Origin of the sequence: Rahnella sp. GSA61A, assembly GCF_019969905.1 — a bacterium.
GTDB lineage: Bacteria > Pseudomonadota > Gammaproteobacteria > Enterobacterales > Enterobacteriaceae > Rahnella > Rahnella aceris.
The window spans coordinates 1-55939 of the sequence record NZ_JAHXYO010000005.1; the positions used below are offsets into that span (position 1 = coordinate 1).

Genomic DNA, 55939 nt, shown 5'->3' on the forward strand with positions numbered 1-55939 from the left:
TTTGCCTGGCGGCAGTAGCGCGGTGGTCCCACCTGACCCCATGCCGAACTCAGAAGTGAAACGCCGTAGCGCCGATGGTAGTGTGGGGTCTCCCCATGCGAGAGTAGGGAACTGCCAGGCATCAAATTAGTTCCTTTTCCCCTGACAAGGAAAATAACAGGAACAAACAGGTATCAGACGATTGCTGATACGTGTGAAAGAACCGGTGGAGCGGTAGTTCAGTTGGTTAGAATACCTGCCTGTCACGCAGGGGGTCGCGGGTTCGAGCCCCGTCCGTTCCGCCAATTATTGCATAGTCCCTGAATCGAAAGATTCAGGGACTTTTTGCATTTATTTTCCAGTGAAAATGCAAACCGGACTCCTTTCTTTCTCTGATATATTTATTATCTCACAGGCTCACGTTTATCTCATCGGCGTTTCTTACAGGATTTAATCCTGAGGAGTTAACTGATATTAAACTATTATCTTTAACTAAATAGAATGGTTATCAGTTTGAATTTATCAAAGAATAAGTATATCCAGACATCCAGGGAATACTTTGTATCAAATTGAAAAATTTGTGTGTTCAGATAAACCTGCAAAGTACTAATAAAGCTCATAATAAATGAGTACTAAAATTCTTAATCCAGTTCAATAAGTTGTCAGATTACAGATGCAAGTTCCAATAAAATACCATAAAGTCTCAATTTGGAATAATCACAAAGATCATCATTATGAAATTCTCATTGGATATACTGGACTGGCGGGCAGTGGCTCCGGGAGTCGATAGTTGTGAGCACTGGATCCAATGGGCTCAGTGCTCAGATATAAATACATTTTCCGGTGAGAACCCCAAAAGCCAGCAAATTCCAATGATGTCAGCACGTCGAATGAGTACCGGCAGTCGTTTTGCTGTTGATGCCGGGCTTGCATTGCTCGCCAATAACAACGTAGATGCGGCAATTTTTACCAGCCGCCATGGTGAGCTGGAGAATACAGGGCGCATTTTGCATTCTCTGGCAGAGGAAGACGCTTTATCTCCGACTGAATTCTCCATGTCAGTACATAATACCGCAGCAGGTTGGCTTACCATTATTAGCAAAAATCCGTTGCCGGTAACCTCATTAGCAGCCGGAAAAGACAGTTTTCAGCAAGGGATACTGGAAGCTCAGTCGATGCTGGCAACCGGTGCTTCCAGCGTCATGCTGGTCGATTTTGATGGTGAAATCCCAGATATATATAACGAATCGGTAAATTCTGAGTTTCTACCTTACGCTGTAGCAATAATATTAACTTCTGGCGATAGTTTGCAGTGCCAGCGTATTTCATTGCCGGGTGAGGATCTGAATTCAGAAATTCCGCAGAGTCTGCAATTTCTGCGAGGTTATCTTTCTTCCTCTTCTTTATTCAATGTCAGTGCAGATAGCCGCCATAGCTGGCAATGGGTTCGGGATTTGTGATGAGAGAAACGCTAGTACCCGAAGAAAAGTCTTCTCTGGTAAATCGCATCTGGCGATGGCTGGTAACTGGATTCTTTTTCGCACTTTTCGGAATTGGCGGGCTGTTGCTTTCTATTATCTGGTTTAATCTGTTGCGACTGATCATCCGGCAACCCGACAGATTGCACCGAATGACGCTAAACAGCATCCGTAATAGTTTTAGGTTTTTTCTGAGTGGATTACGGAGGGTGGGAGTGATGGATTACCGGTTTACCGGTGATGAAAAGTTTCAGCAAGATACCGGGTGTCTGATCGTGGCGAATCATCCCAGCCTTCTTGATTATGTGATCCTGGCATCCCGGATGCCGCGTTGTGACTGCATCGTCAAACAGGCTTTGTTGCAAAACCCATTCTTAAGCGGAGTGATAAAAGCGGCGGGCTACCTGATTAACTCTGGGTCTGACGCTCTGTTGCAGGCCTGTGAAACCCGGTTGCAAGCAGGCGGTACGCTGTTAATTTTCCCGGAAGGAACGCGCTCCTTACCTGAGAAACCGATGACGCTGCAGCGTGGTGCCGCTAACATTGCTCTGAGGGCGGGGTGTGATGTCAGGATTGTCCATATTTCATGTCAGCCACCCATGCTGACAAAAAATGGGAAGTGGTACGAAATTCCCCGTGTAAAACCTCAGTTTGTGATTACCGTTGCCGATAAGGTAAAGGCTGAAGACTTTTTAGATGAAAGCGATCTTTCACCTGCTTTGGCTGCACGGCGTCTGACGCAGTATTTGTGCACTGAGTTGATGCGCAGCAATATGCAAAATAATGAGAATTAAGTCATGGATTCATTAAGTAACGACATAAAAGCACTTATCATTGAGACGCTGAATCTGGAAGGAATGACGCCAGATGAGATAGAGACGCAGGCCCCACTTTTTGGTGACGGATTAGGGCTGGATTCTATTGATGCCCTTGAGCTTGGTCTGGCATTAAAGAAGCAATACGGTGTGATCCTTTCGGCGGAAAGTCAGGAAATGCGCGAGCACTTTTATTCTGTTGAAAGTTTGGCCAGATTTATATCAGTACAGCGTGGTTAAAGAGATTCCTATGCAGAAGCAAGAAATTTACCAGCAGATTAGCGCGTTATTAGTCAAGCTATTTGAAATCGATGAAGATGATATCCGCCCGGATGCAAAACTCTATGAGGATTTGGAATTAGACAGCATTGATGCTGTTGATCTGGTGGTTCATTTGCAGAAAATCACTGGCAGAAAAATTAAGCCTGAAATGTTTAAATCTGTTCGCACCGTTCAGGATGTTGTTGATGCCATAGATGAATTACTTAATTCCCCGGCGCCATAGTATGTGTGGGTATCTTTTTTGTGGATAAACCCCGGCGCTTCTCATTTTCTCAGGTTGCGAAGATTGCCCGCTGGGCGATGCCGGTGGCGGTTATTGTCTATCCGCTAGCCGTATGGTGCGGTTTAAAAAGTTGGGGAATTAGCGTTCTGGCACCTGTGCTGATTGCTGTCTTTATTCTGCGATTACTGACTTTTCGCGGAAAATTATCCCAGTTAACTTTTTTTGGAAAAGCGATTGCGGCCTCAGGGATTGTGCTGGTCGCCAGCAGCCTTTTATTACGCGAAACCTCTATGCTGTTGTATTACCCGGTCGCGGTAAATGCTTTATTACTGGGGGTATTTTTCAGTTCCTTATACGCCCGGCAATCTTTGGTTGAACGTCTTGCGCGACTGAATGAACCCGATTTACCGCCCGAAGGTGTTGTTTATACACGCCGTGTCACCCAGGTCTGGTGCATTTTTTTTCTGTGGAATGGATCATTTGCTTTATATACCTGCCTGAAAGGCGATATGGCCCTATGGGCTCTTTACAACGGCGGGATCAGTTATCTGCTGATTGGCTTATTAATGGGTATTGAATGGATAGTCAGAAAGCGTCTGCGCCAGCCATGACGCTGCCAATGTGCAAATGGCTAAGCACGGAAAGAGCAGATGATTATCTGGTTGCCTGGAGCGAAAGCCGGGAATGGCGTCAGTGTGATTTCCGCCAGGACGTATTATCTCTGCTGACTCATATCAGCGCGACATCGCATACCCGCTGGGCATTGTGTTTTGAAGATAACTATTCATTTGCCGTGGCGCTGCTGGCAGTGCTTTACAGCGGTAACACGCCGGTTTTACCTGGACATTTTCGCCCGGCCGTTCTGGCTGAACAACGCGATGAATTTGATGCGTTAATTACCGATCTTGATTTGACGATTGATTGCCCTGTTCTGCGTTTGCCTTGCTCAGTGGATCAGCCATTGACTGTTTTACCCAACTGGCCAGAAAATCCCGCGCTTCACTTATTTACCTCCGGTTCGACCGGTAAACCGCAAAAAATAATCAAACCAATTACCTGTCTTGAACTGGAGAGCCAGTGGCTTTCAGCGCGATGGGGCGATCAATTCGCAGATGCACACTTTGTTGCCACCGTGGCGCCTCATCATATGTACGGCCTGAGTTTTGCTTTTATGTTGCCGCTGTCGCTTGGCCGGCCTTTTGCGACGAAAAGTGTGGAGTATCACGAACAGTTGCAGTCACTTGCCAGTAAAAATACTTTGGTGCTGACCAGCAGCCCGGCCTTTCTTAAACGCCTTGATCCGGCTTTGGAGCCAACTCACTGCCGGCATGTCTTTTCTGCCGGAGGCCCGCTAAGTAATGAGGCCGCCTTGCTGGTAGAAAATGTCTGTGGTTGTCTGCCGACAGAAATCTATGGCACCAGCGAAAGCGGCATTATTGCTTTTCGTACGCAACATCAGCCAGACGAAGCCTGGACGCTTTTTGAAAATATCCGATTCTCTTCCTGTGCTGATGGCAATATTTCCCTGATTTCTCCGCTGCTCCCGCAGCCGGAAGGCATGATCCTCAGTGATAAAATCCAGCTATTGCCCGCGGGACAACGCCAGTTTGTTCTTTTAGGCCGTAAGGATCGGATCGTTAAGATTGCAGAGCAGCGGATCTCACTGACTGAAATTGAGCAGCGTTTGTGTGCGTTGGATCTTTTAAGCGACGCCAGCGTGCTGACACTCGAAAAACAGGGGCGGCTTTATATCGCAGCCGTACTGGTATTAAGTCACGGCGGAGAGCTGTTATTACAGGCGCAGGGGCAGGCCGCGCTGCTTGGGCAGATTCGCCTGACGCTGCACCAGTGGTTATCGCCGGTCTCTGTGCCGCGATACTGGCGTCTGGCGTCTGCCATTCCTCTTAACCAGCAAGGCAAACGCGCGACTGCTGAATTACAGGAACTGTTCTTATGATTTTGCCGCAAGTGCTGAACCAGCAACTCGTCAGCGACACCCGTCTGCTTCTCACGTTCCGGTTGTCTGCGGATTTATTCTGGTTTAAAGGCCATTTCCCGTCGTCTCCGATTTTGCCTGGCGTGACACAGGTGAACTGGGCCATGGGCTACGCCGAAGAACTTCTGGGGCTGGATAAAGCGTTTTCCGGCATGGAAGTGGTGAAATTCCAGCGACCACTTTTGCCTGAAGAAACCGTAGATTTGCACATCGACTGGCTGAAAGAAAAAAACCGGCTGGTATTCCGGTACAGCGTAGGTGATGCCGTCGCCAGCAGTGGAAAAATTACCTTATGTCCATAATGCTGTCAGTTTCTTTTTCTCCCTGCCTGATTATTCCCTGCTACAACCACGGGCCGATGATGGCCGGTGTACTGGAGAGTCTCCGGCCATTCGGTTTGCCCTGCATTGTGGTGGATGATGGCAGCGACGAGCAGACAGCAGAAGAGTTGCAACGCCTGGCCAGTGTGACGCCGTGGATGAGCCTGACGCGATTAACTGTAAATCAGGGGAAAGGTGGGGCTGTGATGGCGGCCCTGCGGCTGGCCGTTGAAAAAGGCTTTACGCACGCCTTACAGGTGGATGCCGACGGCCAGCATCAGCTTTCAGATGTTCCCGCGATGCTGTCTGAAGCCAGAAGTCATCCGGATTGTCTGATCTCCGGGCAGCCGGTTTACGATGACAGCGTGCCGAAATCGCGCCTGTATGGCCGCTATATCACCCATTTCTGGGTCTGGATTGAAACCCTGTCATTCTCAATCAAAGACAGTATGTGTGGATTTCGCGTGTATCCTCTCAAACCTTGTCTGCAACTGATGGCGGAAAAAACACTGGGTTTACGGATGGATTTCGATACGGAAATCATGGTGCGCCTTTACTGGCAGGGCACGCGCAGCCGTTTCCTGCCCACGCGGGTGACCTATCCCGAAGATGGCCTCTCGCATTTTGATGCAGTGAAGGACAATCTGCAGATTTCCTGGATGCACACGCGGCTGTTTTTTGGCATGTTGCCGCGTATTCCTTATTTGCTGCGTCAGCGAAGAAAATGTCCCCGGCACTGGTCTGCTACACAGGAACGCAAAGGATTGTGGGGTATTCGCCTGATGCTGGCGGTTTACCGGACACTGGGATATCAGGCTTTTCGTGTGCTGCTTTATCCGGTCATCACCTATTTTTGGCTTACCGGCCGCAAACAGCGCAATGCCTCTGCCAGCTGGCTGGAACGTGTCCGCGTAACGGCCGCACATCGCAATATTTCCCTGCCTTATCCGCTGAGCACTTTCCGGCATTTCATGCGGTTTGGTGAATCTATGCTGAGTAAACTGGCGAGCTGGCAGGGCGATAAAACCCTGACCGATGCGGTACTGGTCAATCCCGAAATTTGCGAATCGCATATTGCCTCGGGGCGTGGCACGGTGATCCTCGCCTCGCATTTAGGCGATATCGAATCCTGCCGCGCGATTGGCGCGCTCAATCACCGCATTACCGTTAATGCGCTGGTATTTACCGAACATGCCGAGCGGTTCAATCAGGTAATGAAAGAGATTAACCCGCAGGCCGTGGTTAACCTTATCCAGGTGAACAAGATGGGGCCGGAGACCGCCATTTTATTGCAGGAAAAACTGGATGCCGGTGAGTGGGTGGCGATTGTCGGCGACCGGACATCTGCCAGTCCTCATCAGCGTGGAGAGCATGCCCGCGTGATTTACAGCGAGTTTCTGGGTGAACCCGCCGCATTCCCGCAGGGGCCCTTTATTCTGGCTGCAGCGCTACGCGCGCCCGTCATGCTGATGTTTGGCATCATGCAGCGACAGCGTCTGCATATTTACTGCGAATCTTTTGCGGATCCTCTGATCCTGCCGCGTACCAGCCGCCTGTCTGCGTTACAGTCTGCCGTCGATCACTATGCCGCACGACTTGAGCATTACAGCCTGCTGGCGCCTCACGACTGGTTCAATTTTTATGATTTCTGGCAACATCCGACGGATGTTGCCCCTGACAGGAAACCTGACTGATATGACTTCCAAACTTGATCCGCGTTTTAACGATCCGCGATTTTCTACCCGCGTTGAAATCACGGTTCCTTTCCACGACGCAGATGCAATGGGCGTGGTCTGGCATGGCAACTATTTCCGTTATCTGGAAGTCGCGCGCGAGCAGTTACTCAAGCAATTTGATTACGGTTATCGTCAGATGCAAGCGTCAGGTTATGTCTGGCCGATTGTTGATACCCGCGTGAAATATATCGCGCCGCTGCTCTTTGAACAGCGTATTGCCGTTCATGCGCAGCTTGAGGAAATCGAAAACCGTTTGCGCATCGGCTATCAGATTTACGACATCGAAACCGGTAAACGCACAACGACAGGTTACACGTTACAGGTCGCGGTAGACGCTGCCACCAAAGAAATGTGTTTTGTCTCGCCGCAGGTTCTTTTTGATAAAACAGGAGTCAGCCTGTGAAAGCCTTTTTGCTATTTGTACTGACGGTTTTCAGCGTAACGGCAAACGCTGTTACGCTGGAAGAATTACAACAGCGTTTCAGTCAGGTGCCGGTACTCCGTGCTGAATTTGCGCAGCAAAGAACCATCAGCGGGATGGCGCAACCGCTCAATTCCAGCGGAAATCTGCTGATTGCCCGGCAACAAGGGCTGTGGTGGCAGCAGGAAAAACCGTTCAGCCTGACATTATTACTGACTGAAAACCGCATGGTGCAAATCATGGCGGGGCAGCAGCCACAGGTGGTCACGGCGGAGACGAATCCGCAAATGTTCCAGTTTAATTCCTTGCTCAGCGCGCTGTTCCACGCAGACCGCAAGGTGCTGGAAGAGAATTTTTCGCTTGATTTTACCGATCACGGTAAAGGCGCCTGGACGCTGATTCTTACGCCGAAGGTCTCGCCGCTAAACCGTCTGTTCCGCAGTATTACGCTCAATGGCGAAACCTTTCTGAACAATATCGATATTAATGACATGCAGGGCGACGCCACGCATATTCGTTTCTTCAATCAGAAAACGACGCCTGCCATGCTGACTGACGCAGAGAAACGCCATTTTGCATCCTGACCTTCATCGAAAACTGGCGCAAAGCTGGCTGCTGATTATCGTGCTACTGGTCGCAGCGTTGTTCTGGTTACTGCCACGCAGCCAGATTAACAGCAGCGTTCTGGCGCTGTTGCCGCAGCAGCAGGAAACGGATATTCCGCAGGCTTTTTCTGACGGCTTTACTCAGCGTCTGGATCGCCAGCTTATGTGGCTGGTCAGCCCGCCGCCGGGAGCGGGTATTCAGCCCGCTGCTGAGTGGCTGAAGCATTTGCAGGCGCTGCCTGAACTGAGTCAGGTACAGGGCCCGATGGACGCACAGCGTCAGCAGGAGTGGGGCACTTTCTTCTTCAAACATCGCAATGCGTTGCTCGATGACGCCACACGCCAGCGTCTGATGGCAGGTGCTGAATCGCAAAGCCAGTGGATCCTCGGCCAGATCTATTCGGCATTTTCAGGCGTCAGTGGCAAAGAGCTGGCAAACGATCCGTTATTGCTGGTTCGTGCCTCGCAGATGGCGCAACAGCAGAGCAGCGGCGGTATGACGCTGGATCAGGGCTGGCTGATGGTCCGTGATAAAAAGGGGCGTAGCTGGTACATGGTGCATGGCGAGCTGAAGGCGTCTTCTTATGACATCACGTCGGCTAAACAAACCGTAGCGGCTCTTGGTGCGGTGAAAGAAGTTTTTGAGGCGCGCTGGCCGGGTGCAAAAGTGCTTGAGCGTGGCACGATTTTCTACAGCAATTATGCCAGCCAGCAGGCTGAGCACGATCTTTCCACGATTGGTGCGGCGTCAGTAACTGGCGTGTTTGTGCTGATTTTACTGATGTTTCGTTCGGTCCTGCCGATGCTGCTCAGCTTACTGTCAATCGCCATCGGCGCGCTGTCAGGCACGGTGTTTACCCTGTGGGTATTTGGTGAAATCCACGTGATGACATTGGTGCTGAGCACCAGCATTGTTGGTATTTCTGCCGATTACACGCTGTATTTCCTGACCGAACGGCGGGTGCATGGCGATTCCAGCACACCGCTGGAAAGTCTGAAAAAACTGTTCCCTGCGTTATCGGTGGCGCTGCTGACCACGGTGGTGGCCTATCTGATGTTGCTGATTGCGCCATTCCCCGGCTTGCGGCAGCTGGCAGTGTTTGCCGCCGCCGGGCTGAGTGCGGCCTGCATCACCGTGATGTGCTGGTATCCGTATTTGTCCAGGCGTTTGCCGACAGGGCCAGCGCCGGGGCTGACGCTGATCATGCGCTGGTTACTGGCCTGGCGTAGTCGCAAAGCTGTGCGCATTGGCCTGCCGTTACTGATTTTAGTGCTGGTGGTGGCAGGAATATCGCGGCTGAAAATCAATGATGACATTGCGGATTTGCAATCTCTTCCGGCTGGTTTGCAACTACAGGAACAGCAAATTGCCGCGCTGACCGGGCAGACGAACGATCAGAAATGGCTGGTGGTATACGGCGATAGCGCAGAGCAGACACTGCAACGTCTGGAAGCATTGCGGCCAAAGCTGGCGCAGGCCAAAGAGAAGGGGGTGATTGACGGATTCCGGGCGATCACTCTGCCTTCTCAGGCACAGCAGCAGCGGGATTTATCGCTGCTTCGCCAGCACGCACCGCAAATTATTGCGCAATTGCAGCAGGCGGGGATCCCGGTGGCGAAGCCGGATCTCAGTGCGCAGACGGTTGATGTGCCGGAATGGCGCAACAGCGTGGTCAGTGAGGGCTGGCGTTTGTTGTGGCTGTCCCTGCCGGACGGGCGCAGCGCCGCACTGATCCCGGTGAATGGCGTTCATGACAGCGCAGCCATGGCGGCGCTGGCGGCATCCATGCCGGGGACCGGCTGGATCGATCGTAAAACTGAATTCAGCGAACTGTTTTCGCAATACCGTGTTTATCTGACCTGGCTACTGGCGCTCGCCGTTGCAGTCATTGCGGTCACTTATCTCTGGCGTTTTCGCCTGCCACACGGGCTTGTTTGCCTGGTTCCGACCTTACTTTCCCTTGGGATGGGCGTCGCTGCGCTGGGCTTCAGTGGCCATAATCTTAATTTGTTTTCCCTGCTGGCGCTGATTCTGGTGCTGGGGATCGGCATCAATTACACCCTGTTTTTCACCAATCCACGCGGCACGCCGACGACATCCATGTTTGCCATTTTTATGGCTGCGGTCACCACGTTGCTGACGTTCGGTATGCTGGTGTTCAGTTCCACGCAGGCGATCAGCAGTTTTGGCATCGTGCTGAGCTTTGGCATATTAACGGCATTTCTGTTGTCGCCACTGACCTTGCCAGCTAAAAAAAGAGGACGCAAAAAATGACCCGGCTTATGCTGCCAGCGCTGACACTTCTGATTTTTATGCTTGTCGGATGCGCGACAAATCCCCCTTCAGATACGCAGCCGCAAGCCTGGCTGAAACGCGGCGTGCAGGTGAAATTACCCGCGCCCACCCTGGATAAACCGGTCAGCCAGCAGCAGTTGCTGACGGCCACGGTGAAAGGTAAACAACAGTCATTGCTGGTGCTGCTCAATGCAGATGGAAAGTCGTTACAGCTTGCCGGGCTTTCCCCTCTGGGGATCCGCCTGTTCAAAGTGGTCTACGATCAAACGGGGATCCACACCGAACAGGCCATGAAGATCGACGGTTTACCTCCAGCAAATCAAGTTCTGGCCGATATTATGCTGAGCTACTGGCCAGCGCAGCGCTGGCAGCCGCTGTTGCCGGCGGGCTGGAAACTGGACGATCAGCCGCTGCGCCGCACATTACTGGATAACCAGGGCAAAACGATCACCCGCATCGACTATCTGCCACAGGGCAGCGGACGTCAGCCGGTATCCATCACGCAGATGGCGTTCCACTACCAGATAACTATCCAGAATGTGGGTGACTAACATGATTTATTTTTCGGCCGTGGGCATGGTTAACGCGCTGGGAAACAGCAATGCGCAAATCGCTGCCAGCCTGACATCAGGTGCCGCGCCGGGAATGTCGTTGCAGGAAGGATGGCTGACGGAAGAACGGCCGGTCTGGCTCGGCGCGGTGACCGGCGAACTGCCCGCGATCCCCGGCTCTCTGTCAGCGCACCGCAGCCGCAACAACCAGTTGTTGCTGGCTGCGCTGGCACAGATTGAGCCTCAGGTTCACGCGGCTGTCAGCCGGTACGGTAAAGATCGTGTCGCGGTCATTATGGGCACCAGTACCTCGGGCATTGCCGAAGGTGAAGAGGCGGTGCGCCATCTGCACCGGCATGGGCAATTTCCGTCGGGCTATGATTACCAGCAACAGGAACTGGGCGATCCTTCACTTTTTATGGCGGAGTTGCTGGATCTCTGTGGCCCGGCTTACACATTATCAACAGCCTGCTCATCCAGCGCGCGAGCGATTATCAGCGGGAAACGCCTGATTGACGCCGGGCTGGCCGACGCGGCGCTGGTGGGTGGCGCTGACAGCCTGTGCCGGATGCCGGTGAACGGCTTCAACAGCCTGGAATCTTTCTCCCGCGGACGCTGTACGCCGTTCGGGCAAGATCGCGATGGCATCAATATCGGTGAAGCCTCGGCGTTGATCCTGCTGACCCGTGAGCCCGCAGACGTCGCATTACTGGGGGCTGGCGAATCATCCGATGCGTGGCATATGTCTGCACCGCATCCGGAAGGTCTCGGCGCGGAACGGGCAATCCGCATGGCACTGGCGCAGGCCGGGCTGAGTGCGGCAGACGTGGGTTACATCAACGCACACGGTACCGCCACACCGCTCAATGATCAGGCAGAAGCCGCTGTCATACACCGGCTGTTTGGCAGCCAGACGCCGTGCAGTTCGACCAAGCATCTCACTGGCCATACGCTGGGCGCGGCGGGTGCGACAGAAGCGGCGCTGGGCTGGATGATCCTGACGCAAAATCTTAACCTGCCGCCACAGGATTTCAGCGTGATGCCCCGTGATACCCGTCTGGCGGCGATCCGGCTGGTGGAAAAAGGCGAAACGCTGGCGAAACCCGTTATTCTCTCCAACTCGTTTGCCTTTGGCGGTAATAACGCCTGCATTGTGATCGGGAGGCCGTCATGAGTATGCTCAGCGCGGAGCATTATCTGCCGCATGAATCACCGATGGTTTTGCTGGATAAGGTACTTAGCGTCACAGAAGAGACCGCGCTGTGCAGCGTGGTGGTGTCCGAAAACAGCGTGCTGGCGCCGTTTCTCAATGTCCGTGGCGCGTTACCTGCGTGGTATGCCCTTGAGCTTATCGCGCAAACGGTCGGCGTCTGGAGCGGCTGGCACGGTGCACAAAGTGGCGAACCGCCTCAGGTTGGCATGTTGCTGGGCGGCAGGGCTTTGAAATGCAGCGTGCCGGAATTTGCGGCAGGCAGTGAATTATTCATCAGCGTCTCAATGGTGCTGCGCGATGAAAAACTCGCCAGCTTCGAAGGCGTGATCTGCATTAAACAAGAAAAAGACAACCTGCAGGTTGCAAAAGGACGGCTGAATACATACCAGCCAGACAAGGATGAACTTATTAAGTTAACTCAGGGGAAACAGGAATGATGCGTTCGGTATTAGTAACCGGTGCCAGCAAAGGGATCGGCAAAGCCATTGCCAGCCAGTTAGCCGGCGATGGTTTTTTGGTGGTCATTCACTACCACAGCGATAAAGCAGGGGCAGAAAGCACCCTGCAACAGATAACCGACAACGGCGGCAGCGGGCGAATTGTGCAGTTTGATATCAGCAACCGCCAGCAGTGCCGCGACGTTATTGAAGCCGATATTGAGGCGCATGGCGCGTACTACGGTGTGATCAATAATGCCGGGATTACCCGCGACGCGGCATTTCCGGCACTGACCGACGAAGACTGGGACGGCGTGATCCACACCAATCTCGACAGCTTCTACAATGTTTTACAGCCCTGCGTGATGCCGATGATTGGGCTGCGTCAGGGCGGGCGTATAATCGCGCTTTCCTCGGTTTCCGGTATTACGGGCAACCGCGGACAGGTCAACTACAGCGCGGCGAAAGCCGGAATTATCGGTGCCTGTAAAGCGCTGTCGCTGGAACTGGCGAAACGCAAAATCACTGTTAACTGCATTGCGCCGGGGCTGATCGACACTGGCATGCTGGATATGGAAAAAACGGCACTCGATGCTGCAATGGGTATGATCCCGCTCAAACGTATGGGCCGGGCAGAAGAAGTTGCCGGACTGGCAAGTTATCTGATGTCAGATATCGCCGGTTATGTGACCCGCCAGGTGATCTCCATCAACGGAGGCATGGTATGAGCCAGCGCGTAGTCATTACCGGTATGAAAGGCATAACGGCGTTCGGCAATCATTGGGACGAGATTTCCATCCGCCTGCAACAGGGTAAAAACGCTGTCCGCCACATGGACGAATGGCTGATTTACCAGGGGCTGAATACGCATCTGGGTGCGCCGGTGGATGATTTTGTTATCCCGGCGCATTACACCCGCAAGCGCATCCGTTCGATGGGCCGCGTCTCCCTGCTGTCAACCCGTGCGGTTGAACTGGCGCTGGAGCAGGCCGGTTTACTGGAAGACCCGGTGCTGACTGACGGCGAAACCGGTATTGCCTTCGGGTCATCCACCGGCAGCACGGGTCCGGTCAGCGAATTCGCGACCATGCTGACGGAAAAGCACACTAACAATATTACCGGTACGACTTACGTGCAGATGATGCCGCACACCACAGCGGTGAATGCAGGTTTGTTCTTTGGCCTGAAAGGACGGGTGATCCCAACCTCCAGCGCCTGCACCTCGGGCAGCCAGGCGATCGGTTATGCCTATGAAGCCATCAGACACGGTTACCAGACGGTGATGGTGGCAGGCGGCGCGGAAGAACTTTGCCCGTCAGAAGCTGCTGTGTTTGACACGCTGTTCGCCACCAGCCAGCAAAATGAGCACCCTGAACTGTCGCCGCGTCCGTTTGATACGCAGCGCGACGGACTGGTGATCGGCGAAGGTGCCGGGGCACTGATCCTCGAGTCACTGGAACATGCACAGGCGCGCGGTGCGAAAATTTACGCCGAGATCGTGGGTTTTGCCACTAACTGCGACGCGTCCCATATCACCCAGCCGCAGCAATCGACGATGCAGATTTGCATCGAAAAAGCGCTGAAAAATGCCGGTATACCTGCTTCTGAAATCGGTTATATCAGTGCACATGGCACGGCCACCGACCGCGGTGATATTGCCGAAAGCCACGCGACCGCTGCGGTGTTTGGCAATCAGACGCCAATCTCGTCACTGAAAAGCTACTTCGGTCATACACTCGGTGCCTGCGGTGCACTGGAAGCGTGGATGTCGCTGGAAATGATGCGCGAAGACCGGTTCGTGCCGACTATCAACCTGACGCAGCCGGATCCGCTTTGCGGCGAACTCGACTACGTAATGGGCGAATCACGTCATATTCAGACTGAATTTATCCAGTCGAATAACTTTGCATTCGGTGGAATTAATACCTCTTTAGTTTTCCGTCGCTGGCCGTAACGATGAATGTTGCGCGTGTCATTACTGCGTCGCTGGATGACAACTTTTCGTTGTCACGTTTGCCCGCAGAATGGCTCGAAAAAAGTGAAGGGATGAATCCTGCCCGCCGCCAGCAATGGTTAGCGGGCAGGGCGCTTCTGGCCGAGGCCATGTCAGTTTTCAACGGCTGTGACAACTTACCCGCCCTGCAGATTTCCGCGCAGGGAAAACCGTCTTTTGCGGATGCTTCTCTGCCACATTTCTCCCTCAGCCACAGTAAAAATCATCTGCAACTGTTGTTATGTCCGGCGGGTGAAAGCGGCGGCGACGTGGAGCAAATCCGCCCGCGCCCACGTTATCTTGACGTGGCACGTGCCGCATTCAGTGATATCGAATGTCAGTGGCTGGTGGAACAGGCTTGCCCGCAAACGGCGTTCTGGCAGCTGTGGTGTCTGCGTGAGGCGTGGCTGAAACAGCAGGGTGGCAGTGTGTGGCAGATGGACAGGCTTCGCCTGGATCCAGGCAATCAGCGGTTTACTTCACAATCTGCCGCTGAAAGCCGGTTATGGTGCGCTGCGGATGAGTCCGTGATGCGCGCCCTGGCGTTGCCTGCCGGTGTCTCTGACGTTGATGAATATCGGTTTGATGCCGCGTCAGGCGGTTTTATCTGGCAGGTTTCACGGCGCTGGACCCGCTTTTCCCTTTCCTGATTATTGCGCTCACATCAAAAGTCTTCTGGCAAAGCGGTCGTTTTTATCCATGAATGCGCAGTCCATACTCTCTCCAAGATTTATCTTCCTGAAACATTCAAAGAGAGAACAGTATGAGTATTCCTGCATTCGGTCTGGGCACATTCCGCCTGAAAGATGACGTGGTCAAAGCGTCCGTAGCCACCGCCGTGGAACTGGGCTATCGCGCCATCGATACCGCACAGATTTATGACAACGAAGCGGCTGTCGGCGATGCACTGGCTGAAAGCGGTGTCTCGCGTGAAGAGTTTTACATCACCACCAAAATCTGGATTGAAAACCTTGCGGCTGACAAAGTCATCGACAGCCTGAAAGACAGTCTGCGCAAACTGAAAACCGATTATGTCGATCTGACGCTGATCCACTGGCCGTCACCGAATCAGGCCGTCAGCGTGGCAGAAACAATGCATGCGCTGGTTGAGGCGAAGAAAATGGGCCTGACCCGTGAAATCGGTATTTCCAACTTTACCGTTGCACTGATGCAGGAAGCGATCGACGCGGTGGGCGCGGATCAGATTGCGACTAACCAGATTGAACTTTCACCGTTCCTGCAAAACCAGACCGTAGTCGATTTTGCCCGCCAGAACGGTATTGCCGTGACGTCTTACATGACGCTGGCTTACGGCGACGCGTTGAAAGATTCGACGATTATTGAGATTGCCGCCCGCCATAACGCAACACCTGCACAGATCGTGCTGGCCTGGGCATTGCAGCTGGGTTACGCGGTGATCCCGTCATCGACCAAACGTGAAAACCTGCAAAGTAATCTGCTGGCGCAACAACTGACGCTGACAGATGCGGATATGCAGCAGATCGCTGCGCTTGAACGTAACGGGCGTCTGGTCAGCCCTGAAGGTCTGGCGCCTGCGTGGGATTGATCCACAACGCCTCCCCCTGCAAAGGGGGAGAAGCAGGCATTTAAGCTCTTCCAGCCCCAAGCTTCTCACTCAGAAAATCAATAAAACACCGGATACGTGTGCTGACGGTCTGATCGCTGTAATACACCGCGTGCAACGGCATGGCGATGCGCATAATGTCCGGCACCAGCAGTTTTACCAAATCACCCCGCGCCACATCTTCATCAGTCATAAAATCCGACAGACAGGCAATACCATTGCCCTGCAAACACAGCCTGCGCAGTGTTTCACCGCTTCCTGAACTGATAAATGGTGTGACCGTCAGTTGCTGACCGTCAGCGCACAGCAGCGGCCATTTATTCAGCGCAACCACTTCGTTAAAGCCCAGACAACGGTGTTTCAGTAAATCATCGGCGCTTTGCGGCGTTCCCCATTTTTTCAGGTAATCCGGCGAAGCCAGCACGCTGCGATAGCTCAGCATCAGTTTGCGCGCCCGCAGGCTGGAATCTTCCAGCTCACCGACGCGGATCGCCACATCCACTTTATGGTCGATCAGATTGATATTGCTCTCGGAGGAGAATAGTGCGAGCGACATCTTCGGGAAACGTTCAGTAAATTCGGCCACCAGCGGTGAAATGACATGCAAAATGACCGGGGTTGCGGCATCGATTCGCAACAGCCCCTGCGGATCGTCGCGGTTCTCCAGCAAATCATCTTCTGCAGCCGCCATCTCATGCAGGATTTTTTGTACCCGGACGAAATAGCGCTCGCCTTCGTGCGTCAGGCTGATCTGACGCGTGGTGCGGTTGAGCAGGGTGATCCCCAGCTTTTGTTCCAGACGTTTTAATGTCCGGCTGACCACTGAATTATCCTGACCCAGTTGTTCAGCGGCACGGCTGAAACTGCCACTTTCCACCACAGTCACAAACGTAATCAACTCTTCGGAACTGGCTCGCATTGTTGTTACTCCAGCATAAATAAATTGATACTTTGGTTATTTAAGTCATTTAAGCACAAGCTGATAATCGTCGCCATCAAATCGATATTCATGTGGAGTAAAGGTTATGCCGCTTGCACTATTAGCACTGACCATCAGTGCGTTTGCTATAGGAACAACAGAGTTTGTCATCGTCGGGCTGGTGCCGACTATCGCGCAGCAACTGGGGGTTTCGGTCCCGTCAGCCGGTTTGCTGGTGTCTATATACGCCCTCGGTGTGGCGATTGGCGCGCCGGTTCTGACGGCGCTGACCAGCCGCGTACCGCGCAAAGCGCTGCTGATTGGTTTGATGGTGTTGTTCACGCTGGGTAATCTGCTGGCGTGGCAGTCACCGAATTACAGCACGCTGGTGATGGCGCGTCTGCTGACCGGTCTGGCGCATGGCGTTTTCTTCTCTATTGGCTCGACGATCGCCACCAGTCTGGTGTCGAAAGAAAAAGCGGCTTCTGCGATTGCGCTGATGTTTGGCGGTCTGACCGTCGCGCTGGTGACCGGTGTGCCGCTCGGGACATTTATAGGTCAGCATTTTGGCTGGCGCGAAACCTTCCTCGCCGTGTCAGTTATTGGTGTCGTGGCGATTATTGCCAGCGCTATTCTGGTGCCCAATAACATCAAAAACAAACCTGCGTCACGCATTGTAGATCAGGTAAAAGTGCTGATGAATCCGCGACTGTTACTCATTTACGCCATTACCGCGCTGGGTTACGGTGGCGTATTCACTACCTTTACGTTCCTTGCTCCGATGATGCAGGAACAAGCCGGTTTCTCAGCCAGCATGGTGAGCTGGATCCTGCTGGCGTATGGCGTGTCGGTGGCCATCGGGAATATCTGGGGCGGCAAACTGGCTGACCGTCATGGTGCAGTCAAAGCGCTGACGATTATTTTTGCCGCACTCGCTGTGCTGCTCCTGATTTTCCAGTTCACTTCAGGTTTCGGTATTCCGGCGTTAATCACGCTGTTGGTGATGGGCATCTTTGCTTTCGGTAACGTACCGGGATTACAGGTTTATGTGGTGCAGAAAGCCGAAGAGGTGACGCCAAATGCGGTCGATGTTGCTTCCGGCCTGAACATTGCGGCCTTTAACGTCGGTATTGCCCTGGGGTCAGTGATTGGCGGGCAGGTGGTTTCCACCCTTGGCCTGGCGCAAACGCCATGGATTGGAGCGGTTATCGTCGCGGGCGCGCTGCTGCTTATCTGCCTGAGCGGGCATCTGGACCGAAAACCCAAAGCGGCGCTGGCCTGATTATCCTGTCATTCTGCGTCTGCACGGCTCGCCTCTGGCGGGCCGTTTTTATTTTTATGCTAGCCTATAGATGTGACCAGGTTGTATACCAATGTAAACAGATTTGGCCTGAGCGCTTGCGGGCGTATACTGAGCTTTCGCTGTGAGAATCTCTCTCATATAGCAACGATATAACGGGTAAACAGGCGATTAGCGTGCGGAAAAAAACATATGCAATGAGGTATGTCGCAGGTCAGCCCGCAGAGCAAATCTTTCCGGGAGTCCTCGCACATTTAGGACCAGATTTGCCGCCGGGTGCTGCACTGCCCAATTCGAATATTTTGCGCGTGATGGTGTGGAATATCTTCAAACAACAGCGGGCTGACTGGTTGTCAGTTCTGCGTGATTATGGCAAAGATGCGCAACTGGTCTTGCTTCAGGAAGCCCAGACAACCCCTGAACTGATCCGTTACGCGACCTCAAATTATCTGGCCGCTGATCAGGTGCCTGCCTTTATGCTGCCTCAGCACCCCTCTGGCGTGATGACACTCTCTGCGGCACATCCGGTTTATTGTTGCCCGCTGCGTGAGCGTGAGCCGCTTCTGAGGCTGTCTAAATCGGCTTTAGTTACGGTGTATCCGCTTGTAGATGGTCGTTTATTGATGGTGGTGAACATTCATGCGGTCAATTTCAGCATTGGCATCGACGTTTACAGCAAGCAGTTGGATCCGATTGGTGAGCAGATTGCTAATCACAAAGGGCCGGTGATCATGGCCGGGGATTTTAATGCGTGGAGCAAACAGCGTATCAATGCCTTGTTTGGCTTTGCGGGAAATATCCATCTGGAGGAAGTCCGTTTTCCTTCTGATTACCGCAAGCGGGCGTTCGGCAGACCGCTGGACTTCATTTTCTACCGGGATCTCAGCGTCACCAGCGCATCGGTGATGGAAACACGAGCCTCTGACCATAACCCGTTGCGGGTAGAATTTATGGCGGGAAAACCGCTGACGCAATAACGCTTAATTCGTCCGCTAAAAAACGCAGACATAAAAAAAGCACCCGGAATATTCAGGGTGCTTTTTTATTACCGGTACCTTTCGAATCAGGTATCAGGACTCATCTTGTTGCTGACGAACAACGTTAACTTGTTGCCCGGTTGCAGGTTGTCGGCATTGGTGTTCCAGCGCATCACATCCTTGATGTTGACGCCGTGACGCTTAGCAATGCTCGACAATGAATCACCTTTACGTACCTGATAAGTGATACTGCCGCGATTGGCACTGGTATTGCTGACGCTGTTATCCGCCACCTGCAGTGTTTGCCCAACTTTTACCGCGCCTGCTGAGCGCAAATTGTTCCAACGCTGTAAATCACGGGTCTTCACATTCAGCCGGGCTGCAATGCCAGACAAGCTGTCGCCGGAGCGAACCTTGTACTGTTTTGCACCTGACGGAGTGTTGCTGGCCAGTTTGGTTTCCTGTACTGCGGCAATATCGCCATCAGCCAGTGAATCTTTTAACTGGTCGGCATGCGCCTTCGGCAGAACAATGTAATGCGGGCCATTCGGCGCGGTTACATTTTTCTTGTAGCCAGTGTTAAACGACTTAAGCTTGGTCAGGGACATGCCCGCCATCTCAGCCGCCTGGGTCAGTTGCATCTGCTGTCCGACTTCAACACGCGCAAGAGCACGGTCTTCACTCGGTTTCGGCAGATTGATACCGTATTTCTTGCTGTGCTTGAGAATGTCGCTAAGGGCTAACATTTTCGGCACATAAATCGATGTTTCACGTGGCAGCGCCAGTGCCCAGAAATCCGTGGAACGGCCTCTGGCTTTGTTCGCTTTCACCGCTTGCATGACACGGCCTTCACCGCTGTTATACGCAGCAACGGTCAGTAACCAGTCGCCACCAAACATCTTGTTCAGACGTTGCATCATATCAAGCGCAGCAGTTGTCGAAGCCACAACATCACGGCGTCCGTCATACCACTGGTTTTGTTTCAAACCATAGTTTCGACCCGTCTGCGGCACAATTTGCCACAACCCTGCAGCGTTAGCTGATGAGGTTGCTTTGGGGTCAAAAGCGCTCTCCACTATGGGTAGCAGTACCAGTTCCATCGGCATATTACGTTTCTTAATCTGCTCGGTGATCCAGTACATGTACGGCTCTGCCCGTAATGTTACATCGTGGAGATAGCTCTTATTTTTTAAATATTTAACTCTTTGCTCGCGGATCCGGGGATTATCCGGAACCTTCATCTTCAGCTCGTCGCCTATGAAGTTCCACAGATTTTGTTGGGAGACGGTGTCGTTTCCATCCAACCATCCCCCAGAGGCCGCTCGGCCATCACCTGTGAACTGTCCTGCTTCTTCACTTTGACTTGCTGAAGACAAACTCTGTGCATGTTGTTCCGGTACCTTCACGCCCTGCCTGGACGCCTGGCAACCTGTGAGCAACATGGAGGCGATTATTAGGATCGCGTTTGCCTTCATGTGTGTGTCATAGTTGCTTAAAAGACGAGCGATAATACTTTGCTTCGGAAAAAAACACAACCTTTGGGTCTAGTAGCTATCCTTGAGTGCCCTTAAATAGGCAAAAACCTGCCAGTCAGGCTTTAAGGGATCGTTAAGGTTTAATTTGTTTTGTAAATCAACGTCATCGCATCGTAAAAAGAGGTTGATTTTACGCTCAAGACCGAGGGTTGAAGGCAGGGAAGATTGTCCCTTTTCACGCATTTGTTGCACTTTGTGCTCATGAGAAAGAATATCATCATCCTCCGGTAAAATACAGCGCGCAAACTTAAGATTTGAAAGAGTGTACTCATGTGCTGCGCAGACTAATGTTTCGTCAGACAACGCCGCTAACCGTTGAAACGACTGGTACATTTGCTCCGGCGTCCCTTCGAACAAGCGACCGCATCCGGCGGAAAACATCGTGTCTCCACAGAAAAGATAAGGCGCGCTATAGTATGAAATATGACCAAGTGTATGACCGGGCGTAGCAAAGATCTGCCATTCCAGACCGCCAATTACCCTTTTTTCACCATTTTTAAGACTAGTCTGACTAAATTTATTCTCAGTTTCGTGAGGTCCGTATACTTTTAGACCCGGAAAATGGCTCGAAATCTCATCAACGCCCCCCACATGATCGTGATGATGATGTGTCAGAAGGATGGCTGTCGGGGTTAAATTGGCCTTTTTCAACGCGGCCAAAACAGGCGCTGCTTCGCCGGGATCGACGATCAGGCAATGCCCCTGCTGGTCATCGAGCATCCAAATGTAATTGTCCTGCAACGCCGGAATACTGATAAGATTCATGGCAACCTCTCTTTAGCAACTGCTTGAAAGAAGATAATAAACTATGCGACCAGCCCGCATCCGCAAGACCATTGTTGCTCCGGCTTCCTGGGATGAGATCCCGTGCGGCGGCTACTACCGTGCCGCGCTTGAGCAACAACTGCAACCCTGGTGGGGGAAACTTTACGGTTTCCACCTGCTGAAAATCGGCGCATTAAGTGCCGAAATCGACGCTCAGGCGTGCCCGATCTCGCATCAGGTAAATTTTGCCCAGGAAGGCGAGGGGCTGCATGTTCGGGGGGATCCGTATCATTTACCTTTCGCAGCAAAATCAGTGGATGCCTGCCTGCTCAGCCATACGCTGGCCTACGCGGATGACCCGCACCGCATTCTGCGCGAAGTGGACCGCGTGCTGATTGATGATGGCTGGATGGTGCTCAGTAGCTTTAATCCGCTCAGCCTGCTGGGCATTGGCAAACTGATGCCGCTTTTTCGCAAGCGTCAGCCGTACAGCAGCCGCTTGTTTACCCAAATGCGTCTGCTCGACTGGCTGTCGTTGCTTAATTATGAAGTGATGTTGCACCGGCGTTTTCACGTGCTGCCATGGAAAAAGAATGGCGGAAAATTGCTGAGTACGCACCTTCCCGCGCTGGGGTGCATGACGCTGATTATTGCCCGTAAACGGACTTTCCCGCTGACGCCAACCGCGAAAAAAGTTCTTGCGCAGAAACAGAAAATACCGCAGGCGGTGGGCGCAACGAAGAGTTACCGGAAGGAGCATCGCGACTGAAGTCTTGCACCTTCCCCTTTCACAAGGGGAAGGTTGAGATGGGCTGTGGGGCCTACGGAATTAATTCTCCGCCTGATAGCCTAAATCGTCCAGCGTCGGATTCCCTGCGGCTTCTTTCGCCAGCACATCACAGCGTTCATTTTCAGGGTGTCCGGCATGGCCTTTCACCCACATCCAGTTCAGTTCATGCGTCTGGATCGCGGCATCAAGACGCTTCCACAAATCGACGTTTTTCACCGGTTTTTTATCGGCAGTTTTCCAGCCACGTTTTTTCCAGTTGTGGATCCACAATGTGATCCCCTGACGAACATACTGGCTGTCGGTGCTCAGTGTCACTTCGCATGGTGTGCTCAGAGCTTCAAGCGCCACAATCGCCGCCATCATTTCCATGCGGTTATTGGTGGTCAGACGAAAACCCGCGCTGAACTCTTTTTCGTGTTGCTTATAGCGTAAAATCGCGCCGAAACCGCCGGGGCCGGGATTACCCAGGCAGGAGCCGTCGGTGAAAATTTCTACCTGTTTGGTCATATCTGGCAGGCTCTTTCATCAAATGTAAAAACCAAGTCTGACATAAACCGCCGTGCCGGGCACAGCAATATCTTGAGGTGTAACTGTCTGAAAGCGGGGGGATGAAACAGGTTGCCCGGGCATTCATCACTCTTTTGGCTGGAGAGCGCTGTCTTTTGCAATATAATAGGAAAATGCAGAGTGCCAGTTCAAAACTCTGAGCGAGTTGAGCCTTTCATGGTTTTTTCACTGCCAATTTTTCAATGCTTTAAGGATGTCTGATGAGAAATGTAACGGTTTCTGCAACACAAATGAGCTGCAGCTGGGATCTGGAAAATAATATTGTTAACGCCGAAAAGCTGGTTCGCCAGGCACATGCCAAAGGCGCGCAAGTTATTCTGATTCAGGAACTTTTTGCTGCACCTTACTTCTGTATTGATCAGAGCCCTGAGCATTACAGCCTGGCACAGGAGCTGGACAACAGCGCGCTTATCCGCCATTTCTCTGCGCTGGCGAAAGAACTGGAAGTGGTGCTTCCTCTGAGCTTCTTTGAGAAGTGCAATAACGCCTATTATAACTCGCTGGTCATGATTGATGCTGACGGCAGTGTGCTGGATGTCTATCGCAAAACTCACATTCCGAACGGCCCGGCCTATCAGGAAAAACAATTCTTCATTCCTGGTGATACCGGCTTCAAAGTGTGGAATACCCGTTACGCGAAAATCGGCGTGGGTATCTGCTGGGATCAGTGGTTCCCGGAAACTGCCCGCTGTCTGGCATTGCAAGGCGCGGAAATTATCTTCTATCCGACAGCGATTGGTTCCGAACCGGCCTATCCGGAAATTGACAGCCAGCCACACTGGACCCGTGTTCAGCAGGGCCACGCTGCGGCAAATCTGGTGCCGGTGATCGCCTCAAACCGCATTGGTACTGAAAAAAGCAAATTCATTCCTGATTATGAAATGACCTTCTACGGTTCTTCCTTCATTGCTGATCAGACCGGTGCGCTGGTTGAGCAGGCCAACAAAACGGAAGAAGCCGTGCTGGTTCATACCTTTGATCTGGATGCTATCGCTGCACAGCGTGCATCCTGGGGTCTGTTCCGCGACCGCCGTCCTGAAATGTATGGCGCAATCGCGACGTCCGACGGTTCAACAAGGAAATAACTGATGTCTTCTATTGATATCAATCCTCAGGCTGAAGGTTTTGCGATGCCCGCTGAATGGGCTGCGCAGCAGGCTGTCTGGATGATCTGGCCTTATCGCACCGATAACTGGCGCTCTAACGGGCGTCCGGCCCAGTTGGCTTTTGCTAACGTAGCGGCAGCGATTGCGACCAAAACGCCGGTATTTATGGCGGTTCCGACAGCAGAAATGGCAAATGCACGCGAAGTGATGCCAGCACAAATTACGCTGGTGGAAATGGAAAGCGATGATGCGTGGATGCGTGATACCGGCCCGACCATTGTGGTCAATCCGCAAGGTGAACGTCTGGCTATCGACTGGACATTCAACGCATGGGGCGGCTTGCACGGTGGCCTTTACTCAAGCTGGGAGCGTGATCAGCGGGTGGCGCGTCAGGTGGCGAACTATCATCACATTCCTTATGTTTCAACGGATCTGGTACTGGAAGGTGGCTCCATTCATGTTGATGGTGAAGGCACTTTGCTGACCACCGCTGAATGTTTGCTCAATCCTAACCGCAATCCTGATTTGTCGAAGGCAGAGATTGAGGCGAAATTGCGGGAACTCCTCGGTGTTAAGCAATTCATCTGGCTGGAAGACGGCGTATTTAACGATGAAACAGACGGTCACATTGATAACATGTGCTGCTTCGTGCGTCCGGGAGAAGTTGCATTGCACTGGACTGACGATCAGCAGGATCCGCAGTACGCGCGTTCGGCGGCAGCGTTGAAAGTGCTGGAAGCGGCGAAAGATGCCAAAGGGCGCAGCCTGAAAATCTGGAAAATGCCCTCACCTCCGGTTATGCATGCCACCGCGGAAGAAACGATCGGGGTGTTGCCGGGCACAGCCATTGAGCGTGTGGAAGGTAACCGTCTGGCGGCGTCTTACGTCAATTACCTGATCAGCAACAACCACATTATCTTCCCGCTGCTGGACGCTAAAACGGATAAGCAGGCTGAGAAGTTGCTGGGTGAAATGTATCCTGAGTACAAAATCACGGGTATTCCTGCCCGTGAAATTCTGCTGGGTGGTGGTAACATCCACTGCATTACACAGCAAATTCCTGCGTAAGAAAAAGTGCCCGGCGCGTCACCCTGTCTCGCGCCGGGCAGATCGTTTCTGTAATTGACTGTCAGCGTTGGATAATGAGCCATGGATTTACAAAACACCTCTAACAGGATCGTCGTTCTCGATACCGAAACCACCGGTATGAATAAACTCGGCGTCCATTATGAAGGGCACCGGATTATCGAAATCGGTGCTGTTGAAGTGGTTAACCGCCGCCTGACAGGGCGCAATTTCCATGTTTATCTCAAACCCGATCGTCTGGTGGATCCGGAAGCCTTTGGCGTTCACGGTATCAGCGATGAATTCCTCGCTGATAAACCGACGTTTGCCGACGTGGCCGACGACTTCATTGAATACATTCGCGGCGGCGAATTAGTCATTCATAACGCGACGTTCGACATCGGCTTTATGGATTACGAGTTCGACATGCTCGGCCGTAATCTGCCGAAAACCGAGACGTTCTGCAAAATCACCGACAGCCTGGCCATGGCGCGCAAGCTGTTCCCGGGCAAGCGTAATAACCTCGATGCGCTGAGCGATCGCTACCTGATCGACAACAGCAAGCGTACGCTCCATGGCGCGTTGCTTGACTCCGAGATTCTTGCCGAAGTCTATCTGATGATGACCGGCGGCCAGACCAGCATTAAATTCACCCACGAAGGCGAGCAAAATACTGGCGCTGACGGCTTGGGGATCCAGCGTGTGGCGCGGCCAGCCTCCGGGTTAAAAGTCATCGCCGCCACTGATCAGGAACTGGCGTGGCATGAAGAGCGTTTAGATTTAGTGGTGAAAAAGGGCGGCAGCTGTTTGTGGCGTTCGTAAGCCGTTTTTCTGACTTTTGGATTGAAATTGTCCAGCCTGAGGAAAAACTGTGCGGTTGATTGAAAATATCAGGAAAAGCATTGACGTAACGGCGGCCATTCCTTAATATCCGCTCCGTTCTTAACCAGAACACAACGCGGAGCGGTAGTTCAGTTGGTTAGAATACCTGCCTGTCACGCAGGGGGTCGCGGGTTCGAGCCCCGTCCGTTCCGCCACTATTCAGAAGCCCTGAGTGAGAAATCACTCAGGGCTTCGTCGTTTCAGCCGTCCTGGCTATTTCCTTCCTGTTATTCCGCTTCGGTTTTCATATAGCCAATTGCACCGCTGGTCGCACGATCATGACGGGCGATGTAACGATAGAAACCGCCAGCCAGGAAGGCACCAATAAACCAGCTGAAGTTCGCTACCTGATGCAGGCTCGGCGTAAAGCTTATCACCAGACCAATCACCACCGCCGGCACCAGCGCGGCAATCGCTTTCGGGTTGAACCCGTTGCGGTACCAGTAACGGCCGGAAGGCGTGGCGTTAAACAGCGCATCCACATCCATATGACCGCGTTTAATCAGGTAATAATCCGCCAGTAAAATCCCGAACAGTGGCCCGATAAAGGATCCCAGCACGTCCAGCGTATAGTGGATAATTTCCGGTGACTGGAACAGGTTCCACGGTGTCAGCAGAACAGAACCGACTGCGGCGATCATCCCGCCGGTACGGAAACTGATTTTCTGCGGCGAACAGTTAGAGAAGTCGAACGCAGGAGACACGAAGTTCGCCACGATATTGATACCGATGGTCGCGATGATCATGGTCAGCAGGCCGAGCGCCACAGCCACGCTGTTACCCACACGGCTGACGGTTTCGATAGGATCGGTGATCATCTGCCCGAACAGTGATTGTGTCCCTGAAACGATCACTACGGTCACAATCGAGAACAGCAGGAAGTTAAACGGCAGGCCCCAGCGGTTACCACGACGGATTTCGCCCATGCTTTTCCCGTAACGTGAGAAGTCGCCGAAGTTCAGCAGCGGACCGGAGAAGTAAGACACCACCAGCGCCGTGGCGGTCAGCATTTCCCAGCCTTGCTGGCCGACCGTCAGGGTTTTGGTGGATAACGTAAAGGAGATATTGCTCAGCCCGGTTTTATACAAAATCCAGCCCGCCAGCATCAGCATAACGACATATACCGCCGGACCCGCCACATCGATAAAACGCTTAATCGCGCTCATCCCGTGCCAGAACACCATCGCCTGCAACACCCACATAATGCCGAAACACACCCATCCCAGCGCCGACAATCCCAGCCAGTGCGGAAGGGTCATAGGTGTCAGCGATGGGAAGAATTTGAGCAGCACCAGCATTAACGCATTAGCCGCCAGATAGGTCTGAATGCCGTACCAGGCGAAAGCGATCAGCCCGCGGATCACTGCCGGTATATTCGCTCCGAATACGCCAAATGCCTGACGGCAAATGACCGCGTAAGGCACACCGGCCTGCTGGCTCGGTTTCGCCACCAGGTTGGCACAAATCTGCACGATACAAATCCCGCACAACAAACACAGCAGAACCTGCCAGCTGGTCAGGCCGAGCGTAAAGAAGCTCGCGGCCACCACATAGCCGCCCATACTGTGCACATCGGACATCCAGAAAGAAAATATGTTGTACCAGCTCCAGTTTTGGTCACGGGTGGGCGCTAAATCATCGTTACACAGCTTCGGGCTGTAATAAGGTTTGATGATCCCGGCGCTCTGTTCTGATGACGCCGTGGCGGAGGTGATTTCCTGATTTGGCATAAATCGTGCTCCTGTCATAAACAACATGTGAAAGTCGGAAGCCGGATGCCGGCTGCCAAAAGTTAAAAAGCAGTCACAGGAGCACTGCATGAATCAGGCCAAATTTCATTTTTTGTATACAAAAAATAACTTTCATGTATACGATTAAGTTCTCGAACGGTATACGGAGTAACGGCAATGACCAGTTGGAACGGGCTTAATACGGCCTATTTTACCGAGGATAAGGACGACCATATTTATAACGCGCTGGTGAAATCTATTGTGGAACACCAGCTTTTGCCGGGCAGTAAATTGCCGGAAGAAGCGCTGGCTGAGGTGTTTTCAGTCAGCCGCACGGGGATTCGCCGCGTCCTGCAGCGCCTTGCCGCAGTGCAACTGGTGACGTTATTGCCCAAGCGTGGTGCGCATGTCACCACGCCGGACGCTGAAGAATCGCGCGATGTCTTCGCAACCCGTAAAATCCTGGAGTGCGCCAACCTGCCGCTGGTGATTGCGCATTGCCAGTCGCCACATCTGGTGGCGCTGAAAAAACTGGTGCAGGAAGAAAAGCGTGCGCACGATGAACGTGACGGTGCCGCTGCGATCCGCCTTTCCGCCGCCTTCCATGTTCAGCTTCAGGCTATTTCCGGCAATAAAGTGCTGACTGAATCTGTCTCGCAACTGACCCTGCGTTCCTCGCTGGCGATTGCTGCCTGGGGCGCACCGTGGCAACAGGGCTGCCGTTGCCATGATCATGACGACCTTATTGAGTTGCTGAAAAAGCGTGACGTCGCCGGGCTGACGGCAAGCATGGCGCATCATTTCGACACCATCGTCGCCAGTCTGCGTTTTGAGCAACATAACGGGCAGACCCCCGATTTTGCGCAGATATTTGCGGTTCAGAAGCCGGTTGCAGGTAAGGAGCCAGGCTGATGGTCAAATCACTTTGTATACAACTGATCAATCCGAACACCAGCCAGGCGATGACCGAAGTGATGGCGCAAACTGCCCGCTCGGTTGCGGGGATGGATACACAAATTCTGGCCGTTTGCCCTGAAGAAGGTGCGCCGTCAATTGAAGGCCACTTCGATGAAGCGATTGCCACGTTGGGCGTGTTGCAGCAGATAAAAGCCGGGCGCGATGCCGGTGTCGACGGCCATATTATTGCCTGTTTCGGTGACCCCGGATTACTGGCTGCCCGCGAGCTGGCGCATGCGCCGGTTATCGGTATTGCGGAAGCGGCAATGCATCTGGCGACGATGCTGGCGACGCGATTTTCTATCGTGACGACCTTGCCGCGCACACTGACGATCGCCCGGCATTTACTGCATCAGTACGGGTTCGAACGCCATTGCGCGGCCTTGCACGCCATCGATCTGCCGGTGTTATCACTGGAAGACGGCAGCGGGCTGGCGCAGGAAAAAGTGCGCGAGCAGTGTATCGCGGCGAAAAAATCTGACGGCAGCGGGGCGATCGTGCTCGGTTGTGGCGGAATGGCCGATCTGGCGCAGGAACTGACGCGCGAGCTGCGTATACCGGTGATCGATGGCGTCAGCGCGGCGGTCAAAATGGTCGAGTCACTGGCAGCTCTTCGCCTGACGACCAGTAAACACGGTGATCTGGATTATCCGCTGGAAAAACCCTTGTCTGGCCGTTTTGCCGGGCTGAATCTGAGAGAACACTATGTCTGATACTGAATACGGTTTTACTGATGCTTACCCGCGCGACTTAATCGGTTACGCCGGACGCCCGCCCCACGCTAACTGGCCGGGCAACGCGCGCATTGCGGTACAGTTTGTCCTCAATTATGAAGAGGGCGCAGAGAATAACGTTCTGCATGGTGATGCCGGTTCTGAACAATTTTTATCGGACATTATCGGTGCCGCCAGTTTCCCCGACCGCCACATGTCGATGGATTCGCTGTACGAATACGGTTCGCGTGCGGGTTTCTGGCGCATCCACAATGAGTTTCAGAAACGCGGCTTACCGCTGACCGTTTTCGGCGTAGCGATGGCACTGGCTCGCAATCCGGAAATCGTCAGTGCGATCAAAGCAGCGGATTACGATGTTGTCAGCCACGGCTGGCGCTGGATCCATTATCAGGACATGAGCAAAACCGAAGAGGCGGAGCACATGCAAAAAGCCATCACCGTGCTGCGTGACCTGTTCGGCAAAGCGCCGTCCGGCTGGTATACCGGACGCGACAGCCCGAACACCCGTCAGCTGGTGGTGGAATCGGGCGGGTTGCAGTATGACAGCGATTATTATGGCGATGACCTGCCGTTCTGGACGCCGGTAAAACTGGAAAATGGCGAAACCAGGCAGCATCTGGTCATCCCTTACACGCTGGAAACCAACGACATGCGGTTTGCCTCTCCGCAGGGTTTCAACACCGGCGAACAGTTTTATACCTACCTGAAAGACACATTTGACGTGTTGTACGCCGAAGGCGAAACCTCACCGAAAATGATGTCGATTGGGATGCATTGTCGGATCCTGGGACGCCCGGGGAGATTTCGCGCTTTACAGCGGTTTCTCGATTACGTCGAATCGCATGATCGCGTGTGGGTGTGTAAGCGGCAGGACATTGCCGACCATTGGGTTAAACATTTCGGTGTTTAATCTCGAAATTCAACACCTTGGGCTCGCCGCCCAAACTGGCCCAGAGGACGCGTAAGCGCGCGCCCTCTGGACTCCCGCGCTTTTTCACTGCGCGCTATCGCTAGATAATATGTTTCAGGTATCACCGTGACAGGCTGGAAATCTTGCCGCTGCGCGGTTCCCTCTCTCGGTCCTGAAGCCTTAGGTCTTCAGGCCGCTCCGTTCGGCAAGATTTCTGAATCGCCCGCGCGATTTTAAATTCAAAGGCAGACTGCTTTCATCTTTTAGAAAAGTGCATTGGCGTGATCAAAAATTTTGCTGAACGGAGCGGCTTCGAGACCACAGGCTCGAAGACCGAGAGAAGGAACCGCGAAGCGGCAATATTTTGCGCCACTCTCTGTTCTACCGGAACATGTCCGTCATGCCTGCGATAGCGCGCAGTTAAAAGACGTGGGAGATCCAAGAGGGGCCCGTCCTGGCCCCTTTTGGGCGGTTTCGGCGCAGCGCGATAAGTGATCGCTGTTATTGAGAAACCGAAATTATCACCGTTCAGATTTCCCCTCGGTGGGAACCGAAATTGTCACCGTCCATTCCTGGAAAAGAACAGTTTCCTCAGCTTTCCAAAGCTGAACCGCCCATTGGTTCGGTCAAACCATCAGACTCACATGCGCCGCCACAATCTTCCATCCACTCGCCATCTTCACCCATGTCTGCTGCTGACGACCAATCTTGTCGCTGCCTTCCCGGCGGAATTCTGTGCTGGCGACAGCCATGTCATCGCCAAACGTGGTGATAGTCGTGTTGACCAGTTCCCGGTCTAACCCTTGTGACGATCGCGCGGTGCGGAATGCGCGGATAGCGTCAATGCCGTAAAGATTTTCTCCCGCGCCATAGCGCACGGTACGCGGGTCGTGCCAGAACAGTTCGTCGAGTACGGCGGTATCGTTGGTGATCAGCGCCTGTTCATAGCGATAAAACGCCGCATTCATTTCGGCGAGGATCGCCGGGCGGTCGATATGTTCAGTTTTCATAGTGACTCTCTTTACTCTTTTCACTTCACCCTGGGAAAACGGGGATGCGGGTTGTTACGCGGGCATCACCGGAGAACTGCTGACATTCACTATTCCCTGCTGCTCAAGTGCCCAGGCGGCACGCAGGCAGAGATCTTCGCGCCACGGTGGCGCAATCAATTGTAATCCTATCGGCAGGCCGGTCGACGTGGTGACCGGCACCGTCACCACCGGCAAGCCGAGGAACGAAATTGGCTGCGTCAGCATGCCCATGTTGGCGCGTGTCGGCAGATCCTGACCGTTGATGCGGATGGTTTCCTGACCAAGCAACGTTGCCGGACACGGCGTGGCAGGGGCGATCAGAATGTCCCAATGATCGAACAAGGGCAAGATTTGCTGCTGAAATTGCTGACGGAAACGCTGCGCCTGAACATACCATGCCGCCGGGATCATTGCGCCAGCGAGCAGACGCTCACGTGAAAGTGGCTCAAACTGTTCCGGAATGCTGCGCAGTTTTGGCAGGTACTGATTGCCGCCTTCCGACGCGCTGATGATAAACGCGGCGGATCGTGCCAGCCCGGCCTGTGGCATTTCAATTTCTTCCTGGGCTTCCAGTGCCTGCGCTATCCGGTGTACGGCTGCTTTGGCGTGGTCGTCACACCAGAGAGAAAAGTATCCGCCCAGTACGGCGCTGCGCAGGCCCTGTTGCCCGCGCTTAAGCTGGGAAAATGTTTCTGTGACAGGTTTGTCAGCCTGAAAGTGATCCTGCGGATCCGTGCCCTGTATGGCGTCATAGACCTGCGACAAATCTTCGCTGCAACGTGCCATCGGGCCGATGTGATCGAGGCTGGCGACAAACGGCTGGCTGCCGCGACGTGAAATCCGCCCGAAGGTCGGTTTCAGGCCGAGAATACCACTTAATGAGGACGGCACACGGATCGAGCCGTTGGTATCACTGCCGAGGGTGAAATGCACCAGCCCGGCAGCCACGGCGGCGGCTGAACCGCCGGAAGATCCTCCGGCCACGCGCGCCAGATCCCGCGGGTTACGGGTGGCACCATAATGGCTGTTTTCCGTGGTGAAACCGTAGGCGTAAGCATCCATATTCAGCATGCCGGAAAGCATCGCGCCCTGTGCCGCGAGGCGTGAAACCGTCCAGGCGTCATGGCGTGCAGCGGCGTTGCTGCTGTTGAGGCTGGCACCGGCCAGCGTCACTTCACCGGCCACGTCCAGCAGGTTTTTCACCGCATAAGGAATGCCCGCCAGCGGCGGAAGTACGGCACCGCTGGCGCGGCTTTTATCCACTTTCGCTGCTTCACTCAGCATGCGATCGCCGGTGATTTGCGTCCAGGCGTTGATGACCGGATTGGCCTGTTCAACGGCGTCGAGCGTGGAGGTGGCGATTTCTGTGGCCGAGATTTCGCCCTGCGCAATCGCCTGATGTAACTGGCTGACGGTAAAGCTATCAAACGATTTCATGCGCGGTACACCCCGGCAATTTCCAGACGCGGATCCAGCGGTAAATCCATCAGCGGTTGTGCCATTTGGGCAATGCGGCTGAACTGCACCAGCAATTCCTGACGGCGTGCGTCGTCGAGTTCCAGCGCCAGAACGGATTCCATCTGGCGGATATAGGCGGCCCAGTCGGTCGCTGCGGAGGTATTTTTCATTCTGCTTCCTTATCCATTCTGTTATGCAAACCCTGATCAAAAACCGGCGGCGCTGCCGTTGCTGCGCGGGTCGGAGGCACCTTCAAACATGCCGTTGGTATGGCGAACGATGGCACCGGCGTGACCGACGGCTTCACTGAAATCCGGCAACAGTTCGACGTCGTGACCACGCTGCCTCAGCCCGGCCAGCGTCGGATAGGCAAAACGGCCTTCGAGTTTCAGTGAATCCGAACTCTCGCCCCAGGTACGGCCAAGCAGCCAGCGCGGGCCGCTGATCGCCTGTTGCAACGATTGCCCCTGTACTACATGGCGGATAAACACGGCGGCCTGCGTCTGCGGCTGGCCGTCACCCCCCATCGAGCCGTAAACCATGGTGCGCCCGTCGTATAAGCGTGCGGCGGCAGGATTGAGGGTATGGAACGGTTGCTTGCCCGGTGCCAGCGCCAGTAAATGACCGGCATCAAGGCTGAAAGACGCGCCACGGTTTTGCCACAACACGCCGCTGCCCGGCAGCACCACACCACTGCCGAACTCGTGATAAATGCTCTGGATAAAAGAAACCGCCAGCCCGCTGCTGTCCATCACGCCCATCCAGACGGTATCGCCTGGCCCTTTACCTTTACCCCAGTCGGCGGCGCTGTGTGGTTTGATGCGGGTCGCAAGAGCATCGAGATACTGTGGATCCAGCAGTTCCTGTGCATCCTGCGTCATCATGCGCGGATCGGTGATAAAGCGATCGCGCAGACCGAACGCCAGTTTGGTGGCTTCCACCACGCTGTGAATGGTGGCACTTTCGTCCATGGTTTCCAGCGGCAAACGGTCAGTCAGGCCGAGGATCGCCAGCGAAACCAGCCCCTGCGTCGGGGGTGTCAGGTTGTAGATTTCGCCTTTACTGTGTTTGAGCCGCAACGGCACACGGCGCTGTGGCTTGTAAGCGGCGAGATCGGCGCGGGTCACCGGCATGCCGAGCTTTTCCATGTCGGCGGCCATATTGTCGGCCAGCTCACCGCGATAGAAACTGTTCAGCCCGTCCTCGCACAGCATCGATAACGTCTGCGCCAGTTGCGGCTGAGTGAAGCGGTTTCCGGCGCGGGGCACATCGCCGTTAGGCAGAAAAACATCGGCAAAGCTGCGGAAATCTTTCAGTTCGTGTTGCTTGGCGCGGGTCGCCGCTTCCTGCGATGCCGTCACCGGAATACCATCAGCGGCATAACGGATGGCGTCACGCAGCAGGCGGGAGAGCGGTTTTTGCTCGCCGCCAAATTCAGCCGACACATTCAGCGCTTCCTGCCAGCCGCCGACGGTACCCGCTACCGTCAGCGCGGCTTTCGGGCCACGGTGCGGAATGTGCGTTTCACCGGCGTAGAAATCGAGAGAGGCGAGGGAGCCTGCGGCACCGCTGGCGTCTATCGCCACCGGATTGCCCTGCGGCGGCACGATCAGCCAGAAGCCATCGCCCCCCAGCCCGTTCATGTGCGGATAGACCACGGCAATCGTCGCGGCCGCAGCCACCATGGCCTCGATGGCATTGCCGCCTTCACGCAATACCGCAAGCGCACTCTGGCTCGCCAGATGATGAGGTGTGACCGCCATGCCCAGCGGTGCGCTGTTACTGTTAATCATGCGATGTCCTTTTTAGAAACGCTTTTTTATGCTGCCCGTGCTTGCAGGGTTGTGGGCGCGTAGGGATAAAGTTAAGCAAGAGGTGTTCCACATCGGCAAAACCTTGCAGCTTTAGCGCTAATTTCTCTTGCATTGGCAAGCATAGTGCATGGTATGTTCCGCTGATTTACTGAAACATTGGTTACAAAAGGGCCAGAGATGAAACAGATTGATGAGCGTCTGCGTGACCATTACGCAGAACTGACGCCGCAGGAACAGCGGGTGGCCGACTTTATTTTTGCCAGTATTGACGACCTGATGAGCTATAACAGCGCCGAACTGGCGCGGCTTAGCGGCGTATCGAAAGCCACGGTCAGCCGCCTGTTCAAACGCCTCGGTTACCCGAGCTACCGCGATATGCGCGATGAAATGCGCACCCTGCGCCAGAGCGGGATGCCGCTGACCGACAGCCGCGACGCGGTGCAAGGTAACACCTTGTTATCACGGCACTATAAACAGGAAATGGCCAACCTGACGCAGTGGATTAACCAGATTGATGGCACCCAGTTCGGTGCGCTGATCGCCGCCCTGAATCAGGCGCGGCAAGTACGTTTGCTGGGTTTTCGTAATAGTTACCCGGTGGCGCTGCACCTGCGTCAGCAACTGATTCAGGTGCGCGCTGGCGTGATGATAATGCCGCAGCCGGGGCAAACGCTGGCGGAAGAACTGGTGGATCTTACCGCGCAGGACGTGGTGATTTTCGTCGCTTTCCGCCGCAGGCCGCGCATGGCGAAGGCAATTCTGATGCAGTTACAGTCACTTGGCGTGCCGGTGTTGCTGATTTGCGAGCCGCAGGCGCAGACACTTATCCCGCTGGCAACCTGGCATCTGGCTGCTCCGCTCGACAGCGTATCGGCGTTCGACAGTTATTCTTCTGCCATGAGTCTGGCGAATTTGCTCAGCAATGCATTGCTGCACGATATGCTCGCTTCAGGCCGCCAGCGTATTCATCAGATAAGCGATTTGTATAACGATCTGGATGAGCTGGAGCAGCGCTGATTCCCGTTTGAAGAACAAATCGGGCGCTTTTCTGGTGCTTGCGCACAATTTCAGTGCATCATATTTTTCATTGGTTCACGCTTTTTGCCCTGATTCAGGGCAAAAAAACCTCTTCTGAACGCGCCTCTCATTGTCTAATTCCTTGTCATACCGTGACTTTGTGCACAATTTTTCTGCTGCACGGCTTTTGGCACATTCGTTGCAAAGCTATAAACATAAGAATCTATCGTTCCAAAAACCTTTCACCGGAGATAATCTATGAACATGAACAAACGGCTGTTGGCATGGGCAGGTGCGGCAATGCTGGTGCTTCAGGCATCCAGCGTAATGGCGGATCAGTTGCAGGATATTCAGAAACGTGGCGTGCTGCGTGTGGCTGTTCCTCAGGATTTCCCGCCGTTTGGTTCGGTGAGCAAGGATTTGCAGCCGGAAGGTTATGACATCGATATGGCGCATTATCTGGCCGATAAGATGAAACTTAAGTTGCAACTGGTGCCGGTCACCAGCGCCAACCGCGTGCCTTATCTGCAAACGGATAAAGTCGATCTGGTGATTTCAAGCCTGGGTAAAAACGCTGAGCGCGAAAAAGTCATCGACTTCAGCAACGCTTACGCACCGTTCTTCCTCGGCGTGTTTGGTGCCCAGGGTGACAAACTGTCGGATCTGAAAGAACTGTCCGGTAAAACCATCGGCGTGACCCGTGGCGCGGTGGAAGATCTGGCACTGACCGGCGTGGCACCGAAAGATGCCAAAATTCAGCGGTATGAAGACAACAACACCACGCTGTCTGCATACCTTTCCGGCCAGGTGGAATACATCGCTACCGGCAACCTGGTGGTCGCCGCGATTGCCCGCATGAACCCGGCCAAAGCACCGGTTTCGAAAGTCATGCTGAAAGATTCACCATGCTACGTCGGTCTGCGTAAAGACGAACCCGCGCTGAAAGACAAAGTGAATGAACTGATCGCCGAAGGCATCAAAGACAAGACGCTGAATACACTGTCTGAAAAATGGATGAAGGCACCGCTGCCAGCGTCCATCGGCGCGTGATCAGAGGCCTGACGGAGATCTTTCATGACCTATCAGCTTAACTTTAGCGCGCTATGGCCTTATATGCCGGAACTGCTGGCCGGTTTATGGACCACCATTGAGCTGACGGTAATGGCAACGGTTGGCGGTGTCGCAATAGGGATTTGCGGCGCGGCCATCCGCTGCGGCAACCATAAAACCCTGCGTGCGGTCTGGGGCGTGTATGTCGAAGCCATCCGTAATACGCCGTTTGTGGTGCAGCTGTTTTTCATTGTCTTTGGCCTGCCAGCCATTGGCCTGAAAATGACTGCCGGTGAAGCGGCGCTGCTGGCGATGCTGATTAACCTCGGCGCCTACAGCACGGAGATTATCCGCGCCGGTATTCAGGTGACGCCGAAAGGTCAGTGGGAAGCCGGGCGCGTGCTGGGATTAACCCGCAGTCAGACGTTCCTGCGCATCGTGCTGCCGCCGTCGCTGAAACGCATTTATCCGTCACTGGTCAGCCAGTGCATTATCGTGATGCTCGGATCTTCCGTGGTATCGCAGGTGTCCTATGAAGAACTGACGTTTGCCGCGAACTTAATTCAGTCGCGCACCTTCCTCAGTTTTGAAGTGTATCTGGTCACCACGTTGTTTTATTTATTGCTGTCGGTTGCGATGCGTCAGTTGCTGCTGCTGGCCGGACGCCGTGTCTTTGGGAGTGAAAACTGATGATGACCTTCACCGACTGGGACATTGTGCGCAATCTCCTGCTGGCGGCGCGCTGGACGTTATTGTTGTCGCTGACCGCTTTTATCGGCGGCACGCTGGTGACGTTGCCGTTGCTGTTACTGCGTCTCACCAAACGCCGCTGGCCGACGCTTTTTGTCCGTCTGTATTCCGAGCTGTTTCAGGGCACGCCGCTGCTGATGCAGCTATTCCTGGCCTTCTTCGGCCTTGGGCTGTTTGGGATTAATGTCAGCCCGTGGACCGCCGCCGCGCTGGCGCTGACGCTGTATACCAGCGCTTATCTGGTGGATATCTGGAGCGGCAGTATTGCCGCATTACCGAAAGGCCAGTGGGAAGCGTCGCGCTGTCTCGGCCTGAATTTCGGCCAGACGTTATGGCGGGTGATCACCCCGCAGGCGCTGCGCATTGCTATCGCGCCGACCGTCGGGTTTTCCGTACAGGTGGTGAAGGGGACCGCGCTGGCCTCGATTATCGGTTTTGTCGAACTGACCAAAGCCGGAACGATGCTGAACAACGTGACGTATGAGCCGTTCAAAGTGTTTGGATTAGTGGCGCTGGGCTACTTCCTGATGTGCTATCCGCTGTCCCGTTACAGCCAGCATTTAGAAAAATCATTGCGTGGAGAGAAACAGTAATGCCACTGATCACCATCAACCAGGTTCAGAAATTTTACGGTCAGAACCACGTACTGAAAGGCGTGGATCTGGATATTGACAGCGGCGAAGTGATTTCGATCATCGGCCGCAGCGGTTCAGGGAAAAGTACGCTGTTGCGCTGCATGAACGGGCTGGAAGGCTATCAGGAAGGCAGCATCAAACTCGGCGGGATGACCATTACCGACCGCGATTCTCAGGCGCGTGACATCAGCCGTTCCGTGGGCATGGTGTTCCAGAGTTTCAATCTTTTCCCGCACATGACCGCGCTGGAAAACGTCATGCTGGCGCCACGCCGCGTGCTGAAAAAGTCCGCTGCCGAATGCCGTGAACTGGCCGCGCAGATGCTGGCGAAAGTCGGTCTGGCGGATCGCATGGATTATTACCCGTCGAATCTTTCCGGCGGCCAGCAGCAACGCGTGGCGATTGCCCGTGCGCTGGCCATGAACCCGAAAGTGCTGCTGTGTGATGAAATCACCTCGGCGCTGGATCCGGAACTGGTCGGCGAAGTATTGAAAGTGCTCGAGCAACTGGCGAAAGAAGGCATGACGCTGGTGCTGGTGACACACGAAATGAATTTTGCCCGCGAAGTGGGTGACCGCGTGGTGTTTATGCATCAGGGCACCGTGTGGGAACAGGGCGAAAGCCGGGCGCTGTTTGCTAACCCGCAAACGCCGGAGTTAAAACAATTTATAGCATCCGTACGCGGCCTTACTGAGGCTGCCGCAAGCTAACATCGTAAAGGATTAACTATGTCAGATTTCATCTCTCCCGGACAAATCAACCCGCCAACCCGTCTGCTGATGGGGCCGGGACCCATCAATGCCGATCCGCGCGTACTGCGGGCGATGGCGAGTCAACTGGTCGGGCAATATGATCCGGTGATGACCGGCTACATGAACGAAGTGATGGCGCTGTACCGCGCCTTGTACAAAACCGACAATCAGTGGACGTTCCTGATCGACGGCACCTCGCGCGCCGGTATCGAAGCCGTGCTGCTTTCCGGTATCCGTCCGGGCGACAAAGTGCTGGTGCCGGTGTTTGGTCGTTTCGGTCATCTGCTGTGCGAAATTGCCCGTCGCTGTCGTGCGGAAGTTCATACCCTCGAAGTGCCGTGGGGCGAAGTGTTTGATCCGCAGCAAATCGAAGATGCGATTAAATCCGTTAAACCGCGCTGGTTGCTGACCGTGCAGGGCGATACCTCCACCACCATGTTGCAGCCGCTGGAGCAACTGGGTGAAATCTGCCACCGTCACGGCGTGCTGTTCTACTCCGATGCCACGGCGTCCTTTGGCGGTAACCCGCTGGAAACCGACGCATGGGGTTTAGACGCCGTATCTGCCGGTTTGCAAAAATGCCTCGGCGGTCCGTCAGGCAGTTCGCCGGTGACCATCAGCCCGCGCTTTGAAGAACAAATCCGTCGCCGTAAATGTGTCGAGCAAGGTATCCGTACCGCCGACCATGCTGACGGCGACGACGAGATGATCTACTCCAACTATTTCGATCTGGGGATGATCATGGATTACTGGGGGCCGGAGCGTCTTAACCACCATACCGAAGCCACCAGCATGCTGTTTGCGGCGCGTGAATGTGCGCGCATCATTCTGGAAGAAGGGCTGGATACCGGCATCGCCCGTCATAAATTACACGGCGGCGCATTACTGGCAGGCATTCAGGGCATGGGGCTGGAAGTGTTCGGCGACCTGAATAACCGCATGAGCAATGTACTCGGCGTAGTCATTCCACCGGGCATCCACGGCGAACAGGTTCGCCAGATGATGCTTAATGATTTCAGCATTGAAATCGGCACCTCATTTGGTCCGCTGGCCGGGAAAATCTGGCGTATCGGCACCATGGGTTACAACGCGCGTAAAGACTGCGTGTTGCAAACGCTGGTGGCGCTTGAAGCGGTGCTCAACCGTCTCGGCTTTGCGTCAAAATACGGCGCAGGGGCGCAGGGTGCCTGGGATCATTACGCGGGAGGTCAGTAATGGCTGAAGCTTTTACGCTGGCTGCGGTTTCAGAAAGCGCAAAGCTTGCCGCTGAACGGGTGATGGCGCGTTGCGACGCACTCGCCGCCATCAGCGAAACGCCGGGACAACTGACCCGCGTCTATCTCTCGCCGGAACATTTGCAGGCTAACCGACAGGTGGGCGAGTGGATGACCGCCGCCGGGATGCGTGTCTGGCAGGACAGCGTCGGCAATATCTGCGGGCGCTATGACGGGCTGGATGCGACAGCACCGGCCATTTTGCTGGGATCACATCTCGACAGCGTGCGTAATGCCGGGCGTTACGACGGCCCGCTGGGCGTGCTGACCGCGCTGGAGGTGGTGGCGCATTTCCATCAGAACGGCATTCGTTTGCCGATGGCGGTGGAAATTGTCGGGTTCTGCGATGAGGAAGGCACACGTTTTGGCATCACGCTGCTCGGCAGTCGTGGACTGACCGGTACCTGGCCCGCGGACTGGCTGGAACGTCAGGACGCGCAGGGGATTTCGGTCGCCCAGGCGATGCGTGATGTCGGGCTGGATCCGCTGAGAATCGGCGCATCACAGCGTGCGGTCAGCGACTTTTGCGCTTACCTGGAATTGCACATCGAGCAGGGGCCGTGCCTGCAAACGGCGGATGTGCCGCTCGGCGTGGTCACGGCGATTAACGGCGCGCGTCGCCTGAATTGTGAATATACCGGTCACGCCGGTCATGCCGGTACCGTGCCGATGGGGCAGCGTCAGGACGCGCTGACTGCCGCCGCCGAATGGACGCTGGCCATTGAAAGTATCACCACCGCCACCGGCCGCAATCTGGTGGCGACAGTGGGCACGCTGGAATGCCTGCCGGGTGCGGTGAATGTCATTCCGGGACAGGTGAAATTGTCGCTGGATGTACGCGGACCGCGTGATGATGATTTATCGGCACTGCTGGAAACGCTGCTGGCGAAGGGCCGCGATATTGCTGCACGTCGCGGGCTGACGTTTGCCGCCGAACAGTTTTATGGCATCAGCGCGACTGAATGTAACGACGGTTTGCAGCATCGTCTCAGTCAGAGCGTTTTACACTTGCAGGGACAGGCGATGTCGCTGCCAAGCGGCGCAGGGCATGACGCGATTGCTATCGCTGAATGCTGGCCGGTCGGCATGTTGTTTGTGCGCTGCAAGGACGGCATCAGCCATCATCCTGATGAATCGGTCACCACCGGCGACGTGGCTTACGCGGTGCAGGCGTATATCAATACGGTGCTGAGCTTTGCTGAGGGACATTTATGACCTTTGAAGAATTCAACGCATTATCCGAATTCGAAGCCGTTGCGTTGTTACGCCCGCTGGTGAATATCCCGTCGTGGGCGAAAACCGTCAGCGATGCGCGGCCTTATGCTTCTGTGCAAGACGTATTGCACAGCGCCGGAGCGGCCTGCGAAAACTGGCAGCCGGAAGATATTACTCAGGCGCTGTCGGCGCACCCGCGTATCGGTGAACGCGCCGCCGGTGCCAGTAAAGAAGCGCAGCTTTCCCGTGGCGAACAGGCGACGCTCAATATCAGCCAGCAGGCAGTGATTGATGCACTGCACGAGGGGAATCTGCGTTATGAACAGCGTTTCGGGCGGGTGTTTCTGATCCGCGCTAAAGGGCGCAGTTCAGGGGAGATCCTTGATAATCTGCAACGGCGGCTACAGAATTCGCCGGAGGCTGAAGATCAGGAAACGGCGCAACAACTCAAAGAAATTACCCTGCTGCGTTTAAAGGAGATATTTCAATAATGACCCGCATCACTACCCATATTCTCGATACGTCTTTAGGGCAGCCCGCGGCGAATGTGCGCGTCTGGCTGGAATGTATTGAAGGGCAGAACGTCACGATCATCAGTGAAATCCAAACCGATGCCGATGGCCGCGCCGCAAAATTAACGCCGGAACCGGTCACCTCCGGGCATTACCGGTTGTGTGCGGATATCGGCGCGTATTTCGCCGCCACCGGTCGTGAGACGCTGTATCACTCGGCGATCATTGATGTGATGATCGACGGTGATCAGGATCATTACCATCTGCCGCTGCTGATCAGTCCGTATTCTTATTCAACGTATCGCGGCAGTTAGATCTTTCTGTCAGTCAGCCCATCAGCAGGTGCGGATGTTTAAGCCGCACGCTTTGGGTCAGCGCGGCGTGGCTGACATCGCGGTCACGGTTGCCCTGACGGACCTGTTGCAGGAACGCCATCAGCAGCGGATTTGGCCGCTCGCGGCGTGACATCAGCTCCGGCTGCCCCTGCACACCCATAAAGAACGGATGATTGTTCAGCTCAATTGCCTGCGCCTGTTCGCCACTTTCGTCATACCCTGAAACGATCAGCCCGGCGTTTTCCAGCTCAGCCAGCAAATGCGGATTCAGATAGCGGCGCTGGTTGTAGCGCAGCATAAATTCATCCCCCGTTTTATTGGCCAGCAGGCTGCCGTTGCGGGTAATGACCGGATGATTCCCCACACGCGGCTGCACGTGCTCGGCCAGCGGCAACGCGGTTTGCAGGCTGCCGAGCGTCGACGGCCCGTGCATCACCACGCGTTCCTGCCCGAGCACTTTCTGCCCCAGCGCAGTGATCATCTGATGCATACCCTGATTAATCCCTAATACCGGCGTCTGGTTTTCCAGAGCCCAGGTGGCGGTCGCCAGTTGTCCGGCCTGCGTGTCGCTGCGGGTGAGTGTCGCGCCCGGCAACATAATGCCGTCAACCTCAAACAGCGTGCAATCAAGCTGGCTGCCCAGTAACGTCGATGGCACATAGATCACATCAATGTTCATTGCCAGTGCATCGGCGGCGTCTCCCAGTGCAGCCAGCATCGCCGGATAACTGTCACGCTGCTCGGTAAAATCCCCGACCAGTGCCACGCGCAGGGTTTTTCCTGCCCGCATGACCGGTTGTGAAACCGGGCCTAATGCCCAGCGGCCAAAGGCATCACGCCCCCAGCCGTTGCTGCGAATTTTGCCGGTGATGCCGTCTTCCAGCTGGAATTTATCCTGATTACGCACCACGGTTAATGATTCAATTTCAATACCCTGTTCCGCGATTTGCACTGCCAGTTCTGCGGATAACGGTTCACGCAACGGTACGACGATATCTTCTTTAAGTGCCCGATAAATCAGGGATTCAACACCGGATTCTTCACCCGCACCGCGCCCGGTCAGGCGCTCAAGCCACAGCAGTCCGCTGGTCAGTGCATGCCCTTGCGCCGTCACGTGCTGGCGGGCATTCGGGTAACGTTGCGCATCATGGCTGACGGGAAAGTGACACAGCGGCAAAGCGCGTAGCTCAGCAAGTATCGCTGCCATCGCGCCGTACAACGCAGGTTCGGGCGTGGAGTGGGCAATAAAGGTGATAGTCATCAGTGATCCTCTGTCAGATGTTTTTGCGGGGGTATTGAATGCAAGAAGTGATCCACACCGGGATGTTTTTACATGCGCTGACAAAAAGACAGGGGCAGCTCGCAAAGCGGATTTTTCGTCACACTTCATTGCTATAAAACGGCGCGCTGTTCAGACCATAACGCGCTAAGGTAGCGCCAGTTGTTCTAACCCATCATTCATTAAGGAAGCATCATGTCAGCATCGCTTTATGGCAGTACGGCGGCACAATTTGTTCGTGGTTTACAAAATCTTTCAGCCTTGCTGGAAAAAGGCGCGGCATGGGCAAAGGAAAACGGAAAATCAGAAGAAGAAGTCCTGAATACCCGTCTGGCAGAAGATATGTATCCACTGGCGCGACAGGTGCAAATCACCAGTGATATGTCGAAAGGCGCAATTGCCCGTCTGGCCGGTATCGCCGCGCCTGCAATGGAAGACAGTGAAGTAACATTCGCCCAGTTGCAGGAGCGCATCGCCAAAACGCTGCGTTTTATCGAAAGTGTGGATGCACAACAGCTGGAAGGCGATGAATCCCGTGAGATCGTGGTGAAAGGCAGAAATCGTGAAATGAAATTTACTGCGCACAGCTATGTTACCGTGTTTGCCGTGCCGAACTTCTATTTCCACATCACCACCGCCTACAACATTCTGCGCCATCTGGGCGTGAACATCGGTAAAATGGACTTTATTGGTGGGAACTAAACAGACAGGCAGGAATTAAAAATGCCCCGGCTGAAAAGTCCGGGGCATTTTTTTAGTCATGTAACAAATAGGTATCGGCATCGCGCCAGGCGGGGAAGGTTTCGCGGTAATCCTGTAACGCTTCCAGCGACAACTCTGCGTCGATAATCATCGCCGAACCCGGCTCAGCACGCGCCAGCTCTTCCCCCTGCGGATTAATAATCAGGCTGTCACCGCTGTAGTAGTGGCCGTTGTCATCAGTGCCGACGCGGTTGCATCCGGCGACATAAGCCTGATTTTCAATCGCCCGGGCGGCGAGCAGCGTCTGCCAGTGGCGGCTGCGCGGGGCAGGCCAGTTGGCGACGTAAAGCGCCAGGTCATAATCCTGCCGGTTGCGGGAATACACCGGAAAACGCAGGTCGTAACAGACTTGCGGCAGAATGCGCCAGCCGCGCCATTCGACGATTTCACGGCGTTTGCCCGCTACATAATAATTGTGCTCACCGGCCATGCGGAACAGGTGACGTTTATCGTAAAAATGCACCTTGCCCTGCGGTTCAACCAGCAGGAAACGGTTCACGGCGCCTTCCGTAGTGCTTAACGCCACACTGCCGCCAATCATTGCCCCGAGTTGTTTCGCCCACTGTTGCAGCCATTGCACGACACGCGATTCAGGCAGCGCACTGCCCGGTGCCTGCATGGCGAAACCGGTGGTAAACATTTCAGGAAGAACAATCAGGTCGCGGCCAGTCAGCGCACTGAGCAGGCCGTCGAAATGTGCGAGGTTCGCCTCGCCATCCAGCCACACCAGCGGCTGTTGCAATACGGACAGTTTTAAAGTTGACACAGGCGCTCCGAAGCAGCGTCCAGCGTGGCTTCCTGTTTGGCAAAGCACAGCCGGATCAGTTTATGTGGGAAAGGCGCGGCGCAGAAGACCGACATCGGAATGGCCGCCACACCCACATGTTCAGTCAGCCAGTGGCAGAATGCAACATCGTCTAAACCGGACACCTCGCTGTAATCGACCAGCAGAAAATAGGTGCCCTGGCTCGGTAAAACTTTCAGACGGCTGTTCGCCAGCCCTTGCGCCAGACGGTCGCGCTTGGCCTGATAAAAGGCCGGTAATTCCTGCCAGTGTTCCGGCGCTTCACGCAGCATATCCGCCAGCGCCAGCTGAACCGGCGTGGTGACGGAGAAGGTCAGATACTGGTGCACCTTGCGCAGTTCGGCGCTGATAACCGCCGGTGCGATGCAATATCCCACGCGCCAGCCGGTCATGTGGTAAGTCTTGCCGAACGACGATACGGCAATGGCGCGCTGACGCAGCTGCGGATGTCGCAGCACGCTGGCGTGACCTTCCGGCGCAAAACAAATGTGTTCGTACACTTCATCGCTCAGCACGAAAATGTGTTTATCCGCAATGATCTGCCAAAGCTGCCCGACGTCGCTGTGGCTCCAGACGGTAGCCGACGGGTTATGCGGCGTGTTGATGATCACAAGCTTTGTGCGGTCGGTAATCTGATCGGCGAATTCCGCCCAGTTCACTTTGAATTCCGGTGGCTGCAACTGAATGCGTTTCATCACGCCGCCTGCCAGTTCTACCGCCGGGGCGTAACAGTCATAGCTCGGGTCGAAAGCAATCACTTCGTCGCCTTTCGACACCAGCGCGGTGATGGCGATATACAGCGATTCTGTCGCGCCCGCCGTGATGGTGATGTCGGTGTTGGCGTCCGGTGCATAGCCGTAAATCTGTTCGGTTTTGGTGGCAATCGCTTCACGTAGCTGCGCCGTGCCGGTCATCGGTGCGTACTGGTTCGCGCCCTGACTGACGTGATACGCCAGACGATCCCTCAGATATTGCGGGCCGTCGAAATCAGGAAACCCCTGCGACAGGTTAATGGCATTGTGTTTCTGCGCCAGCGCACTCATTTGGGTGAAAATCGTGGTGCCTAATGCAGGAAGTTTACTTTCGGGGATCAATGCTGCTGTGCTCATGGCGGGTCAATACTCCTGGACCGTTGACCTGACAGGCGTCAGGTGTGCAAATAGCGATGTTGCTCACAATATAACACGATGTTAATATTTGGCAATCGAGACGCTTAGATGGCTAAATGCCAATTCGATCTAAGCCGCAACACATTGAATATATCGCGGTAAAAAGCGTCTATTTCATTCCGAACTCCGTCCCTCAACGCACAGCTTTTCAGGAATACGATGACAGAGAATTTGCAACTGGGCGCGCTGCTGGCAGCCTGTCACTGGATTGGTCAGAAGGGCTGGAGCCCGGCAACGGGCGGCAATATGTCCGTGCGCGAAGGCGATGCTCATTGCCTGATCACCGAATCGGGAAAAGACAAAGGATCACTCACCGCAGACGATTTCCTGCTGGTGGAACTGGAAAGCGGCCTTGCGCCCAGCGGACGTCGTCCTTCTGCGGAAACCGGCCTGCACACCATGCTGTATTCCCGCTATCCTGAAACAGGCGCGGTGCTGCATACCCATTCGGTCAATTCGACAGTGTTATCGCGGGTAGAACGCAGTGGTGCGCTGGTGCTGGAAGGCTATGAGATGCAGAAATCGCTCAGCGGCCAGACCTCGCACCTTGATCAGGTGGTGATCCCGATTTTCGACAACAGTCAGGATATTCCCGCGCTGGCGCAGAAGATCATCGCATCAGCGGAGCACGCGCCGTTGCAGTATGGTTTTCTGCTGCGCGGTCATGGGCTGACCTGCTGGGGACGGGATGTGGCCGAAGCGCGCCGCCATCTGGAAGGGCTGGAATTTTTATTCCAGTGTGAACTGCAACGTCGCCTGCTGGAGGCTAAATGATCCGCGCCATTGTGACTGATATTGAAGGTACCACCACGGATATCCGTTTTGTGCATCAGGTGTTGTTCCCGTATGCCCGTCAGCGTCTTGCTGAATTCCTGCGCCATGAGCATGAACAGCCGGACGTTGCGGCGGCACTGGATGCCTTACGCGCAGAAATCGACCGGCCACAGGCCAGCGTCGAGGCGCTGATTGAACAACTCTTTACTTACATGGATAACGACGTGAAATCGACGTCGCTGAAAGTGTTGCAGGGCATCATCTGGCGTACCGGTTATGAAAACGGTGATTTTCGCGGGCATCTGTATGCTGACGTCGCACCGCAGCTGGAAGCGTGGAAAGCTGAGGGTCTGCAACTTTGCGTGTATTCCTCGGGGTCGGTGGACGCGCAAAAGCTGTTGTTTGGTTACAGCGATGCCGGTGATTTAACCTCGCTGTTCAGCGGATATTTCGATACCCGCGTCGGTGCTAAGCGTGAAACGGAGTCGTATCAGAACATCGCTGAGCAACTGATCCTGCCGCCGCAGGATTTACTGTTTTTATCAGACATCCGTCAGGAGCTCGATGCCGCGCGCTTAGCGGGCTGGCATACCTGTCAGCTGATCCGCGATGACGCGGACGAACTCAGCGATCACCTGCAAGTTAATCGTTTTGATCAGATAGCCTTAGAAACATTCTTATAAGAGGGTTGACCATGAGTGCATTAACGATTTTTAGTGACCAGGATCCTTCCGCACCGTTGTGGGAAAGCCGCGACGGGGACGCGATCGCTGCTGAACTGAGCAAAATTGATGTGCGTTTCGAACGCTGGCAGGCTGACCGTGATTTAGGCGAGAACCCGCAGCCGCAGGACGTGATTGCCGCCTATCAGCATGAAATCGACAAACTGGTCGAAGAGAAGGGCTATCAGAGCTGGGATGTGATCAGCATGCGCCCGGACAACGAACAGCGTGAGGTGCTGCGCACCAAATTTCTCTCTGAACATACACATGGCGAAGACGAAGTGCGTTTCTTCGTCGAAGGTGCCGGGCTGTTTTGCCTGCATCTGAACGGCAAGATTTTTCAGATCCTGTGCGAGAAAAACGATCTGATTTCCGTACCGGCTAATACCCGCCACTGGTTTGACATGGGCGGATCCCCGTCGTTTACCGCGATCCGTGTATTCGATAATCCGGAAGGCTGGGTGGCGCATTTCACCGGCGATAAGATTGCGGATGCATATCCGCGGATGGGGGAGTAAGCTTTGACTCCCTCCCCCTTCGCAGGGGGAGGAGTAAAACCGAGTTGTTTGCCACAGTTTGCCGGGAGGAGAAAAGATTACTTCAACGCCTTCGCAAACACACCATCCCGAACCTGCTCCGGCGTCACCACCCCCACATCCAGCACCCATCCGCTGATCAACTCCGCCGGTGTGACATCAAACGCCGGGTTATAAACCTGCGCGCCGAGCGGCGCCCATTGTACGGAACCAAAGCTGCCGGAAACGCCGGTCACTTCATTTGCCGCGCGCTGTTCGATAGGGATGGCGGCACCGTTCGGGCAGTGCGGGTCATGGGTGGTATGCGGCGCGGCAACATAGAACGGAATACCGTGATATTTCGCCAGCACCGCCAGGCTGTAAGTGCCGATTTTGTTGGCGACATCGCCATTCGCAGCAATGCGGTCAGCGCCGACCCAGATGGCATCAACGCGTTTTTGCGCCATCAGGCTGGCGGCCATCGAATCACAAATCAGCTGATAAGGAATACCCAGCTCGCCTAGTTCCCACGCGGTCAGGCGCCCCCCTTGCAACAACGGACGGGTTTCATCCACCCAAACCTGTTCTACATTGCCCTGTTCATGGGCTCGGCGGATCACGCCGATGGCCGTGCCGACGCCCGCTGTTGCCAGGCCGCCGGTGTTGCAGTGGGTGAGCAGACGGCTGCCGGGCGTGACCAGTTTTGCGCCGTGAGTGGCAATGCTGTCGCACAATGTCTGATCTTCATCCACCAGCCGCAATGCTTCTTCCACCAGCGCTTTCACGTAATCAGCTTGTTGCAACGCGGCCTTCATACGGTCGAGATTGTTCATCAGATTCACTGCGGTCGGGCGCGAGGCGCGCAATGTCTCCAGAGCCTGATGCAATTCATCCTGCGCCATTCCCTGTTCGGCCAGCAGCGCCAGCAACAGACTGGCGGACAAACCAATCAGCGGCGCACCGCGTACGCGCAGGGTGCGGATGTGATCCACCAGTTCGCTGACATCACGGCATTCGCGCCAGTCTGAACGTTGCGGCAGAGCTTGCTGGTCGAGGATCCACAGCTGGTTTTCACGAATACGTAAACTGGTGGTTGTGAGGCTTTGCATTGTTAGTTAAATCCTTGTTGCCCGGTTGCATCTGTTCACTTATTCTGCCAACATGCTTCACGGATGTATAGACGTCTAAACGCTTTAAAGGCTAAAAAAAGAATTCGAGAGGTCAGGATGTCACGCTACTACACATTTACCGCCAACGATGCCGTTGAATATGCCCGTCAGTTTGGTGGCGTGGCGGATCCGCAATCTCTTGTCACGGCCGATGAAATCGGTGACGGAAACCTGAACCTGGTGTTTAAGATCCGCGATACTGCGGGGAAAAACCGGGTGATTGTAAAACAGGCGCTGCCGTACGTGCGGTGTGTGGGGGAATCCTGGCCGCTGACGTTAGATCGTGCGCGCATTGAAGCCGAAACCCTGATTATCCACGGCCAGTACTGTCCGCAGCACACGGTTAATGTGTTGCATCACGACGCTGAACTGGCGGTGATGGTGCAGGAAGATTTATCGGATCATCAGATCTGGCGCAGTGAACTGGTACTGGGGAAACATTACCCGCAGGCGGCAGCCCAGCTCGGTGAGTATCTGGCACAGACACTGTTTCATACTTCCGATTTCTACCAGAATGCGCAGGCCAAAAAAGCCGAAGTCTCGCGTTTTACCAACCCTGAATTGTGTCAGATCACCGAAGATCTGTTCTTCACCGATCCGTATGTTGACCATGAGCGCAATAATTTTGAGCCGGTATTGCAGCCGGCGGTGGATGCACTGCGTCAGGACAAACCGCTGCGTCTGGCTGTGGCCGCGCTCAAACATCGTTTCCTGAGCAAGGCCGAAGCGCTGTTGCACGGTGATATTCACAGTGGTTCGATTTTTGTTGCTGAAGGCAAACTGAAAGCCATTGACGCGGAGTTCGGTTATTACGGCCCGATGGGCTTTGATCCCGGTTCTGCTATCGGCAACCTGTTGCTGAACTATTGTGGTCTGCCGGGGCTGGTGGGTGTGCGCGAGGCGGCGGACGGCCGCGAGCAGCGCCTGAAAGATGTGCGTGAACTGTGGATGAGTTTCTCAGAGCGTTTCCTGCAACTGGCGCGGGATAAATCTCAGGATCCGACGCTGGCGGAAACCGGCTATGCCGGACTCTTTTTGCAGGAAGTCTGGCACGATGCCGTCGGTTACTGCGGCGCGGAGTTAATCCGTCGCACCATCGGCCTGGCACATGTTGCTGATCTCGATACCATTAAAGATGATGCGATGCGCGCCGACTGCCAGCGCCATGCGCTGAGCCTTGGGCAAAAACTGATCCTCACTGCACAACAAATCGGCGATGTGGAGTCACTTATTGCGCGGATACGTCAGTTCAGCTAATCCTGTAAGTTTCTTGTATAATGCCCGCCTTCGAGGTGCGTAGGGGTAAACCCGGTGGCATTTCCTCGGTTTACTTTTAACAGGAATACAGAATTATGATGCATAACCATGTCTTACGCAGCGTGCGCTACATGTTGGATTTAAGCGAAGGCCAGCTGATCGAGATCCTTAAAACCACCGGTACGCCCGTCAGCCCTGACGTGATGTCGCGTTATCTGAAAAAAGAAGACGAAGAAGGTTACATGGAAGTGCCTGACGAAGTGATGGCGAACTTTCTCAATGGCCTGATTACCTTCAAACGCGGTAAAGACGATCGCTTCCCGGCACCGGAAGTGGAAAAACGCCTGACCAATAACATCATGCTGAAAAAACTGCGTGTGGCGTTTGAGCTGAAAACCGAAGACATGATTTCTGTACTGACGGCGGCTGATTTCAAAGTGTCTGAAGGTGAACTGAGCGCATTCTTCCGCAAAGAAGGCCACAAAAATTACCGTCCGTGCGGCGATCAGGTGATGCGTTATTTCCTGAAAGGGCTGACGGCGAAAGTGCGTCCTAAAAAAAGCTGAATATAAAGTATTCATGAAATAAATATTTATATACTGAATACTTTAATAGTGAATAATAAGCGGGAGCCTTTTTTAAAAGGCTCCCGCTTTACGTTTATTTACTCTGTAATGACGAAATTTCGTTATTTTACTTCCCACATCACGTTTCTCTAGTTTATTTTTGACAGCATATTAATTCGGAAACTATCTTCATCCTTCGCCGTAATACCTCAGGGCACTATTTCAAAAAATAAAACACCGCTGTTAATTGACTGGCAGCGGGTAATTTTTATAGTGAAAAGGATATCTTATTATGACAAAAATTAAACTATTGGCCTTATTCGTAGGATTCGCCATTTCGGGTTCTGCGGTTGCCGCCACGTCTGGAAGCAGCCTTGAAGCCCGTATGGCACAGCTTGAGCAGCGTCTTCAGCAGGCGGAAACACGGGCTGAAACTGCCGAAAAACAAATCCAGCAGTTGAAGCATCAGGATATTAAGCGCGAGCAGGAAATTGCCCGCGTGAAAGAAGCCAGTCCGGTAGAAGTTAAAAAGGATGGCATATCGGAAGACAAATTATTAACACTTAATGGATTCGATAATTTAAAACTGTACGGTGATGTGGAATTTAACGTTGACGGTGCGAGCCGCAGCGGGCAATTAACCTCCGTCAGAACCAGTGACAATAAAAACTGGAAACCGGGGAATAATGAGCGTTGGGATGTTAACGGACGGTTATTAATCGGTCTTGATGGTTATCGTCGAAATGATAATGGTCAGTTCTCCGGTTTCTCTGTGCAGCCAACGGCTGACCTGAACGGTTCAATGAATCTTGATGATGCCGCTTTCTTCTTCGGTGAAGAAAAAAACTGGATGGCAAAAATCGGCCGCTTCGAAGCTTACGATATGTTCCCGCTTAATCAGGACACCTTCGTCGAATACTCCGGGAATACCGCCAATGATCTGTACGCCGACGGCTACGGTTATGTCTACATGATGAAAGAAGGGCGCGGTCGCAGTGACAGCGGCGGCAACATCATGCTGAATAAGAATATCGGCAACTGGTATTTCGAGCTGAACACCCTGCTGGAAAACGGCACCTCACTGTTTGCTGAGCAAAACTACCACGGCAACCAACTTGAGAATGATAAAAACGTCGCGTACCTGCGTCCGGTCATTGCCTGGAAAGGGGATGCGTTCTCTGTGGCGGCGGCAATGGAAACCAACGTGGTGAACAATGCGTATGGCTACACCGGTGAAAATGGCGAATTCGTTGATCAGTCCAAACGTAATGGTTATGGCATGACCATGACCTGGGACGGGCAGAAAGCTGACCCTGAGAACGGCGTGGTGGCTAACCTGAGCACGGCCTATATGGATGCATCGGATGAAAAAGACTTCACCGTCGGTGCCAATGCCTTATGGAAACGCTTCGAGCTGGGCTACATCTATGCGCACAACAAAATCGAAGACTTCAGCATCAATGGCGTCCGCGCATCCGATTACGACGATGACTGGTTTGATGAACCGGGCAGCTACGACATTCATACCGTTCACGCCAGTTACCTGATCCCGAACGTGATGGATATGGAAAACTTCAACGTGTATCTGGGCGCTTATGTCTCCATGCTGGAAGCAGATAAAACCTACAGCGGCGATGATGACAGCGATGAGCGGTATGGGGCGCGGGTACGCTTTAAATACTACTTCTGATTACCCGTCATATTTCGCGTCACAGATGCGTTGGCTGCACTCCCAGGGTGAGTGAGCTTACCGCCTTTCTGCAACACGAACTATTTAGGGTAATATGTATGTATCTTCATAAATAATAAAAGCCTGAGTGCGTAAACACTCAGGTTTTTTTATGGATTAACAGTTAAATCAGGCAGCTTCGGTGTGGCGGGGTTTCGCCTCAGCCTTTTTTACGCTGTCTTTCTCCGCTTCTGGTTTTTGTGCGGCCAGCGCGTCGGGTTCAAACTCATCGACGTTGATTGAACGCAGACGGCTTTCTTCCGCACGGCTCAGGATACGCGCATCGTCGGCGCTCAGATGACCGGCATCCAGACCTTTTTGCGCCAGAATATCCAGACGGGTAAACGGCAGTTTTTTGCCCATCGCTTCACAGAGACGCTTGTGAACAGGCTCAGCGGCCAGAATATCCTGCAAGGCTTCTTCCAGCAGACCAACCGGGTTGTGCTCGCCGGGTGTCAGATACTGACCACGACCGATGCGGCTGCGTGTCGCTGAAGGCACCTGCAGAATACGCGCCAGTTGGTGATCCAGACGATCAGACGGTGCGGAGTGCGAACGGCCCAACGGGAAAATCACCAGGCGCATTACGCCAGCCACAAAACGGTTCGGGAAGTTACGCAGGAGATCGTCGATAGCGACTTCGGCCTGATGCAGACAATCCTGCACGCCCCAGTGTACCAGCGGTAAATCCGCTTCGTGACAGCCTTCTTCGTCATAACGTTTCAGCGTCGCCGTCGCCAGATACATCTGGCTGAGGATATCACCGAGGCGGGCGGAAATGCGTTCGCGACGTTTCAGGCTGCCGCCGAGCACGCCCATCGACACATCAGCCAGCAATGCCAGGTTAGCGCTCAGACGGTTGATGTGCTGATAGTAACGGGCGGTTTTATCATTGACCGGCGTATCACTGGTGCGGCCGTTAGTCAGACCGAGCCAGAAACTGCGCATTTTGTTACTGCCGACGTGGCCGATATGCCCGAACAGCGCACGGTCAAAATCAACCAGATCGTTTTTCTCCGCCGCCGCCATTTCACGAAGAACATAAGGATGACAGCGGATCGCACCCTGACCAAAGATGATCATGCTGCGGGTGAGAATGTTGGCACCTTCCACGGTAATCGCAATCGGCGCCCCCTGATAAGCGCGGGCCACGAAGTTGCTGCTGCCGAGCATAATGCCTTTACCGCCGGTGATATCCATCGCATCCATCACGGCGCGCTGGCCACGGTGAGTACAGTGGTATTTGACGATAGCGGACAGCACCGCTGGTTTTTCACCCAGCATAATGCCGTTCGTGATAAGCGTTGCGGCGGCATCCATCACGTAAGCGTTACCGGCAATGCGCGCCAGCGGTTCTTCGATACCTTCCATTTTACCGATAGGCAGTTTGAACTGACGGCGGATATAGGCATAAGCCCCGGTCGCCAGCGCCAGAGATTTCAGGCTGCCGGTAGAGTTAGACGGCAGCGTGATGCCACGGCCGACAGACAGACATTCCACCAGCATACGCCAGCCCTGACCGGCCATTTTCGGGCCGCCAATGATGTAATCGATCGGTACAAAAATATCGCTGCCGCGTGTCGGACCGTTCTGGAATGGCACGTTCAGCGGGAAGTGGCGGTGACCAATTTCAACACCGGCGGTGTCGGTTGGGATCAGCGCACAGGTAATGCCCAGATCCGTTTCGTTGCCGAGCAGGTGATCGGGATCTTTCAGTTTAAATGCCAGGCCCAGCACGGTGGCGATAGGTGCCAGCGTGATGTAACGCTTGTTCCAGGTCAGGCGCATGCCAAGCACTTCCTTACCCTGCCACTGGCCTTTACACACGATACCAAAGTCCGGGATGGCACCGGCATCAGAACCCGCTTCCGGGCTGGTCAGGGCGAAACAGGGAATTTCCAGACCTTCGGCCAGACGCGGCAGATAGTGATCTTTCTGCTCCGTGGTGCCGTAATGTTGCAGTAATTCGCCTGGCCCGAGGGAGTTCGGCACACCGACGGTGATCGCCAGAATGCCTGACACACCGGCCAGTTTTTGCAGCACACGCGCCTGCGCATAAGCCGAGAATTCCAGACCGCCGTACTCTTTCTTAATGATCATCGCGAAGAAGCGGTGTTCTTTCAGATACGCCCACAGTTCCGGCGGCAAATCAGCCAGTTCATGGGTGATCTGGAAGTCATTCGCCATACGGCAGGCTTCTTCAACCGGCCCGTCAATAAAGCGCTGCTCTTCCTCTGTCAGTTGCTGCTCAGGATAATCCTGCAATTTCTTCCAGTCTGGCTTGCCACCAAACAGGTCACCCTCCCACCAGGTGGTGCCTGCTTCAATCGCTTCTTTTTCCGTGCGCGACATTGCGGGCATCACTTTACGGAAGGTGCGAAGCGCCGGGCCGGAGAACAATGAACGGCGCATGACAGGGATATTGAAGGGCAGGAGAATGATCGCCAGCGGCAATAACAGCCAAAGTGTCCACAGATTAATGGCACCCATAACCGCCGTAAACGCCAGTAAAATCAGGCTGCTCAGGGCGAGATTGACCTTGTGATAGAACAACGCACCAAGGATCACGATAAATGCAACAATGCTAAGAACCATCATAGTAAAGCTCCTGAGTAGTAGGAGGTCTGACCTGTTGTAGGGATATAATGGTTTTAGTTCATGCTCATTTCTTTATCAATACGTTTACATACTAATTACAACACAGCTCACAAACCGGTCGCACGAAGCGTCAAAAACAGAAACTATCGGAATCATTACCGCTTCATGGCTTCTCGCTGTTTCGGCTTTCCGTTAAACTGCACAGCGGAACGTTTTATTGCTATCGGCCGTGCTGAAACCGGCTGCAAATGGACATAAAAGAGGCTGCTATGTACCAGGATATTATCCGTACTGAACTGAACGAAGCTGCTGACACGCTGAATAAATTCATCAGCGATCCGGCAAATATTGAGTCTATTCAACGTGCAGCGGTGCTGCTGGCCGATTCATTCAAAGCGGGTGGGAAAGTGATTTCCTGTGGTAACGGGGGTTCACACTGCGATGCCATGCATTTCGCCGAAGAACTGACAGGCCGCTATCGTGAAAACCGTCCGGGCTATCCGGCAATTGCGATTTCTGACGTCAGCCACATCTCTTGCGTCGGCAACGATTTCGGTTACGAATACATCTTTTCCCGTTATCTG

General features: G+C 54.1%; 58 protein-coding genes, 2 tRNA genes and 1 rRNA gene (1 of these 61 cut by a window edge). 47 read left to right on the top strand and 14 right to left on the bottom strand.

Annotated elements, in window-relative coordinates; translation table 11 throughout:
- Positions 1-4 precede the first annotated feature (4 nt).
- The 20 genes from rrf to dkgB all read left to right on the top strand — a co-directional run bounded on the left by rrf (position 5) and on the right by dkgB (position 15912).
- Positions 5-120 (top strand): 5S ribosomal RNA (rrf, locus tag LC431_RS08080).
- 87 nt (positions 121-207) lie between these two features.
- Positions 208-284 (top strand) — tRNA-Asp (locus tag LC431_RS08085).
- Between the two features lie 429 nt (positions 285-713).
- Entirely contained in the window at positions 714-1439 is a 726-nt protein-coding gene (locus tag LC431_RS08090) for a beta-ketoacyl synthase chain length factor (RefSeq protein ID WP_013574226.1), read from the top strand.
- Complete coding sequence (locus tag LC431_RS08095; RefSeq protein WP_121019615.1) at positions 1439-2251, top strand: lysophospholipid acyltransferase family protein; 813 nt, start codon at positions 1439-1441, stop codon at positions 2249-2251. Before LC431_RS08090 ends, LC431_RS08095 begins: the two co-directional genes overlap by 1 nt.
- A 3-nt stretch (positions 2252-2254) precedes the next feature.
- Positions 2255-2512: a phosphopantetheine-binding protein gene (locus LC431_RS08100; RefSeq protein ID WP_013574228.1), complete on the top strand. Its 258-nt coding sequence runs from the start codon at positions 2255-2257 to the stop codon at positions 2510-2512.
- Positions 2513-2522: 10 nt separating this feature from the next.
- Positions 2523-2777: an acyl carrier protein gene (locus LC431_RS08105; RefSeq protein WP_037036563.1), complete on the top strand. Its 255-nt coding sequence runs from the start codon at positions 2523-2525 to the stop codon at positions 2775-2777.
- A gap of 5 nt (positions 2778-2782) precedes the next feature.
- Positions 2783-3388, top strand: coding sequence for a hypothetical protein (locus LC431_RS08110; RefSeq protein ID WP_223509665.1), 606 nt, complete (start codon positions 2783-2785; stop codon positions 3386-3388).
- Positions 3355-4734 (top strand): AMP-binding protein, encoded by a 1380-nt coding sequence (locus LC431_RS08115; protein ID WP_223509666.1) that lies wholly within the window; start codon positions 3355-3357, stop codon positions 4732-4734. Before LC431_RS08110 ends, LC431_RS08115 begins: the two co-directional genes overlap by 34 nt.
- On the top strand, positions 4731-5075 hold the full coding sequence (locus LC431_RS08120) for a 3-hydroxyacyl-ACP dehydratase FabZ family protein (RefSeq protein ID WP_013574232.1): 345 nt from the start codon (positions 4731-4733) through the stop codon (positions 5073-5075). Before LC431_RS08115 ends, LC431_RS08120 begins: the two co-directional genes overlap by 4 nt.
- On the top strand, positions 5075-6787 hold the full coding sequence (locus LC431_RS08125; RefSeq protein WP_370633784.1) for a glycosyltransferase: 1713 nt from the start codon (positions 5075-5077) through the stop codon (positions 6785-6787). The genes LC431_RS08120 and LC431_RS08125 overlap by 1 nt, the downstream gene beginning before the upstream one ends.
- A gap of 1 nt (position 6788) precedes the next feature.
- Positions 6789-7232, top strand: coding sequence for a thioesterase family protein (locus LC431_RS08130; protein WP_013574234.1), 444 nt, complete (start codon positions 6789-6791; stop codon positions 7230-7232).
- Complete coding sequence (locus LC431_RS08135) at positions 7229-7834, top strand: outer membrane lipoprotein carrier protein LolA (RefSeq protein WP_013574235.1); 606 nt, start codon at positions 7229-7231, stop codon at positions 7832-7834. Before LC431_RS08130 ends, LC431_RS08135 begins: the two co-directional genes overlap by 4 nt.
- Positions 7824-10130 (top strand): MMPL family transporter, encoded by a 2307-nt coding sequence (locus LC431_RS08140; protein WP_223509668.1) that lies wholly within the window; start codon positions 7824-7826, stop codon positions 10128-10130. The genes LC431_RS08135 and LC431_RS08140 overlap by 11 nt, the downstream gene beginning before the upstream one ends.
- The gene (locus tag LC431_RS08145; RefSeq protein ID WP_223509670.1) at positions 10127-10702 is read left to right on the top strand and encodes a DUF3261 domain-containing protein; all 576 of its coding nucleotides are present in this window, start codon (positions 10127-10129) and stop codon (positions 10700-10702) included. Before LC431_RS08140 ends, LC431_RS08145 begins: the two co-directional genes overlap by 4 nt.
- A 1-nt stretch (position 10703) precedes the next feature.
- A complete protein-coding gene (locus tag LC431_RS08150) occupies positions 10704-11876 on the top strand; it encodes a beta-ketoacyl-[acyl-carrier-protein] synthase family protein (protein ID WP_223509671.1) in 1173 nt (390 codons plus the stop codon).
- Positions 11873-12352, top strand: a complete 480-nt coding sequence (locus LC431_RS08155) for a hotdog family protein (protein ID WP_013574239.1) — start codon at positions 11873-11875, stop codon at positions 12350-12352. Before LC431_RS08150 ends, LC431_RS08155 begins: the two co-directional genes overlap by 4 nt.
- Positions 12349-13080: a 3-ketoacyl-ACP reductase FabG2 gene (locus LC431_RS08160; protein ID WP_013574240.1), complete on the top strand. Its 732-nt coding sequence runs from the start codon at positions 12349-12351 to the stop codon at positions 13078-13080. The genes LC431_RS08155 and LC431_RS08160 overlap by 4 nt, the downstream gene beginning before the upstream one ends.
- Positions 13077-14306 (top strand): beta-ketoacyl-ACP synthase, encoded by a 1230-nt coding sequence (locus LC431_RS08165; RefSeq protein ID WP_153374777.1) that lies wholly within the window; start codon positions 13077-13079, stop codon positions 14304-14306. Before LC431_RS08160 ends, LC431_RS08165 begins: the two co-directional genes overlap by 4 nt.
- Positions 14307-14308: 2 nt before the next feature.
- Entirely contained in the window at positions 14309-14995 is a 687-nt protein-coding gene (locus tag LC431_RS08170) for a 4'-phosphopantetheinyl transferase superfamily protein (protein WP_223509673.1), read from the top strand.
- A gap of 113 nt (positions 14996-15108) precedes the next feature.
- Positions 15109-15912 carry a 2,5-didehydrogluconate reductase DkgB gene (gene dkgB / locus LC431_RS08175; RefSeq protein WP_013574243.1) on the top strand — a complete coding sequence of 268 codons (804 nt, stop codon included), beginning with the start codon at positions 15109-15111 and terminating at the stop codon, positions 15910-15912.
- A 40-nt stretch (positions 15913-15952) separates the two neighbouring features.
- On the opposite strand, the gene yafC is transcribed toward dkgB, so the two are convergent.
- Positions 15953-16849 carry a DNA-binding transcriptional regulator YafC gene (gene yafC, locus LC431_RS08180; RefSeq protein ID WP_013574244.1) on the bottom strand — a complete coding sequence of 299 codons (897 nt, stop codon included), beginning with the start codon at positions 16847-16849 and terminating at the stop codon, positions 15953-15955.
- Positions 16850-16955: 106 nt separating this feature from the next.
- Here yafC and LC431_RS08185 point away from each other — a divergent pair, with 106 nt between their 5' ends.
- Both LC431_RS08185 and LC431_RS08190 read left to right on the top strand, forming a co-directional pair.
- The gene (locus tag LC431_RS08185) at positions 16956-18131 is read left to right on the top strand and encodes an MFS transporter (protein WP_119261305.1); all 1176 of its coding nucleotides are present in this window, start codon (positions 16956-16958) and stop codon (positions 18129-18131) included.
- Positions 18132-18325: 194 nt separating this feature from the next.
- On the top strand, positions 18326-19126 hold the full coding sequence (locus LC431_RS08190) for an endonuclease/exonuclease/phosphatase family protein (protein WP_013574246.1): 801 nt from the start codon (positions 18326-18328) through the stop codon (positions 19124-19126).
- An 86-nt stretch (positions 19127-19212) separates the two neighbouring features.
- On the opposite strand, the gene mltD is transcribed toward LC431_RS08190, so the two are convergent.
- Together mltD and gloB are read right to left on the bottom strand one after the other, a co-directional pair.
- Entirely contained in the window at positions 19213-20601 is a 1389-nt protein-coding gene (gene mltD / locus LC431_RS08195) for a murein transglycosylase D (RefSeq protein WP_223509674.1), read from the bottom strand.
- A gap of 69 nt (positions 20602-20670) precedes the next feature.
- Positions 20671-21426, bottom strand: a complete 756-nt coding sequence (gloB, locus tag LC431_RS08200) for a hydroxyacylglutathione hydrolase (protein WP_223509676.1) — start codon at positions 21424-21426, stop codon at positions 20671-20673.
- Positions 21427-21469: 43 nt separating this feature from the next.
- Here gloB and LC431_RS08205 point away from each other — a divergent pair, with 43 nt between their 5' ends.
- Positions 21470-22195 (top strand): class I SAM-dependent methyltransferase, encoded by a 726-nt coding sequence (locus LC431_RS08205; protein ID WP_223509678.1) that lies wholly within the window; start codon positions 21470-21472, stop codon positions 22193-22195.
- A 60-nt stretch (positions 22196-22255) separates the two neighbouring features.
- On the opposite strand, the gene rnhA is transcribed toward LC431_RS08205, so the two are convergent.
- The gene (rnhA, locus tag LC431_RS08210) at positions 22256-22723 is read right to left on the bottom strand and encodes a ribonuclease HI (protein WP_013574250.1); all 468 of its coding nucleotides are present in this window, start codon (positions 22721-22723) and stop codon (positions 22256-22258) included.
- 260 nt (positions 22724-22983) lie between these two features.
- Between rnhA and aguB the strand changes: the two genes are divergently transcribed.
- From aguB to LC431_RS08230, 4 genes are all read left to right on the top strand, one after another.
- On the top strand, positions 22984-23868 hold the full coding sequence (aguB, locus tag LC431_RS08215; protein ID WP_013574251.1) for an N-carbamoylputrescine amidase: 885 nt from the start codon (positions 22984-22986) through the stop codon (positions 23866-23868).
- Between the two features lie 3 nt (positions 23869-23871).
- A complete protein-coding gene (gene aguA / locus LC431_RS08220) occupies positions 23872-24957 on the top strand; it encodes an agmatine deiminase (RefSeq protein WP_223509680.1) in 1086 nt (361 codons plus the stop codon).
- Positions 24958-25038: 81 nt separating this feature from the next.
- Entirely contained in the window at positions 25039-25776 is a 738-nt protein-coding gene (dnaQ, locus tag LC431_RS08225; protein ID WP_013574253.1) for a DNA polymerase III subunit epsilon, read from the top strand.
- A 138-nt stretch (positions 25777-25914) separates the two neighbouring features.
- A tRNA-Asp gene (locus LC431_RS08230) sits at positions 25915-25991 on the top strand.
- 72 nt (positions 25992-26063) lie between these two features.
- On the opposite strand, the gene LC431_RS08235 is transcribed toward LC431_RS08230, so the two are convergent.
- Positions 26064-27566: an NCS1 family nucleobase:cation symporter-1 gene (locus LC431_RS08235; protein ID WP_013574254.1), complete on the bottom strand. Its 1503-nt coding sequence runs from the start codon at positions 27564-27566 to the stop codon at positions 26064-26066.
- Positions 27567-27743: 177 nt separating this feature from the next.
- Here LC431_RS08235 and LC431_RS08240 point away from each other — a divergent pair, with 177 nt between their 5' ends.
- The 3 genes from LC431_RS08240 to puuE are packed head-to-tail and all read left to right on the top strand — an operon-like array spanning position 27744 to position 30167.
- Positions 27744-28478, top strand: coding sequence for a GntR family transcriptional regulator (locus LC431_RS08240; RefSeq protein ID WP_013574255.1), 735 nt, complete (start codon positions 27744-27746; stop codon positions 28476-28478).
- Positions 28478-29236 (top strand): aspartate/glutamate racemase family protein, encoded by a 759-nt coding sequence (locus tag LC431_RS08245; protein WP_217217156.1) that lies wholly within the window; start codon positions 28478-28480, stop codon positions 29234-29236. The genes LC431_RS08240 and LC431_RS08245 overlap by 1 nt, the downstream gene beginning before the upstream one ends.
- Positions 29229-30167: an allantoinase PuuE gene (gene puuE, locus LC431_RS08250; RefSeq protein ID WP_112151331.1), complete on the top strand. Its 939-nt coding sequence runs from the start codon at positions 29229-29231 to the stop codon at positions 30165-30167. The genes LC431_RS08245 and puuE overlap by 8 nt, the downstream gene beginning before the upstream one ends.
- Before the next feature lie 626 nt (positions 30168-30793).
- On the opposite strand, the gene hpxZ is transcribed toward puuE, so the two are convergent.
- The 4 genes from hpxZ to LC431_RS08270 are packed head-to-tail and all read right to left on the bottom strand — an operon-like array spanning position 30794 to position 34449.
- Positions 30794-31177, bottom strand: coding sequence for an oxalurate catabolism protein HpxZ (gene hpxZ, locus LC431_RS08255; RefSeq protein ID WP_013574258.1), 384 nt, complete (start codon positions 31175-31177; stop codon positions 30794-30796).
- A 54-nt stretch (positions 31178-31231) separates the two neighbouring features.
- A complete protein-coding gene (locus tag LC431_RS08260; protein WP_223509681.1) occupies positions 31232-32635 on the bottom strand; it encodes an AtzE family amidohydrolase in 1404 nt (467 codons plus the stop codon).
- Positions 32632-32826, bottom strand: coding sequence for an oxalurate catabolism protein HpxX (gene hpxX, locus LC431_RS08265; protein ID WP_013574260.1), 195 nt, complete (start codon positions 32824-32826; stop codon positions 32632-32634). Before hpxX ends, LC431_RS08260 begins: the two co-directional genes overlap by 4 nt.
- A 36-nt stretch (positions 32827-32862) precedes the next feature.
- A complete protein-coding gene (locus LC431_RS08270; protein WP_112151327.1) occupies positions 32863-34449 on the bottom strand; it encodes a gamma-glutamyltransferase family protein in 1587 nt (528 codons plus the stop codon).
- Between the two features lie 198 nt (positions 34450-34647).
- Between LC431_RS08270 and LC431_RS08275 the strand changes: the two genes are divergently transcribed.
- The 9 genes from LC431_RS08275 to uraH all read left to right on the top strand — a co-directional run bounded on the left by LC431_RS08275 (position 34648) and on the right by uraH (position 41989).
- Positions 34648-35487, top strand: a complete 840-nt coding sequence (locus tag LC431_RS08275) for a MurR/RpiR family transcriptional regulator (protein ID WP_037036543.1) — start codon at positions 34648-34650, stop codon at positions 35485-35487.
- Between the two features lie 258 nt (positions 35488-35745).
- Positions 35746-36537: a transporter substrate-binding domain-containing protein gene (locus tag LC431_RS08280; RefSeq protein WP_037036542.1), complete on the top strand. Its 792-nt coding sequence runs from the start codon at positions 35746-35748 to the stop codon at positions 36535-36537.
- Positions 36538-36561: 24 nt separating this feature from the next.
- A complete protein-coding gene (locus LC431_RS08285) occupies positions 36562-37227 on the top strand; it encodes an amino acid ABC transporter permease (protein WP_013574264.1) in 666 nt (221 codons plus the stop codon).
- Positions 37228-37229: 2 nt separating this feature from the next.
- Positions 37230-37880 carry an amino acid ABC transporter permease gene (locus tag LC431_RS08290; protein ID WP_099049209.1) on the top strand — a complete coding sequence of 217 codons (651 nt, stop codon included), beginning with the start codon at positions 37230-37232 and terminating at the stop codon, positions 37878-37880.
- Entirely contained in the window at positions 37880-38632 is a 753-nt protein-coding gene (locus LC431_RS08295; protein WP_037036540.1) for an amino acid ABC transporter ATP-binding protein, read from the top strand. Before LC431_RS08290 ends, LC431_RS08295 begins: the two co-directional genes overlap by 1 nt.
- 18 nt (positions 38633-38650) lie before the next feature.
- A complete protein-coding gene (locus LC431_RS08300) occupies positions 38651-39889 on the top strand; it encodes an alanine--glyoxylate aminotransferase family protein (RefSeq protein ID WP_013574267.1) in 1239 nt (412 codons plus the stop codon).
- Entirely contained in the window at positions 39889-41163 is a 1275-nt protein-coding gene (hpxK, locus tag LC431_RS08305; protein ID WP_223509683.1) for an allantoate amidohydrolase, read from the top strand. Before LC431_RS08300 ends, hpxK begins: the two co-directional genes overlap by 1 nt.
- On the top strand, positions 41160-41654 hold the full coding sequence (gene uraD, locus LC431_RS08310; protein ID WP_112151326.1) for a 2-oxo-4-hydroxy-4-carboxy-5-ureidoimidazoline decarboxylase: 495 nt from the start codon (positions 41160-41162) through the stop codon (positions 41652-41654). The genes hpxK and uraD overlap by 4 nt, the downstream gene beginning before the upstream one ends.
- A complete protein-coding gene (gene uraH / locus LC431_RS08315) occupies positions 41654-41989 on the top strand; it encodes a hydroxyisourate hydrolase (RefSeq protein ID WP_223509684.1) in 336 nt (111 codons plus the stop codon). The genes uraD and uraH overlap by 1 nt, the downstream gene beginning before the upstream one ends.
- Before the next feature lie 13 nt (positions 41990-42002).
- On the opposite strand, the gene LC431_RS08320 is transcribed toward uraH, so the two are convergent.
- Positions 42003-43271 carry a glutamine amidotransferase gene (locus tag LC431_RS08320; RefSeq protein ID WP_013574271.1) on the bottom strand — a complete coding sequence of 423 codons (1269 nt, stop codon included), beginning with the start codon at positions 43269-43271 and terminating at the stop codon, positions 42003-42005.
- A 213-nt stretch (positions 43272-43484) separates the two neighbouring features.
- On the opposite strand from LC431_RS08320, the gene LC431_RS08325 reads away from it, so the two are divergent.
- Positions 43485-43991 (top strand): DUF1993 family protein, encoded by a 507-nt coding sequence (locus LC431_RS08325; protein ID WP_112151325.1) that lies wholly within the window; start codon positions 43485-43487, stop codon positions 43989-43991.
- 52 nt (positions 43992-44043) lie between these two features.
- Here LC431_RS08325 and LC431_RS08330 read toward each other — a convergent pair whose 3' ends face one another.
- Together LC431_RS08330 and LC431_RS08335 are read right to left on the bottom strand one after the other, a co-directional pair.
- Positions 44044-44817: an amidohydrolase gene (locus LC431_RS08330; protein WP_112151324.1), complete on the bottom strand. Its 774-nt coding sequence runs from the start codon at positions 44815-44817 to the stop codon at positions 44044-44046.
- On the bottom strand, positions 44805-45965 hold the full coding sequence (locus LC431_RS08335) for a pyridoxal phosphate-dependent aminotransferase (protein ID WP_013574274.1): 1161 nt from the start codon (positions 45963-45965) through the stop codon (positions 44805-44807). Before LC431_RS08335 ends, LC431_RS08330 begins: the two co-directional genes overlap by 13 nt.
- A gap of 219 nt (positions 45966-46184) precedes the next feature.
- Between LC431_RS08335 and LC431_RS08340 the strand changes: the two genes are divergently transcribed.
- The 3 genes from LC431_RS08340 to LC431_RS08350 are packed head-to-tail and all read left to right on the top strand — an operon-like array spanning position 46185 to position 48039.
- On the top strand, positions 46185-46799 hold the full coding sequence (locus LC431_RS08340; protein WP_013574275.1) for a methylthioribulose 1-phosphate dehydratase: 615 nt from the start codon (positions 46185-46187) through the stop codon (positions 46797-46799).
- Positions 46796-47482, top strand: a complete 687-nt coding sequence (gene mtnC / locus LC431_RS08345; RefSeq protein WP_013574276.1) for an acireductone synthase — start codon at positions 46796-46798, stop codon at positions 47480-47482. Before LC431_RS08340 ends, mtnC begins: the two co-directional genes overlap by 4 nt.
- Positions 47483-47493: 11 nt before the next feature.
- On the top strand, positions 47494-48039 hold the full coding sequence (locus tag LC431_RS08350; protein WP_013574277.1) for an acireductone dioxygenase: 546 nt from the start codon (positions 47494-47496) through the stop codon (positions 48037-48039).
- A 77-nt stretch (positions 48040-48116) separates the two neighbouring features.
- Here LC431_RS08350 and mtnA read toward each other — a convergent pair whose 3' ends face one another.
- Positions 48117-49145, bottom strand: coding sequence for an S-methyl-5-thioribose-1-phosphate isomerase (gene mtnA / locus LC431_RS08355; protein ID WP_121019608.1), 1029 nt, complete (start codon positions 49143-49145; stop codon positions 48117-48119).
- 117 nt (positions 49146-49262) lie between these two features.
- Here mtnA and mtnK point away from each other — a divergent pair, with 117 nt between their 5' ends.
- From mtnK to LC431_RS08370, 3 genes are all read left to right on the top strand, one after another.
- Positions 49263-50462, top strand: a complete 1200-nt coding sequence (gene mtnK / locus LC431_RS08360) for an S-methyl-5-thioribose kinase (protein WP_153374802.1) — start codon at positions 49263-49265, stop codon at positions 50460-50462.
- A gap of 95 nt (positions 50463-50557) precedes the next feature.
- Positions 50558-51028, top strand: a complete 471-nt coding sequence (locus LC431_RS08365; protein WP_013574280.1) for a DUF1456 family protein — start codon at positions 50558-50560, stop codon at positions 51026-51028.
- A gap of 292 nt (positions 51029-51320) precedes the next feature.
- The gene (locus LC431_RS08370; protein WP_015689451.1) at positions 51321-52718 is read left to right on the top strand and encodes a carbohydrate porin; all 1398 of its coding nucleotides are present in this window, start codon (positions 51321-51323) and stop codon (positions 52716-52718) included.
- Between the two features lie 168 nt (positions 52719-52886).
- Here LC431_RS08370 and fadE read toward each other — a convergent pair whose 3' ends face one another.
- Positions 52887-55355, bottom strand: coding sequence for an acyl-CoA dehydrogenase FadE (fadE, locus tag LC431_RS08375; RefSeq protein ID WP_126124652.1), 2469 nt, complete (start codon positions 55353-55355; stop codon positions 52887-52889).
- A gap of 269 nt (positions 55356-55624) precedes the next feature.
- On the opposite strand from fadE, the gene lpcA reads away from it, so the two are divergent.
- On the top strand, positions 55625-55939 hold the 5' portion of the coding sequence (gene lpcA / locus LC431_RS08380; protein WP_013574283.1) for a D-sedoheptulose 7-phosphate isomerase. Its footprint extends 267 nt past the window's final position; 315 of the gene's 582 nt are visible here — the first part of the coding sequence; it begins with the start codon at positions 55625-55627; its stop codon lies off the right edge, out of view.

Excerpts from the sequence above, each read along its gene's own strand:
- LC431_RS08285 (WP_013574264.1), top strand. The coding sequence starts at position 36,562 with ATGACCTATCAGCTTAACTTTAGCGCGCTATGGCCTTATATGCCGGAA.
- LC431_RS08245 (WP_217217156.1), top strand. The coding sequence starts at position 28,478 with ATGGTCAAATCACTTTGTATACAACTGATCAATCCGAACACCAGCCAG.
- LC431_RS08260 (WP_223509681.1), bottom strand. The coding sequence starts at position 32,635 with ATGAAATCGTTTGATAGCTTTACCGTCAGCCAGTTACATCAGGCGATT.
- aguB (WP_013574251.1), top strand. The coding sequence starts at position 22,984 with ATGAGAAATGTAACGGTTTCTGCAACACAAATGAGCTGCAGCTGGGAT.
- uraD (WP_112151326.1), top strand. The coding sequence starts at position 41,160 with ATGACCTTTGAAGAATTCAACGCATTATCCGAATTCGAAGCCGTTGCG.
- LC431_RS08150 (WP_223509671.1), top strand. The coding sequence starts at position 10,704 with ATGATTTATTTTTCGGCCGTGGGCATGGTTAACGCGCTGGGAAACAGC.
- LC431_RS08235 (WP_013574254.1), bottom strand. The coding sequence starts at position 27,566 with ATGCCAAATCAGGAAATCACCTCCGCCACGGCGTCATCAGAACAGAGC.
- LC431_RS08290 (WP_099049209.1), top strand. The coding sequence starts at position 37,230 with ATGACCTTCACCGACTGGGACATTGTGCGCAATCTCCTGCTGGCGGCG.
- LC431_RS08370 (WP_015689451.1), top strand. The coding sequence starts at position 51,321 with ATGACAAAAATTAAACTATTGGCCTTATTCGTAGGATTCGCCATTTCG.
- aguA (WP_223509680.1), top strand. The coding sequence starts at position 23,872 with ATGTCTTCTATTGATATCAATCCTCAGGCTGAAGGTTTTGCGATGCCC.
- LC431_RS08170 (WP_223509673.1), top strand. The coding sequence starts at position 14,309 with ATGAATGTTGCGCGTGTCATTACTGCGTCGCTGGATGACAACTTTTCG.
- LC431_RS08350 (WP_013574277.1), top strand. The coding sequence starts at position 47,494 with ATGAGTGCATTAACGATTTTTAGTGACCAGGATCCTTCCGCACCGTTG.
- LC431_RS08125 (WP_370633784.1), top strand. The coding sequence starts at position 5,075 with ATGCTGTCAGTTTCTTTTTCTCCCTGCCTGATTATTCCCTGCTACAAC.
- LC431_RS08275 (WP_037036543.1), top strand. The coding sequence starts at position 34,648 with ATGAAACAGATTGATGAGCGTCTGCGTGACCATTACGCAGAACTGACG.
- mtnK (WP_153374802.1), top strand. The coding sequence starts at position 49,263 with ATGTCACGCTACTACACATTTACCGCCAACGATGCCGTTGAATATGCC.
- LC431_RS08130 (WP_013574234.1), top strand. The coding sequence starts at position 6,789 with ATGACTTCCAAACTTGATCCGCGTTTTAACGATCCGCGATTTTCTACC.
- mtnA (WP_121019608.1), bottom strand. The coding sequence starts at position 49,145 with ATGCAAAGCCTCACAACCACCAGTTTACGTATTCGTGAAAACCAGCTG.
- LC431_RS08160 (WP_013574240.1), top strand. The coding sequence starts at position 12,349 with ATGATGCGTTCGGTATTAGTAACCGGTGCCAGCAAAGGGATCGGCAAA.
- LC431_RS08165 (WP_153374777.1), top strand. The coding sequence starts at position 13,077 with ATGAGCCAGCGCGTAGTCATTACCGGTATGAAAGGCATAACGGCGTTC.
- LC431_RS08365 (WP_013574280.1), top strand. The coding sequence starts at position 50,558 with ATGATGCATAACCATGTCTTACGCAGCGTGCGCTACATGTTGGATTTA.
- LC431_RS08105 (WP_037036563.1), top strand. The coding sequence starts at position 2,523 with ATGCAGAAGCAAGAAATTTACCAGCAGATTAGCGCGTTATTAGTCAAG.
- LC431_RS08185 (WP_119261305.1), top strand. The coding sequence starts at position 16,956 with ATGCCGCTTGCACTATTAGCACTGACCATCAGTGCGTTTGCTATAGGA.
- LC431_RS08205 (WP_223509678.1), top strand. The coding sequence starts at position 21,470 with ATGCGACCAGCCCGCATCCGCAAGACCATTGTTGCTCCGGCTTCCTGG.
- LC431_RS08155 (WP_013574239.1), top strand. The coding sequence starts at position 11,873 with ATGAGTATGCTCAGCGCGGAGCATTATCTGCCGCATGAATCACCGATG.
- rnhA (WP_013574250.1), bottom strand. The coding sequence starts at position 22,723 with ATGACCAAACAGGTAGAAATTTTCACCGACGGCTCCTGCCTGGGTAAT.
- LC431_RS08295 (WP_037036540.1), top strand. The coding sequence starts at position 37,880 with ATGCCACTGATCACCATCAACCAGGTTCAGAAATTTTACGGTCAGAAC.
- LC431_RS08270 (WP_112151327.1), bottom strand. The coding sequence starts at position 34,449 with ATGATTAACAGTAACAGCGCACCGCTGGGCATGGCGGTCACACCTCAT.
- LC431_RS08240 (WP_013574255.1), top strand. The coding sequence starts at position 27,744 with ATGACCAGTTGGAACGGGCTTAATACGGCCTATTTTACCGAGGATAAG.
- LC431_RS08280 (WP_037036542.1), top strand. The coding sequence starts at position 35,746 with ATGAACATGAACAAACGGCTGTTGGCATGGGCAGGTGCGGCAATGCTG.
- gloB (WP_223509676.1), bottom strand. The coding sequence starts at position 21,426 with ATGAATCTTATCAGTATTCCGGCGTTGCAGGACAATTACATTTGGATG.
- dnaQ (WP_013574253.1), top strand. The coding sequence starts at position 25,039 with ATGGATTTACAAAACACCTCTAACAGGATCGTCGTTCTCGATACCGAA.
- LC431_RS08340 (WP_013574275.1), top strand. The coding sequence starts at position 46,185 with ATGACAGAGAATTTGCAACTGGGCGCGCTGCTGGCAGCCTGTCACTGG.
- mltD (WP_223509674.1), bottom strand. The coding sequence starts at position 20,601 with ATGAAGGCAAACGCGATCCTAATAATCGCCTCCATGTTGCTCACAGGT.
- fadE (WP_126124652.1), bottom strand. The coding sequence starts at position 55,355 with ATGATGGTTCTTAGCATTGTTGCATTTATCGTGATCCTTGGTGCGTTG.
- LC431_RS08320 (WP_013574271.1), bottom strand. The coding sequence starts at position 43,271 with ATGACTATCACCTTTATTGCCCACTCCACGCCCGAACCTGCGTTGTAC.
- puuE (WP_112151331.1), top strand. The coding sequence starts at position 29,229 with ATGTCTGATACTGAATACGGTTTTACTGATGCTTACCCGCGCGACTTA.
- mtnC (WP_013574276.1), top strand. The coding sequence starts at position 46,796 with ATGATCCGCGCCATTGTGACTGATATTGAAGGTACCACCACGGATATC.
- LC431_RS08090 (WP_013574226.1), top strand. The coding sequence starts at position 714 with ATGAAATTCTCATTGGATATACTGGACTGGCGGGCAGTGGCTCCGGGA.
- LC431_RS08115 (WP_223509666.1), top strand. The coding sequence starts at position 3,355 with ATGGATAGTCAGAAAGCGTCTGCGCCAGCCATGACGCTGCCAATGTGC.
- uraH (WP_223509684.1), top strand. The coding sequence starts at position 41,654 with ATGACCCGCATCACTACCCATATTCTCGATACGTCTTTAGGGCAGCCC.
- LC431_RS08335 (WP_013574274.1), bottom strand. The coding sequence starts at position 45,965 with ATGAGCACAGCAGCATTGATCCCCGAAAGTAAACTTCCTGCATTAGGC.
- hpxZ (WP_013574258.1), bottom strand. The coding sequence starts at position 31,177 with ATGAAAACTGAACATATCGACCGCCCGGCGATCCTCGCCGAAATGAAT.
- LC431_RS08095 (WP_121019615.1), top strand. The coding sequence starts at position 1,439 with ATGAGAGAAACGCTAGTACCCGAAGAAAAGTCTTCTCTGGTAAATCGC.
- dkgB (WP_013574243.1), top strand. The coding sequence starts at position 15,109 with ATGAGTATTCCTGCATTCGGTCTGGGCACATTCCGCCTGAAAGATGAC.
- LC431_RS08325 (WP_112151325.1), top strand. The coding sequence starts at position 43,485 with ATGTCAGCATCGCTTTATGGCAGTACGGCGGCACAATTTGTTCGTGGT.
- LC431_RS08100 (WP_013574228.1), top strand. The coding sequence starts at position 2,255 with ATGGATTCATTAAGTAACGACATAAAAGCACTTATCATTGAGACGCTG.
- hpxX (WP_013574260.1), bottom strand. The coding sequence starts at position 32,826 with ATGAAAAATACCTCCGCAGCGACCGACTGGGCCGCCTATATCCGCCAG.
- hpxK (WP_223509683.1), top strand. The coding sequence starts at position 39,889 with ATGGCTGAAGCTTTTACGCTGGCTGCGGTTTCAGAAAGCGCAAAGCTT.
- LC431_RS08300 (WP_013574267.1), top strand. The coding sequence starts at position 38,651 with ATGTCAGATTTCATCTCTCCCGGACAAATCAACCCGCCAACCCGTCTG.
- yafC (WP_013574244.1), bottom strand. The coding sequence starts at position 16,849 with ATGCGAGCCAGTTCCGAAGAGTTGATTACGTTTGTGACTGTGGTGGAA.
- LC431_RS08145 (WP_223509670.1), top strand. The coding sequence starts at position 10,127 with ATGACCCGGCTTATGCTGCCAGCGCTGACACTTCTGATTTTTATGCTT.
- LC431_RS08120 (WP_013574232.1), top strand. The coding sequence starts at position 4,731 with ATGATTTTGCCGCAAGTGCTGAACCAGCAACTCGTCAGCGACACCCGT.